This is a genomic window from Streptomyces sp. 8N114 (assembly GCF_052245835.1).
GTDB lineage: Bacteria > Actinomycetota > Actinomycetes > Streptomycetales > Streptomycetaceae > Streptomyces.
Genome location: NZ_JBQQBT010000009.1, coordinates 55,224 through 111,654, shown reverse-complemented (window position 1 = coordinate 111,654; position 56,431 = coordinate 55,224). Strand labels below are relative to the sequence as shown.

Here is a 56,431-nt window from a genome sequence, read left to right as displayed (position 1 = left end):
CCCGAAGCCGCCGACTTCGACGGCGCAGGGCGCTCCCTCTCCGCACAGGACCTCAAGGCCGCGGGCTGGTCCCCCGGTACTCGGCTCGACCTGGACGCGGCCCCGCTGCGCCGGCCCGACCGGGCCCCGGGCCGGCCCGACAACGTACGCGCCGACGGACAGCAGGTACGGGTCGGCGGACGCGGCAACGCCCTCTCCTTCCTGGTGGCCGCCACCTCGCCGCACGGTCCGGCCGACGCCGTCGGCGGCAAGGGAACCGTGCGCTACCGGGACGGCTCCCACAGCACCTACACCCTCTCCGTGGGCGACTGGCGCGGGGGCCCGCTCGCCACCAAGGCCGTCGCCCTCCCCCACCTCAACACCCGGCAGGGCGACCAGCTGACCGAGAAGGCGCGGCTCTACGCGGTCACCGTGCCGCTCGAACGCGGTCGCGACGTCAGCTCCGTCACGCTGCCGCAGGACCCCGGCGCCGACGCCGACCTGCACGTCTTCGACCTCGCCGTACGTCCCGAGACCGCCGGCTGGACCGGCAGCTGGTCCGCCAGCACCGGCGGCTACACCGGGACCGGAAAGTGGCAGGACCAGACGCTGCGGCTCGTCGTGCACACCTCCGCCGGCGGCCCCCGGGCCCGGATCCGGCTGGAGAACACCTTCGCCGCCGAGCCCGTCCGCATCGGCCACGCCTCCATCGCTGTGCAGAAGGACGGCGCCGCCGCGAACCGGCGCCCGACACCGCTCACCTTCGACGGCGGGCACGCCGGAACCCGCATCCCCGCGGGTGCCCGAGCCGTCAGTGACCCCGTCGGCTTCGATGTGCCCTCCGACACCAATCTGCTGGTCAGCATCCATCTGCCGGACCCCGTCCCCGCCGCACCGGTGCACAGCAAGACGCAGCAGCGCTCGTATCTGAGCGAGGGCGGCAGCGGTGACCGTACGGGCGACGCGGGCGGTGCCGCCTTCACCCGCTCCCTGACGATGTGGCCGTTCCTGACCGGCGTCGATGTCAAGGGCGGGCCGGGCTCGGTGGTCGCTCTCGGTGACTCCATCACCGACGGCGACCACTCCACCCCCGACGCCAACCGGCGCTGGCCCAACGTGCTGGCCGGCCGGCTGCTGGCCCAGAACGAGGTGCCGAAGTTCGGCGTCCTCAACCACGGCATCTCCGCCAACCGCATCGTCACCGACCGCTACCCCGGCGACGGCATCAGCACCGACACGGCCGGAGTCAGTGCCCAGCACCGCCTGGAGCGGGACGTCCTCGCCCAGACCAACGCCCGCACCGTGGTGCTGTTCGAAGGCATCAACGATGTGCGCTGGGGCGCCTCGGCCGAGGACGTCATCGCCGGGATGAAGGCCATCTCCGCAAGGGCGAAGGAGCGCGGGCTGCGGGTCGTTGCTGCGACGATCACGCCGTGCGAGGGCTATCACGACTGCACGGCGGAGGTCGACGCGAAGCGTACGAAGGTGAACGCCTTCGTACGGGAGAACGCCGGGAAATTCGACGCCGTGCTCGACTTCGACCAGGTCGTACGGGACCCGGCGCATCCCGCGCGGATGCTGCCGAAGTACGACTCGGGCGACCATCTGCACCCCGGTGACGCGGGGCTGCGGGCCATCGGCGAGTCCATCGACCTGAAGCTGCTGGCCGGCTGAGCCCCCGCGGCCGTCCGTTCGCCGCCCACCCGTCCCGGCTCGGGGGCGGGTGGGCGGACGGCCCTCTTACAGCTCCAGGTCGACGACGACCGGGGCGTGGTCCGAGGCGCCCTTGCCCTTGCGGGCCTCGCGGTCGACGTACGCGTCCGACACCGCGGTGGTGAACGCCTCGTTCCCGTAGACGAGATCGATCCGAATGCCGCGGTTCTTCGGGAAGCACAGCTGCCGGTAGTCCCAGTAGGTGAACGGCACGTCGTACTTCAGCGGGCGGGGATAGACGTCCGACACCCCCGCCGCCTCCAGCGCCGCCAGCGCCTCCCGTTCGCGGCAGGTCACATGGGTGGACCCCGAGAACTCCGCGATGTCATGGACGTCACGGTCGGTCGGCGCGATGTTGAAGTCGCCGAGCGCTGCGAACGGCATCGCGGCGGAGGCGAACTTCTCCGCGGCGTCACGCAGCGCTGCCAGCCACTCCAGCTTGTACTCGTAGTGCGGGTGCCCCACCTCGCGCCCGTTGGGCACGTACAGCGACCACACCCGTACCCCGCCGCAGGTGGCGGCGGCGGCGCGGGCCTCGACGGCGCCCTCCCAGGCGGGCGCGCCGGGCAGGCTGAGCGCGGGGTCCTCGATGCCCACGCGGGAGAGGACGGCGACGCCGTTCCAGCGGCCCTGCGCGCTGACGACCGACTCGTAGCCGAGCGCGCGCAGCTCCTGCTGCGGGAAGGCATCGTCGGACACCTTCAGCTCCTGCAGGCACAGCACGTCGGGCTGGGCGGACTCCAGCCACTGTGTCAGTCGGGGCAGCCGGGCTGTTATCGAGTTGACGTTCCAGGTGGCAATACGCATGCAGACTCCGTCGGGGGTCACGGGGGTCGTCCCCCGGGAGCATGCAGGCTACCGCGCCAGTCGGACACGCTCCCCCGAGTGGAGGTGGTTGTGCGCCGCGCCACCCGTTCCCGGACCGCCCTTGCCCAGCATCCGGCCGTAGACTCCGAGGCCGTTGTCGTTGAGCAGGCCGTCGTGGATGTCGTACACCTGCGCGGGGCTGACGGCGCGCACGTAGTCGAGGACCTCGGAGAGCTTGTTCCACGGGGCGTGCAGCGGCAGCAGCAGCGTCTTGACGGGGCGCTCGGGGACGGTGAGGGCGTCGCCGGGGTGGAAGACCAGACCGTCGACCACGAAGCCGATGTTGGTGATGCGCGGGATGTCGGGATGGATGACCGCGTGCAGCTCGCCGTGCACCTCGATCTCGAAGCCGGCCGCCTCGAAGGTGTCGCCGTGCCCGACGGTGTGGACGCGCCCGGGGAAGGCGCCGGAGATCTGCTCGGCGACGCTGCGCAGCGTCCAGATCCCGGCCTCCGGGTTGGCCTCCATGGCGGCGCGCAGCCGCAGCTCGTCGAAGTGGTCGGGGTGCTCGTGGGTGACCAGCAGCACGTCCGCGCCCAGCGCGGCCTCCGGCTCGCTGAAGCCGCCGGGGTCGATGACGAGCGTACGGCCGTCCTTCTCCAGGCGGACGCAGGAGTGGCCCTGCTTGGTGAGCTTCAGCGGGGTGTCGTTCGCGTCAGTTCCCATGCGGCTCATTCTCCTCTTCGCCCGCTCTGCGGTCCTCCGGAGTGGTCTCTTCCCGGATCACGCGCTGGGCGACGGCGAAGGCGGCGTTGGCGACGGGCACCCCGCAGTAGACCGCGGTCTGGAGCAGCACTTCCTTGATCTCGTCCGGGGTCAGTCCGTTGCGCAGCGCGGCCCGGACATGGAAGGCCAGCTCGTCGTGGTGGCCCTGGGCCGCGAGCGCGGTCATAGTGATCACCGAGCGGGTGCGCCGGTCGATGCCGGGGCGGGTCCACACCTCGCCCCAGGCGTAACGGGTGATGAAGTTCTGGAAGTCCTCGGTGAAGTCGTCGGTCTCCTCGAGGGAGCGGTCCACATGGGCGTCGCCGAGCACTTCGCGGCGCACCTTCATGCCCGCTTCGTAGGCGTCGGTGCGCAGCGCGGACCCCTCGCCGGACTCCAGCTCGGCGACGGCGGACGCCTGCTGCGGTACGGGGCTGATGACGGGCGCCGGGGCAGGGGGGCCCGCGGCCGACTCCTGCCATGTGGTGGTGAAGTGCCGGATGAGCAGGTCCGTGACGGCGCCGGGCTGCTCGACGGGCGTCAGATGCGAGGCGCCGGGCACGATGGCCAGCCGGGCGTCCGGGATACCGGCGACCAGCGCACGGGCCTCGGCGGGCGGGGTGACCTCGTCCTCGGCGCCCGCGACGACCAGCGTGCCCACCCCTATCCGGCCCAGCGACTCGCGCACGTCGAAGGAGGCCAGCGCCTCGCAGGCCGCGATGTAGCAGCCGGGGTCGGTGGTGCGGACCATCTGCACCGCCCATTCGACGATCGCGGGCTGCGCGGCGGCGAAACCGGGCGTGAACCAGCGTTCGGGGGTGGTGCGGGCGATCGGGTCGAGCCCGTTGGTGCGGATGACGACCCCCCGCTGCCGCCAGCTGTCGGGGGTGGCGAAGCGCGGCGAGGCGGAGATCAGCGCGAGCGAGGTGACGCGCTGCGGGGCCCGCAGGGCGAGCTGGATGCCGATGGCGCCGCCGAGGGAGCAGCCCACGTAGCCGCACCGTTCGACACCCAGCCTGTCGAGGGTGGCAAGCAGCCGCTCGGCGAAGGCGTCGGCCGAGTCGGCGGAGTACGCGGGTGAGCCGCCGTGTCCGGGCAGGTCGAACCGGAGGACCCGCCAGTTGCGGGTCAGCTCGGGGATCTGCCGGTCCCACATGTGCCAGGTGGTGCCGAGGGCGGGGCCGAGAACGAGCACGGGCGCGTTGTCGGGCCCGTCGGTCCGGTGCTGGAGCGTCTGGGCGGGGGTCACCGTGCTTCACCTCGGGCGGGCGTTCGGGACAGGGTGGGGTACGTACGGCCGTTACTCACGCGTTCACGCTATCGAGCGGTGTTCGGAACGTACCGCGCGGGGGCGTTTGTGAGGGGCGTTCCTGTGCGGTCGCGAGGACGGTGTGGAGAAAACGTGCGGAACTCAGAACTCAGTGGTGGAGACGACGTAGACGCGGGGCCTGCTCTTGAATGTCGTGTCCACGGTGATCGCCAGGTCGGGCTTGCTCTTGGGCTGCTCGATACGGGCGCTCCGGTAGTGGCTCCGGGGCTCGTCGAAGCGCCAGCCGACCTCCCTGGCGTATTTGCCGCTGATGGCGATCTCGCCCTTCTCCAGCTCGGATTTACCGGTGCCGATGTCGCCGAGGAACTCATTGAGCCGCTTGGGGCTGGTACGGAACTGCACCCACATCGTGCTCTTCTGCCAAGCGTTCGCCTCGTAGAAGGCCACCCGGGTCGCCGAGACCGGCACCGGGACGTTGTAGATCCGCTGACTGGCCTTGGGGGGCCGGGCGTAGGTGAGGCTCGTGGCGGCTGCCGCGCGCTCCTTGTCCTTGCCGCTGGAGCGGCTCTGGAACGCGGACTGCACCAGGTAGCCGCTCGGCAGTGCGATGAGCAGCACCACGATCGCCAGGACGGCGAGGCGGTGGCGTGGCCGGTGCGGGGGGCGCCGGCGGGGTTCGGCGGGCTCGTGGGGGCGTGGGCTGTCGTCCGTGTGCGGCATGGCGCTGGGCGTCTCAGAGGGTGTGGTGGATGTCGTCACGGCGGGCGTCGCGGCCCTGGTCACTGGCCGACGGCCCGGCGCAGGTTGTCCGCCGCCCGCTCGTAGCGCTCGTAGCGCTCCAGCCGGCGGCGGTTGGCGCGCCGGAAGCGGCGGGCAACCAGCCGGGCGAGGTCCGCGGCACCGACCATACCGGCCTCGGGACCCAGCTGTGCCTTCACGATGCGGGCCTCGGGGCGGTAGCCGCGTCCCGTCAGCTGGCGTCTGAACGCCTCTCTGGCGGGCTCGATCAGCAGTTCGTCGGCCGCGCTGACCCCGCCGCCGATCACGAAGCAGGACGGGTCCAGTGCCGCGGCGAGGTTGGCCAGGCCGACCCCCAGCCAGGAGCCGATCTCGTGGAACAGCTCCGTGCACATGGCGTCGCCGGAGCGGGCGAGCTCCGTGATGAGCGGGCCTGTGATGTCGCCGACCTGGCCGCCCACCCGGTCGATGATCCCGTAGGCGACGGGCGACTCCGCAGCCGCCAGCTCCCGGGCCTCGCGCACCAGCGCGTTCCCCGAGCTGTACTGCTCCCAGCACCCTCTGTTGCCGCACGGGCACCGGTGGCCACCGGGCACCACCTGCATATGGCCGAACTCACCGGCCACCCCGTACTTGCCGCGCTTGACCCGGCCGTCCTCCAGGATGGCCCCGCCGATGCCGGTGCCCAGCGTGATCATCACCAGGTGGTCCTCGCCGCGTCCCGCGCCGAACCGCCACTCGCCCCAGGCCGCGCTGTTCGCGTCGTTGTCGACCATGACCGGGACGGCCAGCCGGGCCGTGAGCGCGTCCTTGAGGGGTTCGTCACGCCAGGCGAGGTGCGGCGCGAACAGCACCCGGGAGCGGTCCGCGTCGATCCAGCCCGCCGCGCCGATGCCGACGGCGTGCACGTCGTGCCGGTCCGAGAGGTCGAGGACCAGCTCGGCGATGGTGTCCTCGACCACCTTGGGGCTCTTGGACTTCTCCGGCGTCTCGGCGCGGACCTTCTCCAGAATCGTTCCGTCGGCATCGACGACGCCGGCCATGACCTTGGTGCCGCCGATGTCGATGCCGACGGTGGGAACGCGGGGAGCCGACAGGTGGGAGCGCCGCTCGCGGGTGCTGACGGTCCGCAGAACGCTGGGGCTGGGGCCCGTCCGCCGTCGGTAGACCCTGTCTGCTCGCTGAAAGCTGTCCGCGTTCAAGAGTGGTCGTCTCTCTGGGAGGGGTCCTACGGGCGCGCCCGATTCTGCCAGGGATCAACCGTACGTCGTCCGGCGCACAAGTGCTGGGGGTCCGTCCCTTTACGGACCCCGGACCCCGGACCCGGGACCCCGCCCCTCAGCCGCGCTCCAGCTCATGGCTGAGCTCCTCCAGCTCCGAGCCGCCCGCCATCTGCCGCACCAGCTCCGCCAGCTCCAGCTCGGCCTTCTCATAGGCCCCGGCCATGGCGCCGCGCTTGAGCAGCACGAACCGGTCCCCTACGAGATAGGCGTGGTGCGGATTGTGAGTGATCAGTACGACACCCAGCCCGGCGTCCCGCGCGGCGGCGACGTACTTGAGCACCACACCGCTCTGCTTCACGCCGAGTGCGGCCGTCGGCTCGTCCAGCACCAGCACCTTCGCCCCGAAGTGCACGGCGCGCGCGATGGCGACGGACTGCCGCTCACCGCCCGAGAGCGTCCCGATCGGCTGGTCGACGTCGCGCAGGTCGATCCCCATCCGCAGCAGCTCGCTGTGGGTGGTGCGCCGCATGTGCTGGACGTCGAGCCGGCGCAGCGGCCCGCGCCCGATCACCGGCTCGGAGCCGAGGAAGAAGTTCCGCCACACGGGCATCAGCGGAACGACGGCGAGGTCCTGGTAGACGGTGGCGATCCCACGGTCCAGCGCCTCGCGCGGGGAGGCGAGGCGAGTCTCCTCGCCCTGGATGCGGAAGGTGCCGCCGTCGTGCTGGTGCAGTCCCGAGATGATCTTGATGAGGGTGGACTTGCCCGCGCCGTTGTCGCCGAGCACACAGGTGATCTCGCCGGGCCGCACCTGGAGGGAGATGCCCTCCAGGGCACGGATGTTGCCGTAGTACTTGCTGACGTCGCTCAGCTCGACAAGGGCCTCGGCGTCCACCGCCTGCGCGGCACTCGTCCCGGCGCTCGTCTTGGCGCTCGTCTTGGCACTCTTCCCGCTCATCGGGTCGCCTCCGCCCGCTTCCGGATCCACGCGTTCAGCAGCGTCGCGAGCAGCAGCATCGCGCCGAGGAAGAACTTGAACCAGTCCGGGTCCCACTGCGCGTAGATGATGCCCTTGTTGGCCATGCCGAAGATGAGGGCGCCCACGGCGGCGCCGACGGCGGAGCCGTAGCCGCCCGTCAGCAGACAGCCGCCGATGACGGCCGCGGCAATGTAGATCAGCTCGTTGCCGACGCCCTCGCCCGACTGGACCGTGTCGTAGTTGAACAGCAGATGCTGGCCGGAGATCCAGGCGGCGAACGCGACGCCCAGATACAGGCCGATCTTCGTACGGGCGACCGGGACACCGACCGCGCGGGCCGCGTCCACCCCGCCGCCGACCGCGAAGATCCAGTTGCCGGCGTTGGTGCGCAGCAGGATCCAGGTGGCGACGGCCACCAGCAACAGCCACCACAGGACAGTGATCTGGATGTCGACGCTGCCGACGTCGAGCGTGGAGGCGAAGACGGCGTGGGCCGAGTCGAAGCCCTCCATATCGCTGATGGTCTTGGTGGTGACCTTCCCGCTGATCAGCTTGGTGAGGCCGAGGTTGAGGCCCGTCAGCATCAGGAAGGTGCCCAGCGTGATGATGAAGCTGGGCAGTTTCGTCCGGGTGAGCATGAAGCCGTTGAAGAACCCGAGCGCCAGCGTGACCAGCAGCGAGACCCCAACGCCCACCCAGGTGTTGGCCGTCATCTGGTAGCTGAACATCGAGGAGGCCAGCGCCGAGGACGTCACCATCACACCGGTCGACAGGTCGAACTCCCCGCCGATCATCAGCAGCGCCACCGGCACCGCCATGATGCCCAGCGTGGAGGAGAAGTAGAGCACCGTGGAGAGGCTGGAGGGGTGCAGGAAACTGTCGGCGACCAGCGCGAAGAAGACGAACAGCGCGATGGCGCCCACCACGGCGCCCAACTCCGGGCGTCGCAGCAGCCGTACCAGCAACGGCCGGTGCACCAGCCGCTCGTCGACCTTCTCCGGGAGCGGGGCGGCGTCCTGGGGCTCCGCGGAGCCGGCCGTGCCGCCCTGGTCACCCTGATCGCCCTGGTCGCCGGGCTGGTTGTCCTGGTTGCCGGGCTGGGTCGTGACCGTCATCGGGTCCCCCGCTTCGTCAGCTCCTCCAGCTTGCCGGCGTCCTTCTTGGTGAGGATCTGCGGCCCGGTGAGCACGGGCTTGCCGCCGCCGAGCATGTCGGCGTTGTAGCGGTAGAGCCAGAGCAGGTCGACGGCCTCGTACCCCTGCATGTAGGGCTGCTGGTCGACGGCGAAGCCGATCGTGCCGTCCTTGAGCCCGGCCGCGACCTTGTCGTTGAGGTCGAAGGTGTCGATCTCGGCCTTGCTGCCGACGTTCTTCTTGGCCTGCGCCGCGGTGGCCGCGAAGGGCGCGCCGAGCGTGACGACGGCGTCGACCTTCTTGTCCGACTGGAGCTTGGCCTCCACCGACGACTGCACGCCCGGCATGTTGGTGCCGTCCACGAACAGGGGCTTGACCTTGCCGTCGAAGGTCTTCTCGACGCCGTCGCAGCGCTGCTCGTGGCCGACGTTGCCCTGCTCGTGGACGAGGCAGATGGCCTTCTTCTTCCCCCGCTTGTTCAGCTCCCGGCCGACGGCCTCGCCCGCCAGCACCTCGTCCTGGCCGATATGGGTCAGGGCGCCGAAGTCCTGCGAGACCTCCTGGCCGGAGTTGATGGTGATGACCGGAATGCCCGCCTTGACGGCCTTCTTGACCACGCTCTTCAGGGCGTCCGGCTTGGCGAGGGTGACGATCAGGCCGTCCACCTTCTTGTCGATCGCCGTCTGGACGAGCTGCGCCTGCTTGCCGGCTTCCTTGTCGTGCGAGTAGAGGAACTCGATGTTGTCCTTGGCGGCGGCCTGCTTCGCGCCGCTCTGCACGATGTCCCAGTAGGTGTCGCCGTCGCCGGAGTGCGTGACCATGGCGATCTTCCAGCGCGGGGTGGTGACGTTGGCCTTGCCGGAGGCCGCGTTCTCCCGCGCCTCCTCGGCCCGCTTGCCGCCGGTGCTGCTGCATCCGGCGAGCGCACCCGCCGCGACGATCGTCGCCGCCACCGCGGCCCCGGCCGCGCGTATGGATCTGCGGGACGGACGGGACCTTCGCCGGGACCTCTGCACGCTGGCCACCTGTTCTGCTCTCTCGGTACGGATATGTAGACGGTCACCGTCGGGAATCGCCCTGGACCTTCGCCCAAGTATCCGCCACGGTGGCCGGAAACCGTCCGACGGGTCCGCTCCCGCCCGACCTGCCCCGGATTTGTAGCGGCGAGTGGGGTGACCGTCAACGGGACCGGCGCCAGGCTCTCTCACACTCACAGGACACCTCTCACGGAACACCTCTCAGGACATCAGGGACGTCGGGTCGTCAGGGACATCGGGTCGTCAAGGGCGCACCAGCAGCTGGAAGTCGAAGGAGTAGCGGGAGGCGCGGTAGAGGTGCGAGCCGTACTCGACGGCCCGCCCCGTGTCGTCGTACGTCGTGCGCTGCATGGTCAGCAGCGGAGCGCCCTCGACCTCCCCCAACAGTTCCGCCTCGGCCGAGTCGGCGACCCGCGCGCCCACGGTCTGCCGGGCGGAGTGCAGCGTCACCCCGGCCCCGCGCATCAGCCGGTATAGCCCCGTCGTCTCCAGCTCGCGCTGCCCCGGGGAGAGCAGGTCGACCGGCAGATGGTTGCGCATATGGGCCATCGGTTCGCCGTGGGCCAGCCGCAGCCGCTCCACCAGCAGCACCTCGGTGCCCTCCGGCACCGCCAGCGCGGCGGCGACCTCGGCCGTCGCCTCCTCCACGGCCTGCCGCAGCACCCGGGTTGCCGGGCGCTGGCCGGCCGCCTCCAGGTCGTCGTAGAGACTGCTCAGCTCCATGGGCCGCTTGACCTGGCTGTGTACGACCTGTGTGCCGATGCCGCGGCGGCGCACCAGCAGCCCCTTGTCGACGAGGGACTGGATGGCCTGCCGGACCGTGGGACGGGACAGCCCGAGGCGGCCCGCCAGTTCGATCTCGTTCCCCAGCAGGCTGCCCGGTGCCAGTCTTCCCCGCTCGATGGCGCTCTCGAGTTGCTGGGAGAGCTGGAAGTAGAGCGGGACAGGACTGGAACGGTCCACACTGAGCTGGAGGTCCACCGGATCATTCTTGGCCACGGAGGGGAGCGTAGTGCTCTTCCGTTCCACCGGGAACCGTACATTCGATTGTCAGGACGAAAAGACAAAACGTTGACAGCGCCGAGTGCGGCGCGCCAGCGTAGGGCCATGCGCATCGGACTCATCGGCACCGGCCGGATCGGAACCCTGCACGCACGCACGCTCAGCGCCCATCCTGAGGTCACCGAGCTGGTGGTCACGGATGCGGACGCGATGCGCGCCGTCGAGGTCGCCGCCGCGCTCGACGCCACCTCGGTGCCAAGTGTCGCCGAGCTGTTCTCGCTGGACATCCACGCCGTGGTCATCGCCTCGGCGACCGCCTCGCACGCCGAGCTGATCCGCGCGGCGGCCCGGCGCGGACTCCCCACCTTCTGCGAGAAGCCCATCGCGCTGGACCTGGCGGGCACCCGCGAAGCGCTCGCGCAAGTGGAGGCTGCGGGCACCCTGTTGCAGATCGGCTTCATGCGGCGCTTCGACGCCGGATACGCCGCAGCGCGGGAGGCTGTGCAGGCCGGGCGGCTGGGACGGCTGCACACCGTTCGGGCCCTCACCTCGGACCCGGCGCCGCCGCCCGCCGAGTACCTGCCGCACTCGGGAGGGCTCTACCGGGACTGTCTCGTCCACGACTTCGACGCGGTGCGCTGGGTGACCGGCCGGGAGGTCGTGTCCGTCTACGCGGCCGGCTCCGCCGCGGGACCCGCCATGTTCGCGGAGGCGGGCGACGTGGACACCGCCGCCGCGCTCCTCACCCTGGACGACGGCACCCTGTGCACGGCCACCGCCACGCGGATCAACGGGGCCGGCTACGACGTGCGGATGGAGCTCGCAGGTGAGCTGGACCAGTTCGCCGTCGGCCTGGACGCACGCACGCCCCTCACCTCGCTGGAGCCGACAGCGCCTTGGGCCCCGGACAAGCCCTGGCCCGGCTTCCTCGACCGGTTCGGCCCTGCCTACGAGGCGGAGATCGCCGCCTTCATCCGCGCCCTCCGCGGAGAGATCCCCAACCCCTGCGACGGTCAGGAGGCTCTCGCGGCCCTCCTGACCGCGGAAGCCTGTGAGCTGTCGCGCGCAACGGGCACCCCGGTAGACCCCAGCACCTTGCAGACCAGCCCGACCAGATGATCCCGCCCGGGGGGCCGCCACGGTGATTACGGGGTGACGGGGGGGTGGGCTACAGCGGCTTCACCATGAAGAGGCAGGCGTCGGCCACCCGATGAGCCACCCCCGCCCCGTCCTCGTAGCTCCAGCAGTCCAGATACGGCACGGAAGCGTGATAGCCGAGCCGGCGGTACAGCGCTTTGGCGCGCGGATTGTTCTTCTCGACCCCGAGACCGATGACCCGGCACCCCCGGTCCGCGGCAAGCCGCTCGGCCTCGCGGATGAGGGCGGTGCCGATGCCCTCCGAGCGCAGCGTCTCGGGCCAGATGCCGAGCCCGTTCACCTCGGGGCAGTCAGGGTGTACCGCCCGCACTTCCGGCGCCGCGCACCCCTCCCAGCGGACCTCGCAGCTTCCGACCGGGCGGCGGTCCCGCCAGGCGACGAGAAAGGTGGCACGGCCCTCCCGGTGCCGCGCGTAACGAGCCTCATGGTGCGAGGTCGCCTCGCGGGAAGGCATGTGCTGGTCGAGCAGGTCGAGGTCTTCTTCCCGGCACTGACTGATCCGCATGCCAGTAGCCTACGAGCCGGTCCAGACCACATCGCCGGGCTTCACAACACGTTTCCCGTCCGACACCTCACCCTGCACCTGACCCGCCACCAACCCCCGGCAGCGGTTCACCCACCCCGCTCATCCACCCCGCGCCGGCCGGCTCAACCGAAGCGCACCGGCAGACTCGTCACCCCACGCAGCAGCGTTCCCTCCCGCCACCTCAGCGCCGCGGGGTGGGCGTCGAGCTCCAGCGAGGCGGTACGTTCCAGCAGCATCTCGAAGGCGATCCGCGCCTCCAGGCGGGCCAGCGGGGCGCCCAGGCAGAAGTGGATGCCGTGGCCGAAGGCGAGGTGACCACGTGCCTCGCGGCGGATGTCGAAGCGGTCCCCGTCGGGGAAGCGCTCCAGATCGCGGTCGGCGTCGCCCAGCACCGGCAGTACAAGCTGACCGTCCCCGGGGATCAGGGTGCCGCCGATCTCGACCGGCTCCAGCGTGAAGCGGAAGGTGGACACCTCGACCGGACCGTCGTAGCGCAGCATCTCCTCGACGGCCCCCGGCAGCAGCGCCGGGTCGGCACGCAGCGCGGCGAGCTGGTCGGGGTGGCGCAGCAGCGCGAGGGTGCCGTTGGCGATGAGCCCCACGGTGGTCTCGTATCCGGCAATCAGCAACAGCCAGGCCATGCCGAGCAGTTCGTCGGTGGAGAGCCGGTCGCCGTCCTCGTCGCTGGTTCGGATCAGGGTGCTCAGCAGATCGTCGCCCGGCTGCGCGCGCTGCCGCTCCAGCAGCTGGGCCAGATAGCCGGCCAGCGCCTGCACGGATTCCTTTCTCTCCTGCTCCGGCGCGGCGCTCAGCGCGTGGTCGGACCATGCGCCGAAGCGCTCCCGGTCCAGGTCGGGCACGCCCAGCAGTTCGCAGATCACCGCGATCGGGAGCGGGAAGGCCAGGGATGCGACCAGGTCGGCCCGCCCGTCGGGGCTCGCCAGCATGGCGTCCAGCAGTCCTGCGGTCAGCTCCCGGATACGCGGTTCCAGCGCGGCGATACGGCGCGGGGTGAACTCCCTCGATACCAGCTTGCGCAGCCGGGTGTGGTCGGGCGGGTCGCTGATCAGCATGTGGGTGCCGGGAGCGACCACGAGGCCCCCGGCGTCCGGGGAGGCGTTCGCCCAGCTCTTGGAGAGGCGTTCGTCGGTGAGCGCGGCGCGCGCCGCCTCGTGGCCGACCACCAGCCAGGCGAGCGCCCCTTCCGAGGTCCGGACGTGGTGTACGGGGCCACGTCGGCGCAGCGCTGCGTAGACGGGGTAGGGGTCGCGGACGAAGTCGTCCCCCAGCGCGGCGAGATCGACGATTCCGTCGGTGTCCGGGCTCGGTTCCAGCACGCTCTGTTCAGCCATACGGTGAGCGTAGGAGCCGGTGCCCGGTACTTCACCGGTGCGTTTTCGGCCAAGGGCGGGAACCCCTTCGCTCCCTGCTCAGCCGTGGCTGCCCTTGCTCTCCCCCGGCACCGCGTCCTCCAGCCGCTGGAGAAGGTCGGTGACCCGCTTGGCGACCGTCTCGCGGTCCTCGCCCTCGGTGAGCGCGGAACCCATACCGCAGGCGACGGCGCCCGCCGCGATCCACTCGGGCGCCGCCTCGACGGTGACTCCGCCGGTGGGCAGCACGGGGGCCTGCGGCAGCGCAGCGCGTACGTCCCGCAGCCAGCCGGGCCCGTACTGCGAGGCGGGGAAGAGCTTGAGCCCGTCGGCGCCCAGCTCCAAAGCGCGGACCATTTCGGTGGGGGTGGTGATCCCGGGGAAGACGGGCACGCCGTAGCGGTGTCCGGTGCGTATGACCTCCTCGTCGAGACTGGGTGAGACGAGGAAGCGGGCGCCCGCGTCGACGGCGAGCCGGGCCGAGGCACTGTCGAGCACGGTGCCCGCGCCGATCACCGAGTCGTCGCCGGTCTCGCGGCGCAGTGTGCTGATCGCGTCCAGTGCGTACGGGGTGGTCAGCGAGATCTCCAGGCTGGTGAGCCCCGCGCCGAGCAGGATGTCGGCCGTCGCGGTGGCCTTCTCGTAGCTGTCCGCGCGGACGATGGCGAAGACGCGCTGTTCCAGCGCCGCTCTGGTGATCTCCCAGCGGTACACGGCAGTTCGCCGCCTCTCTTGATCTGTCGGATGGGGCCGGGGCCTTGCCGTACCGGGCTGTACTGGGTGCGGTCAGTGCAGTCAGCGGTGCACCGGGTCGATGCCCCGGGTGAACGCCTCGAGTGCGCGGTCGCGCGCTGCGGCCGTGGGAAGTCCGTCGATGTCGCCGGGGGCCTGGATGACGAGTGCGGCCACGCAGGCCGCCTCGGCGAGCGCCTGCTGGTGGTCGAGTCCGCGCAGCCGCGCGGAGAGCCAGCCCGCCGCGAACGCGTCGCCGGCGCCCACCGGGTCGACGACGGGCACCTCGAACGGCGGCTGCCGCCACTGGCCTTCGGCGGTGTGCGCGACGGCGCTGTGGTCGCGGTGCTTGACGACGACGGTGCCGGCACGGCCGAGCGTCAGCAGGGCCTTGGCTCCCTCGTCGGGGCCCGCGCCCAGCAGCAGTTCCAGCTCGTCCTCGCCCGCGAGCACGAGATCGGCCTCGCGCAGCAGCGGGCCGACGCGCCGGATCCACTCGTGCTCGGTGCCCAGTTTGCGGCGGACGTTGGGGTCGAAGGAGACGGTGGCGCCGGTCTGCCGGGCGCCTTCGATCAGGGCGCGGGTGGCCTGCTCGGCGTCGTCGGAGAGCATCGCTGTGATGCCGGTGACGTGTACGAGCCGTACTCCCGCGAGGGCTTCGGGGGTGATCTGCGCGGGGCTGAGCAGGGAGGCGGCCGACCCCGAGCGGTAGTACTGCACATCGATGGCGCGGTGCGGATGGCTGTCGCGCAGCAGGAGGCCGGTCGGCCACTCGGGGTCCATCTCGGCGCAGGAGACGTCGACGCCGTCGGCACGCAGCTCCCGCAGCACGGCCTCACCGGCCGGGTCGTCCCCGACGCGGCCGATCCAGCGGGCCCAGTGGCCCAACCTGGCAAGCCCCGCTGCGACGTTGGACTCGGCGCCCGCCACGGAACGCCTGAACTGCGTCGCACGTTCCAGTGGGAGGCCGGGCTCGGCGAGCATCAGCAGCATGGCCTCACCGCAGGTAACCGCCTCCGGGCCGTTTCTCACCGGTAACTCCCCATATCTACCGCCCACGCATCACTCTCTGTGGGGAAACGTTACCCGTTTACGCCGGGTAAGCCACCCCCGGGGGCTGGACACCTGGGGTAAGGGCTGAACGTTACCCGCAAAGCGGCGACCGTCGTCCCATTACGGGACAACCGCCGCCTGATCGTTTTCAGTTGCGGAGGCCGTTCCTCGAACGGGAACCCCGCGAAGGGAGCAACCAGACGCAAGCGTGCTCCGCGGCTTTGCCGCGGAGCACGCTCGGTGTGGGGGCTCGGGCTGTCGGCCCGGTCAGAGGCCCGGTCAGCAGGTGTAGTCGATCAGGTCGAAGGACTCGTAGTGGTCGGCCGTGTAGTAGTCCTCCTGGTCCTTCTCGCCGGTGACGATGCGGCGCGCGCCGCGGTCGTCGGAGCCAGGAGTCTTGACGGTGTACTCGTGGTAGTAGCCCTGCTCCTGGTCCGGCAGGATGCCTTCGCGGTTCTGGAAGACGGTGCCGTCCTGGGGGTAGGGGTAGGGACCGCCCTGCTCGATGAGGTCGAGGGTGTCGTGGGCTTCGGCCGGGAGCTTCGACTCACAGATGTCGCCGACCGCGGTGATCTGCGGTGCCGCGACCGCGGACTGCGCCACCGGCGCAGCGGTCGCGGAGGCGGCGGTGAGGGCGGGGCCACCGACGAACATCGCGGCGGCAAGGGCTCCGACGGCACCGATACGGCTAAGACGTGGGGGGAATCTCATGCCACCCTATGGTGACGCGCGTAGATGGCATGTCAATGCCAAGTCACGGAATTTTGCCGGTCGTTCACGCCTCCGTGAACCGGAGAACCGGAGGGGCCGCGGTGCGGCGCGGCCCCTCCGGAACCGATGACGTCAGCTCAACTCGGCGTGGCGGGCCCGCAGTCGGCGGGTGCCCTCGTCGGTGAGGGAGCCGTGCAGGCGCAGGCGGGCCACCGCACCGTCCGGGTAGATGTCCATCCGCACATGGGTGACCGGCGGTGCGTCGGTCAGCAGGAAGCGGTGGATGGTGTCGGGCTGGAGCCGGGTGCGGGGCAGGAGTTCGGTCCACTCCCCCGTCTCGCCGTCCTTCCCCACGAGGGCCACCCAGCCCGCGGCGTTGCCCCGGTAGCAGGCGGTGTCGACCTCGACGGCACGGATGCGGCCCTGCCCGGCGAGTACGTAGCTGACCCAGTCGTGGCCCTTGTCGCGGCGGCGGCGGGTCTCCCAGCCCTCGTCCATCTTCTGCGAACGGCCCGGCAGGATGCTGTTGACCGGCGGCGAGAAGAAGCGGTCCGAGGCGTCCTCGGCCAGCCCGCCGTTCTCCAGCGCCACCAGGTCGAAGGTGCCCAGCGCGGTCAGCCACTCGGGGTCGGCCACCACCTCGCCGTACACCCGCAGCCGGGCGATGCCGCCGTCGGGGTACTGGCGCAGCCGCAGGTGGGTGAAGCGGCGCTCCTCGGTGACGACGAAGCCGTTGGCCGCGTGGCCGCCGACGGGGGTACGGGGGACGAGCGTCGTCCACTTCACGTCGTCGGCCAGCAGCTCCTCGGGGGAGGGTGCGCCGGGTACGGAGGTGGCCTCGACGGAGACGGACGGCGGGTAGTTGCCGCGGAAGTGCGCGGTGTCCACGACCAGGCCGCGGATCACGCCGGGGGCGCCGAGTTTGACCAGCGCCCAGTCGTGCTCGTCGTCGGTCGGGTGCGGGGTCCCGCCGGAGGCCCCGCGGCGGCGGCGGGTCTCCCAGCCGTCCATGACCTTGCCCTTGTGCTGGAAGGCGTGCGGGTGGAACTCGGCGCGCTCGGGGTTGAGCAGGTTCTCCCGCTCGGCGAAGAACTCGTCGTTGGCGGCGATGACAGTGGCGCCCAGCCTGCGGTCGGCCAGGTCCGGGAGGTGGGCGAAGGGGAACCCGGCCTGCGGCGCGCGGTAGTCGGCGTAGGTGTCGCCGCCCTGATAGGGCTCGGCGTCGCCGGTGTAGCTGGGTATACCTGCGGTCTGCGCCGCTGTCATGCGGTCTTCCTTTCGATGAGTCGTCCGGTCTTGCCGGTGGGAACCCCGTGGTCGGCGACGCGTTCGCCGCGCAGCCACGCGGAGCGGACGACGCCGTGCAGGGTCTTGCCCGCGTAGGCGGTCACCTGGTTGCGGTGGTGGAGGCGGGCCGGGTCCACGGTGAAGGTCTCCTCGGGAGCGAGGACCGCGAAGTCGGCGTCGAAGCCCGGCGCGATGGCGCCCTTGCCCTGGAGCCCGGCCAGCCGCGCCGGCGCCTCCGCCATCCAGCGGGCGACGTCGGTGAGGGGCAGCCCGCGGCGGCGAGCCTCGGTCCAGACGGCGGGCAGACCGAGCTGGAGGGAGGAGATCCCGCCCCATGCGGTGCCGAAGTCGGGCGTCTTCAGGTCGGTGGTGCAGGGCGAGTGGTCGGAGACGACGCAGTCGAGGGTGCCGTCGGCCAGGCCCTGCCACAGCGCGTCCCGGTTCTCCTGCTCCCGGATGGGCGGGCAGCATTTGAACTCGGTGGCGCCGTCGGGGACTTCCTCGGCGGTGAGGGTGAGGAAGTGCGGGCAGGTCTCGGCGGTGATACGGAGCCCGTCGGCGCGGGCCTTGGCCAGTACCGGCAGCGCGTCACTGGAGGAGAGGTGCAGTACGTGCACGCGGGTGCCGTGCGCGGCGGCCAGCTCGATCAGCAGGGCGATGGCATCGTTCTCGGCCGACCGGGGGCGGGAGGCGAGGAAGTCGGCGTAGGCGGGGCCGCCCATCTGCGGCGCCGCGGCGAGCCGCCCCGGGTCCTCGGCGTGCACGATCAGCAGTCCGTCGAAGGAGGCGATCTCCGCCATGGCGGCGGACAGCTGCGCACGGTCGAGCTCGGGGAACTCGTCCACCCCGGAAGGGGAGAGGAAGCACTTGAAGCCGAAGACGCCCGCCTCGTGCAGGGGCCGCAGCTCGGCGACGTTCCCGGGGATGGCGCCGCCCCAGAAGCCGACGTCCACGTGTGCCTTGGGCCCGGCGACCTCGCGCTTGATGCGCAGATTCTCGGCGGTGGTGGTCGGCGGGAGGGAGTTGAGCGGCATGTCGACGAGCGTGGTGATGCCGCCCGCCGCCGCGGCGCGGGTGGCCGTCCAGAAGCCCTCCCACTCGGCGCGGCCCGGATCGTTGACGTGGACGTGGGTGTCGACCAGGCCGGGCAGCAGCGCGTCCTCGCCGACATCCTCCAGAGCCGCCCCGGGTGGCAGCTCCGCGTCGTACGCCAATACCGCCTCGATCCGGCCTGCACCGTCGACCGTGACGGTTGCCGGTCGCTCTCCTTCGGGGGTGAGGACGCGCCGTGAGCGCAGGACGAGCCGCACGTCGGACACAACCGACCTCCTTCAGCTCTGCGAGCTTTCCAGCTCCATCAGCCCTTTCAACTTTCTGTTGAAAGGTTCGGCTGCATCGAATCTTCGTGCGCCCGGGAGAGCCAGTCAAGGGTTCACCCCTGGAGAACTCCACAAAATGAAACTAAGCTTTCGCCATACAGAAGAAAATCGGCGCGACACAGAGCGCCTCGCAAGGCGCGCGACCAGCAGGAAAGACGCAGCAGGAAACCGGCGTCCGCGCCGGGGCGTGTACGAGTAGGGCGAACTCTCGGGAGACAGTCCCTGGGCCCCCCGCCCTCGATACCATGCGCCTGACCGCAGGCCAGGAAAGGAACGCGACGTGCCGCCGTCCGCAGAGCACACAACCACCCCCCAGGCTGCCACAGCCCCTGCCGCATCCGGCGGGGTGCAGTCCCTCGAGCGGGCCTTCGACCTGCTGGAGCGGATGGCCGACGCCGGGGGCGAGGTCGGGCTCAGCGAGCTCTCGGCCGCCAGCGGGCTGCCGCTGCCCACCATCCACCGGCTGATGCGCACCCTCGTCTCCTGCGGTTACGTACGCCAGCAGCCCAACCGCCGCTACGCGCTCGGCCCCCGCCTCATCCGGCTCGGCGAGAGCGCGGCCCGGCTGCTGGGCACCTGGGCCCGCCCCTACCTGGCCCGGCTCGTCGAGGAGACCGGCGAGACGGCGAACATGGCGCTGCTCGACGGCGACGAGATCGTCTACGTCGCGCAGGTGCCCTCCCGGCACTCGATGCGGATGTTCACCGAGGTCGGCCGCCGGGTGCTGCCGCACTCCACGGGAGTGGGCAAGGCACTGCTCGCGCATACCCCGGACGACCAGGTCCGCGCGCTGCTCAGCCGGACCGGTATGCCCGCCGCCACCGAGAAGACGATCACCACCCCGGAGGGCTTCCTGGAGGCGCTCGCGCACGTACGCGAGGCGGGGTACGCCACCGACGACAACGAGCAGGAGATCGGCGTGCGCTGCATCGCCGTCTCCGTGCCCGACTCCCCCACCGCCGCCGCGATCTCCATCTCCGGCCCGGCCGGCCGCGTCACCGATGCGGCCACGGACAAGTTCGTCCCCCTCATGCACGAGGTCGCCGCCGACTTGTCGGCGGCGCTTGCCACCGGCGCCCAGTAACCGAACGCGCTTGTTGCGGCGCCTCTTCCGTGCTCCGGGGAGGGGGTGCCCCTGCCCGGAGCGTGCGGGCTGCGGCTTGTGTTGTGGCTGGTGGGGGTACCTCCCGGCCGGAGTCCCCCAGCCTCCGGCCGGGAGGTACCCCCAGGGGGAGCAGTTCCCCGCGCCCCTTACGGGGCGCGTCCACGCCCTGGCCGCGATGTCCGGGATCAGCCCTCTGAGGGGACCGCGTTGCGCCAGACCGTGACGTCGAGCTTGACGTAGTCGCTGGGATCTCCCGCTGGGGCGTGGCCGCGGTAGGTGACCAGGGCGAGGTGCCCGGAGCTCGTCTGGAGACAGAGCCGGGAGCCGGGCGCGAGCCGGCTCAGTTTGACCTCATCGGTGAACCTCGTCTCGGCACGGCACGCCTTGAGTGTGCCCTTCTGCGCGTTGTTGAGGAGGGCGAGCTTGCCATTGGGCTCGTCGATGCCGAGGTGCCCACCGCCGACGTTGATGTTCTGGTACGTCAGCTCCGAGACCACCCCGCCGCTTCCCAGCTTCCGGGGCTTGAGCGGTTTGTCGGCCATGGCCAGGAAGTAGCCTTCCGGCAGGTTGATGCCCTTGTTCACCGCGGGCTTGGGGTTCGGCTTCTTCCCGCCCTTGCCCGCCGCCTGGGAGCCGCCCGAGGAGCTGTCGGAGCCGGAGTCCTTGTCGCTTCCGATCAGATAGGCGCTGCCCCAGAAGAGCACGATCACCCCCACGACCACGGCCGCGATCGTCTTGCCCCGGTCCCATCTGCGGCGCGGCGGCAGCTGGCGCGGGTGGACCGGTCCGTACGGGCCTGCCGGGCCCGCCGGGCCGTGCTGGAAGTGACCGACCGGCCGGTATGCGCCCCCGGGCGGCGGCGTGGGGTGCTGCGGGCCCACCGGCCGGGCCGCCATGGTGGGCGCCGCGGCGAGCGGCGGCGCCGGGGGCGGGGTCTGCGGCCCGGCCGACTGGGGCGAGGGCGGCACCTGAGCGGTCAGCGGGGCCGTTCCGGCGCCGCCCTCGGGCCCCGAGACCTGGGTCGCGGGCCGGGTCGGGCCCGGTCCCTCAGCGGTCTGAGTGGGGGTCTGCGCCGGTGCGGGCGCCGCCGCGCGGTGGGAGATGTCCGCGGCCACGGCGGACGGCAGCCAGTCCCCGGGGCGCCGCAGCTGGGTGTCGCCGGAGGCCGTCTGGCACATCCGCAGGATGTCATCGAGCCCCGGCCGGTCCTCCGGTGCCTTGGCCAGACAGCGGGTGACCAGTTCGCGCAGCTCTTGCGGGACCCCGTCCAGTGCCGGCTCGGCGTGGACGATCCGGTAGAGCACACCGTGCGAGGTGCCCTCGCCGAACGCCGGGGTGCCCTGCGCCGCGTACGCCGCGATCTGGCCCAGCGCGAAGATGTCGGTGGCCCCGGTGATCCGCTGCCCCTCCGCCTGTTCGGGCGCCATGAACGAGGGGGTGCCGATGGTGACCCCGCTGCTGGTCAGCGAAGTGGCGTCGGCGGCACGGGCGATGCCGAAGTCGATGACGCGCGGCCCGTCGTCCGCGAGCAGCACATTGGAGGGCTTCAGATCCCGGTGGACGATGCCCGCCTTGTGGATGACCTGGAGGGCCTCGGCGATCCCGGCGACCAGGAACAGCACGGTGACCACCGGCAGCGGTCCGTTCGCGGCGACCGCCTCGGCGACCGAGGGACCGGGCACGTAGGCGGTGGCCAGCCAGGGATGCGGGCCCTCCGTGTCGGCGTCGATCACCGGCGCGGTGTAGAGGCCCTGCACCCGCTCGGCAGCCCGAACCTCCTGCTGGAAACGGCGCCGGAACTCCGGATCCTCACCGAACTCGGGACGGATCACCTTGATGGCGACGGGACGCCCGCCCGGGGTGTAGGAGAGGTAGACCTTGCCCATCCCGCCCGCACCGAGCCGGGCCGCCAGCCGGTACCCGGCGACCGACGTGGGATCGTCCTCCGCGAGTGGAGTGAAGATTTCCGCTGCCGCTCCGTCAGTCATGAACCGGTGCCCCCGATATCGTCGTCGCCCGTCAGGACGACCAGACAGTACCGGGAAGCGATCAGCTCGTCGGGCGCGGGCCGGTACCGAAGAGCTCAACGGCCTCACGGACGCCGGCGAGCGACAGCGCGAGGGCGCTCACCGAGCCGACGGCGGCGACGAGCAGCAACAGCGAGTGCCGCAGCTCTTCCGCCGAGGGTGCTCCGGAGCGGACCGATGCGGCAAGTGCCTCCAACTCCCGCTCGGCCTCGCGGCGGTCACGCAGCTCGGCGGGGTGCGCGTCGAGCGCGCGCCGCATCCGGTGCACGGCGCGGCCCAGCGCTTCGATGCGCGGGTCGGCACCGGTGTCGTACCCGGCGGCCACCGTCCGCCGTTGCCCCACTGTCTCGCTTCGCACGTTCTCCCCCCACATGGGATGTCCCGCGCCGCGGAGCGCGGGATTACCGCTTTCCTCCAAGGAGTTGGCGCTCCTGTCGGAGATTCCGACAGTAAACGCCACTCTACGCGTGTGGCGCCACACGGAATGCGAGATTTCAGGGTGCCTTTACGATGATCGTCCCCAAGGATGAAGGTTGGCCTCCCCCTTACGTGCGATATCCATGGACGTATGGCGCAGAGGGAACAGACATCCGAGGGCTACGCGCGTGGTACGGCCCCCCGTGTGGCCGGGCTGCTGCTGGCCGCCGGCGGCGGGCGGCGACTGGGGGGCCGCCCCAAGGCTCTGCTGCGGTATGCGGAGCGACCACTCGTGGAGCATGCGGTGCGCATCCTGCGGGAGGGCGGATGCACGCCGGTATACGTCGTCCTGGGCGCGGCTGCTGAGCAGGTACGGGAGACCGCGCGGCTGCCCGGCTGCGTACTGGTCGACAACCCGGACTGGGCTGAGGGGATGGGGAGTTCGCTGCGAGCCGGGCTGGAGGCCGTCTCCGGCGCGGAGGCCGTCCTGGTGTCCCTGGTGGACCAGCCCGGCATCGGTGCGGAGGCCGTGGCCAGGGTGCGGGCGGCGTACCGCTCCCCCGCCACCCTCGCCGCCGCGACGTACGACGGGCGCCGCGGCCACCCCGTGCTGCTGGGCACCGCGCACTGGGAGGGTGTCGCCCGCAGCGCACAGGCGGATGCGGGGGCGCGCGGCTATCTGCGCGAGCGGCGCGGCGAGTTGACGCTCGTCGAGTGCGCGGACATCGCCGACCCCGCCGACATCGACACCCCGGAGGACCTCCACCGACTGCGGTAGGCGCCGGAGGGAGCCGGGTTCACGGATGGCGTGGGGTGGCACCCGAGGACAGTGGAAGGGGCGGTTCCGGGGGTGGATCGGCGTGAGAGATATCTCGACGTCAACAAACTCTTGAAGTTCCACTATGAGGAAACTAATCTCCACTGATCAGAAGCACCTTCCTGTCCCGATGGTGCTCATGCCCGCGTTCCGCGCGCCCGGCGCGGCACGCGGCACCCGGTGCCGCCTCGCGCCGCACATCGCCCGGCGGCCGCAGATCACCGCTCGTCGAAGGAGTGACCCACCATGTCCGCACCAGCGCCCTCCCCGCTGGAAATCGTCGGCGTCGACCCCGGGCAGCGGCCCGAGAGGCAGGACGAGGTTCTGACCGGTGCCGCGCTCGAGTTCGTCGCCGCACTGCACCGCAGGTTCACCCCGCGCCGGGACGAGCTGCTCACGCGCCGTGCCGAGAAGCGCGCCGAGATCGCGCGTACGAGCACGCTGGACTTCCTCCCGGAGACCGCACATGTGCGGGAGGGCGACTGGAAGGTGGCCGACTGCCCGCCCGCGCTGCTGGACCGCAGGGTCGAGATCACCGGACCCACCGACCGGAAGATGACGATCAACGCCCTCAACTCCGGCGCGAAGGTGTGGCTCGCCGACTTCGAGGACGCCTCGGCGCCCACCTGGGAGAACGTGATCGGCGGCCAGCTCAATCTGACCGACGCCTACGAGCGGCGCATCGACTTCACCGACGAGCGCACCGGCAAGAGCTACGCGCTGCGCCCCGCCGAGGAGCTGGCCACGGTCGTGGTCCGGCCGCGCGGCTGGCACATGGACGAGCGGCACCTGGTCTGCGACGGGAAGCCGGTGCCCGGCGCGCTGGTCGACTTCGGGCTCTACTTCTTCCACAACGCGCAGCGGCTGCTCGCCCTGGGCAAGGGCCCGTACTTCTATCTGCCCAAGACCGAGTCGCACCGGGAAGCGCGGCTGTGGAACGAGGTGTTCGTCTTCGCGCAGGACTACTGCGGCATCCCGCAGGGCACCGTCCGCGCCACCGTCCTGATCGAGACGATCACCGCGGCCTACGAGATGGAGGAGATCCTCTATGAGCTGCGCGACCATGCCGCCGGGCTGAACGCGGGCCGCTGGGACTACCTCTTCTCCATCGTCAAGAACTTCCGTGACGCGGGCTCCCGTTTCGTGCTGCCCGACCGCAACGCGGTGACGATGACCGCACCGTTCATGCGCGCCTACACCGAGCTGCTGGTGCGCACCTGCCACAAGCGCGGCGCCCACGCCATCGGCGGCATGGCCGCGTTCATCCCGTCCCGTAAGGACGCGAAGGTCAACGAGGTCGCCTTCGAGAAGGTCCGGGCCGACAAGGACCGGGAGGCCCGGGACGGCTTCGACGGCTCCTGGGTGGCGCACCCGGACCTGGTGCCCGTCGCCAAGGCGTCGTTCGACGCCGTACTGGGCGAGCGTCCGAACCAGAAGGGGCGGCTGCGCGAGGACGTCGACGTCAAGGCCGCCGACCTGATCGCCGTCGACTCGCTGGAGGCCCGTCCGACCTTCGAGGGCCTGCGCAACGCCGTCCAGGTGGGCATCCGCTACATCGAGGCGTGGCTGCGCGGCCTGGGCGCGGTGGCCATCTTCAACCTGATGGAGGACGCGGCGACGGCGGAGATCTCCCGCTCCCAGATCTGGCAGTGGATCAACGCGGGCGTCGTCCTGGACACCGGTCAGCAGGTCACCGCCGAGCTGGCGCGGCAGGTCGCGGCCGACGAACTCGCGGCGATCCGCGAGGAGATCGGCGAGGACGCCTTCGCGGCGGGCCGCTGGCAGGAGGCCCACGACCTGCTGCTGCGAGTGGCTCTCGACGAGACGTACGAGGACTTCCTGACCACTCCGGCGTACGAGCAGCTGCGCGGCTGAGCCGACGGGCGGTGACGGAGCGGCCCTCTGTCACCGCCCGTACCCGGCAAGGGGGCTGCGCCTAGTAAGGGGCGCGGGGAACTGCTCCCCCTGGGGGTACCTCCCGGTCGGAGGCTGGGGGACTCCGGCCGGGAGGTGCCCCCACGAGCCACACCGAACCCGCAGCCCCCAAGCGCCGGGCAGGGGCACCCCCTCACCGGAACAACGGAGGGCCCTCACATGGTGACCACCGCTGACGCCGTGGTGGCGGTCATGACGGCGACGAGGACGGCCTCCATGTTCTTGATGGCCGCGCGGATGTCCTCGGTGACCCACTGACCCTCGGCGATGGCCTCCATCCGCGGGGCCACCTGTTTGCGGGGGACACCGGGGAAAGCCACCTCGTGGAGCCGGGCGGCGTGCAGCAGGGCGATCAGCCCGGTGGTGCGCTCGTCCGGCTCCGCGCCGTAGCGGACGACGTCCTCCAGCCGGTGCCGTAGCTCGTGCTCGGCCGAGCCGTCCACCTCGGGGTAGCGGCGGGTGGTGAAGATGCCGAGCGTCCGGTGCTTGTGCTCGGTGACGATGCCCCGTTCGCAGAGGCACTCAACGGCGGCGTCGAGCGCCTTGGACTGGTCCTTGGCGAGCCAGTCGCCGACCTTGCTCTTGGAGTCGCGCCCGGACCATTCGGCGATCTTCGCCAGGCGGCCGTCCAGCAGCGCGTCGCCCGTCGGCGTGGGATCGGTCACGGTGAGCCGGCCGTCGGTGACGGCCACGCGCCCGGCCAGCGTCAGGTCCAGCAGGATGCCGCCCGCGACGGCCCACCCCGCGGCGGAACGGCTTTTGGCGGCGCCGGAGTCGTCCTCCAGCGCCAGCAGCGTCACTTCCTCACCCAATGTGACCGGCATGAGTCCCCCTTCAACGCGTCCCCGTACTCATCCGGATTCCGCTGCCCACGTTCGAACGGGGCAAACCTGCTCGCACGCTACGTCAACACCGCGCCCAGCGCGACGAAATCCGTGATCAGCAGCGCGAGGATGCCGAGCAGCGGGACCGTGAAGCGCAGACACCGGTCTTGACTTCCGCTCACCTCCCTGGAGGGAGGTGATTCCTATCAAGGGCGCCGCACTGCGCGAGATCGAACGTAGAGACCGTTCACCGGGGAGAGGAACAGGTCGGTGAAGCGGTCCAGCAGGCTGAGTCCGGAGGGCTCGTGGTGGTAGGTGCCCTGCCGGGGGGCGCCGTCGGCCCCGCGCTCGTAGCTGCCGGAGGGGACGAAGAACGCCACCACCCAGATGAGCAGCGTGACGATCACCAGCACCGTGAGCGCGCTGGGGAAGGTGAAACCGCGCTGCTGCTCAGCCTCTCGGGGACTCGGCCTCGGTCGGCATGCCGCGCGCCCCTTCCTCGGTCAGCTATAGGGCGAACCGCAGCATAATGGGCAGTTGCCGATAAGGCCGGGCAGCACAGTGCCCGCTCCCCTTCGGACGCTCCGCATATGCTTTGGGCATGATTCGCAGCGCAGCCCCCGCCGATGTCCCCGTCATCCACGCCATGATCCGCGAGCTCGCCGAGTACGAGCGGGAGCCGGAGGCGGCGCGGGCGACCGAGGAGCAGTTGCACGAGGCACTGTTCGGCGAGCGCCCGGCCGCGTACGCGCATCTGGCCGAGGACACGGACGGCAACCCGGTGGGCTTCGCACTGTGGTTCCTCAACTTCTCCACCTGGCGCGGGGTGCACGGCATCTATCTCGAGGACCTGTATGTACGCCCCGCGGCCCGCGGCGGCGGCTACGGCAAGGCACTGCTCACTCAGCTCGCCCGGCTGTGCGTCGAGCGCGGCTACGAGCGCCTGGAGTGGTCGGTCCTCAACTGGAACGCCCCCTCCATCGCCTTCTACGAGGCGCTCGGCGCCCGCCCCCAGGACGAGTGGACGGTCTACCGCCTGACGGACGACGCCCTGAAGGCACTCGGCGCCTGAAGCGCGGGCGCGCCCCGAAGGGGCGCGGGGAACTGCGCGCTCAGCCATAACCCACCCGCAGCCTGCGGACGCCGGCCAGGGGCACCCCCTGCTCAGCAGTCTGTTCAGCTCAGCAGATGCTCTCTCCCCCACGCACCGAGCGGGGCCAGCGCCTCGTTGAGGGAGACACCGAGCGGCGTCAACGCGTACGTCACACGCCGCACCGCGCCCTCGTACGACTCCTCGTGGCAGACGATCCCGTCCGCCTCCAACTCGCGCAGATGTGAGGCCAGGACCTTCTCGGTGACCCCGGGGATGCCTCGGCGGAGTTCACCGAAGCGGCACGACTGCTGCGCAAGCGCCCACAGGATGAGCACCTTCCACTTGCCGCCGACCACATCGATCGCGGCGTCGATGCCGCACACATACGTCCCGCGCCTGGTCACGACTTCCTCCCCCACCCTTCGCGGCCCTCCGGCCGACCACTCACCTCAGGGTAACCACGTACAAAAGAGTGCGTACTTGATCATGGTCTGGGGTGGTACGAGCCTGGTGCGCATGACTACGGATCACACTTCCGCGACCCAGCCCGCCCCGCTCACCCTGCTCGGACTCGGCGACATGGGCACGGCGCTGGCCCGCGCGTGGCTCGCCGCCGGACACCCGCTCACCGTCTGGAACCGCACCGCTGCCAAGGCCGAACCCCTCGTCGCCGAGGGCGCACGGGCGGCGGCGACGCTCGAGGAGGCGGTGGCGGCGGCCGACCTCGTCGTCGTCTGTCTGCTCGACGACGCCTCCGTCGGCGAGGCGCTGGCGGCGGCCGAGCTGACCGGCAAGGACATCGTCAACCTCACCACCGGCACCCCAGCGCAGGCCAGGGAGCGCGCCGGCTGGGCCCGGCAGCGCGGAGCGCGCTTCCTGGACGGCGGCATCATGGCCGTACCCCCGATGATCGGCATACCCGAGGCCGGCGGTTATGTCTTCTACAGCGGCGACCACGCGCTGTTCGAGCAGCACCGCGACACGCTGGCCGTCCCCGTGGGCACCCGCTACGTCGGTACCGACCCCGGGCACGCGGCGCTCCACGATGTGGCACTGCTCAGCGCCATGACAGGCATGTTCGCCGGGATCACCCACGCCTTCGCCCTGATGCGGCCGGAGCAGGACGTGAAGCCCACGGCCTTCGCCGGGATGCTGACGGACTGGCTGCGCGCCATGGCCGACATGTCCGCGGGCATGGCGCATCAGCTGGAGAGCGGCGACTACACGGAGGGAGTCGCCTCCAACCTGGCCATGATGTCCGCCGGCAACGCCACCCTGGAGACCACCGCGGAAGAACAGGGCGTGAGCGGGGAACTCCTCGCCCCCTTCATGGCGTCCATGAGAGAGCGGGTCGCGCACGGATACGGCGACGAGGGACTGGCCGGGCTGGTGGACATGTTGCGACAGCGGTGAGGGTCCCTTTTGACAGAGGTTTCTACGATCCTGGGCTTCGGCTGAACGCACCGTAGGCAGCCGGTTGTCCTGCTCCTTACGGTGTGCCGATGCACTACGGCACGTCTCGGGGGCAGGCAGGCAGTTCGTTCGACGGCACAGCCGCACGGCGACTGCGCGAAGGGCTGCGGCTGTCGCCCGAAGACGTCGCGTACGGGATGCGTGCCGCGTACGGCATGGAGATCGACGCGCGGACGGTCACGGCGTGGGAGGCCGGGATCGCGGCCCCCGACGAACAGCAGCTCTCCGCACTCGCGGGCGCGCTGTGGTGCTCGGCGGCCGATCTGATGGGCAACCCCGGGACGCTGCGCGAGTACCGGCTGGCGCGGGGCGTCTCCCACACCGATGTCGCACGTGAGATCGGTATGACGCCTCAGGAGTACGCCCACGTCGAGGACACCGGTGAGTGGACCGGGGACGCGCGGCAGGCCGAAGCGCTGGCCGAGGTGCTGCGGCTGCCCGTGCCCGCGCTGATCGAGTTCACCGGCCGGGACGAGGAGTTGGCGGAGCTTCTGCGGAAGGCTGCCTCCACCCGGTGGCAGCCACATGTCGGAGCCGTCTGCGAGCTGGTTCCGCTGCCACGGGAGTACATCGCTGAGGGGCTGCGTGCCCTGAACGCGGCGTACCAGTCCACGACCGCCGCGTCGCTCGGCTGGGGGCAGCCCGCCTCTGCGGCGTCCCGCGAGGCGGGGCGCGCCTTCCTGGAAGAGATCCTCTCCCACTTCTGGCAAGCCGTGGAGGGCTGACGCTCTCCACCGTCAAAAGCTGTTGCGGCGCCTGCCCTCGCCCTCCGTACAAGGGAGGGACGAGGGCAGGCGGGGCAAGGGGTGCCCTCAGTCGGCGGCGGGGCTCGCCGTAAGGCGCTGGTGGGGGATGCCCTCAGCGGGTTCCATGGGGTGGGCGACCACTTCCTCGTCGCGGCGGGAGCGACCGAGGTGGTTGAAGACCAGGTTGAGGACGACCGCGGTGACGCACCCGGTGGAGATACCGGAGTCGAGGATGATCTTCGCGCTCTCGGGGAACGCGTGGTAGAAGTCCGGCGCCGCGATGGGGATGATGCCGACGGCCAGCGCCGTGCCGACGATCAGTACGTTGTTGTCCTTGCCGAGGTCCGCCTTGAGCAGCGTCTGGATACCGCTGGCGGCGACGGAGCCGAACAGGACGACCCCGGCCCCGCCCAGCACCGGCTGCGGTACGGCCGCGATCAGGCTGGCGGCAAGCGGGCACAGGCCCATGACGATGAGGATGCCGCCTCCGGTGGCGACCACGAAGCGGCTGCGTATCCGGGTCATCGCCACCAGGCCGATGTTCTGCGCGAAGGCGCTGCACATGAAGCCGTTGAAGAAGGGGCTGACGAACGAGCCGAGGGTGTCGGCGCGCAGGCCGGCCGCGATGGTCTTCTCGCCGGAGGGGCGTTGCACGACCTCACCCAGCGCCAGCATGTCGGCGGTGGATTCGGTCATCGAGACCAGCATCACCACGCACATGGAGACGATCGCGGCGAGTGCGAACTGCGGGGCACCGAAGTGGAAGGGGGTGGGGAAGCCCACGATGTCGGCTTCCTTCACCGCCGTGAAGTCCGTAATGCCGACGGGTATCGCTATCAGCGTGCCGACGACAAGGCCGATCAGCACGGCTATCTGCTTGACGAAGCCCGTGGTGAACCGGCGCAGCAGCAGCACGATCAGCAGGGTGGCACCGGCCATGCCGATGTTGCCGAAGTCGCCGTAGTGCGGGTCCTTGTCGTTGCCGCCCTGCGCCCAGTTGAAGGCGACGGGCATCAGCGAGACGCCGATCAGGGTGATGACGCTGCCGGTGACGACCGGCGGGAAGAACCGGACGAGCTTGCTGAAGAACGGGGCCATGACGAAGCCGAGCGCGGCGGCGACCATCGTCGCCCCGAAGATGACGGGTAGCGCGTCCGCCGGTCCCTCGGATTTGTTGATCGCCAGCATGGGCGCGACGGTGGCGAAGGTGACCCCGTTGACGAACGGCAGCCGGGCGCCGATCTTCCAGAAGCCGAGGGTCTGCAGCAGGGTGGCGATACCGGCCATGAAGAGGCTGGCGCCGGTCAGGAACGTCAGTTCGGTCGGCGAGAGTCCCACGGCGGCGCCGATGACGAGCGGCGGTGCGACCACCCCCGCGTACATCGCGGCCACATGCTGAAGGCCGGTGGTGAAAAGCTTCAGCGGCGGCATGCCTTGGTCGACCGGGTGCTTGGGTTGCGCGGGGTCGCGCAAGTCCTGGCCCCGTTCGCTCTCACTGCCGTCCGCCGTCTTTCCTTGCCTGGTGAACCTGGGCGTCTTGGCCACGGGGTCCTCCTGTCGTTTTCGGCGCCGTGCGGCACACGGTTTCCGGAGGTGTTGCGGTGTGCAAGGTGGTGCTGCGATCAGTTGCGTGGTGTGAGTGCGCCCAAGTGTCCGGAGCATGACAGGAGTCCGGAGAGGGGTGGGGCCGAACCGGCCGGGAGCCGTCCCTCCCGGCCGGTGTCCAAGGGGCCTACCGGCCAGGGTCAGCCCGCGTCCGCCACGATCCGGGCGAGGCGGCGCGCCTCGTCCCGCGCGTCGCGCGCGATCTCGTCCTCGTCGGCACGGAGCAGATGGCCGTCCTCGACGACCGGCCGCCCGTTGACGAGGGAGAGGGTGACCGGGGCAGCGGCACCCAGTACGAGCGCGGCCACCGGGTCGGCGATGGAGGAGTGCCCGATGCCGTCCAGCTTCCACAGCACGACGTCGGCGAGCTTTCCGGCCTCCAGCGAGCCCGTCTCCTGGGCGCGGCCCAGCACTTGGGCGCCGCCGTAGGTGCCCAGCCGCAGGGCCTTGCGCACGGTCAGCGCGTCCTCCCGGTGCGGGCCGAGGCGGTTGATGAGCAGCGCGTTCCGCAGTTCGGTGTGCAGCTCACCCGACTCGTTGGACGCCGTACCGTCCACGCCGAGGCCGACCGGTACGCCCGCGTCCAGCATGTCCGGTACCCGGGCGATCCCCGCCGCGAGCCGCGCGTTGGACGAGGGGCAGTGTGCCGCGCCGGTACCGGTACGGGCGAAGGCGGCGATGTCCTCGTCGGTCATATGGACGCAGTGCGCCATCCACACGTCCTCGCCGAGCCAGCCGACCGACTCGAAGTAGTCGGTCGGGCCCATGCCGAACAGCTCGTGGCAGAACTTCTCCTCCTCCGCCGTCTCCGAACCGTGTGTGTGCAGCCGTACGCCCTTGCGGCGGGCCAATTGAGCGGCCTCACGCATCAGTTCGGTGGAGACGGAGAACGGGGAGCACGGCGCGGCGGCGATGTGCAGCATCGAGCCGAACGAGGCGTCGTGGTACGTGTCGATAGCCCGCTCGGTCTCCGTGAGAGCGCCCTCGAGGGTCTCGACGGCGAAGTCCGGCGGAAGGCCGCCGTCCGAGACTCCGCGGTCCATCGAGCCGCGCGCCGCGGTGAAGCGTACGCCCAGCTCGGCGGCGGCGCGGATCTCGGCGCCGAGGAGGTCACCGGCACCGCGTGGGAAGACGTAGTGGTGGTCCATCGCGGTGGTGACACCACCGCGGATCATCATCCCGAGGGAGCCGCGGGCCGCCGCGTAGACCATCTCCTCGTCGATCCGTGCCCAGGTGGGGTAGAGGGCGACGAGCCAGTTGAAGAGGTTGGCGTCCTGGGCCAGGCCGCGGGTGACCCACTGGTAGAAGTGGTGGTGAGTGTTGATCAGGCCCGGGGTGAGGAGATGGCCCGTGCCGTCGATGCGGCGCCCGACGTTCTCCAGGCCCTCGGGGGCAGCGCCCGGACCGAGGGACTCGATCCGGTTGCCGTTGATGACCAGGTGGCCGGTCGCGTACTCGGTGTCCTCCGCGTCGACGGTCGCGATAGCGCACTTCTCGATGACGATGCGGCCTGATGTGTGTTCCATGTCGGCCATGGGGGTCCTCGCTTGGGGTCTGGAACTAGAGGTTCGTCATGTCCACGGGTATGCGCGGGGTTGCCCCGTCGCGGAGGACCGTGGCCTCGATGAGGCCGTACGGCCGGTCGGCCGCGTAGTAGACGGCACCGTCAGCTGCGTCGTTCTTGATGTCGAACGGCGACAGATCGACCTTGAAGTGGTGCTTGTTCGGCATCGAGAAGCGGATCTCGTCGATCTCGGGCCGGCTGTTGATGACGCGCGAACCCATCTGGTACAGCGTCTGCTGGAGGGACAGCGAGTACGTCTCCGCGAAGGCGTGCAGCATGTGCTTCTTCGTCTGGGCGTAGGACTTGTCCCAGTTGGGCGTCCGCTCCCCCTCGGCACCGGTCCAGTTGTGCCGCCACACCGAGCTGACCTCGGTGGCGAGGATGCGGTCGTAGTCTTCCTGGAGGGTGGTGTAGCGGTCCTTGATGTAGCCCCAGAACTCCGAGTTGGTGGAGTTGAGAACCGTCAGCTCCTTCAGCCCGGACAGCACCTCGACGCTCTCACCGTCGAAGGTGATCTGCGCGGTGCGTATCTCCTGGCCCTTGCGTACGAAGGAGTGCTTGACCTCGTCGGCGCCGATGAACTTGGAGTTGGCGTCGGAGGTCTCGATGCGCTCCCAGTCGTACTCCTCGATACGGATGCGCGCCCTGCCGATCGGCTCGCAGCTCTCCACGAAGTGCCGGGCGAGCAGGATGCCGAACGCCTCGGCCGACTCGATGCCGTGCTCCTTGGCGAAGGCGAACACGGTGTTCTTGGTGGTGTCGGTCGGCAGGACGTGGGCGTTGGATCCGGAGTAGTGGACGTCGTCCAGGTCGCCGCTGAGGGCGACGGAGACGTTGAGGTCCTTGATGTGGTGAGTGTCGCCGTCCCGCGTGATCTTGACGACGCGGTTCTCCGCCTTGCCGTACTGGTTCTGGCCGAGAATCGTGGGCATGGTGTCAGCTCCCTCGGTACACGGAGTAGCCGAACGGGTTGAGCAGCAGCGGCACGTGGTAGTGCTCGCCCGGGTGCACCGCGAAGACGATGGTGACCTCGGGAAAGAAGCTGCCTGGTGCGCTGTCCCTTACGCGGGGGGCGTCCTGCTGTTCCGCGGCTTCGCGCTGGCTGCGCGGATTCGAACTGTGCTCTGCCACGTGCTGGTCCGAGGAGTCCGGCGCCGCGAAATACGGCTCCGTCTCGAACCACAGCTGTACGTGGGTGGTGCCTTCCGGTAGCGCCGGAAAGTCCTTGCAGCGCCCGTCGGCGTCGGTCTTCGACGCCCCGTGCGCAACCCATGCGGCCTGCTCGTCACCCTGGCGTACGGACAGCCGTACGCCGACCCCGGCGGCCGGGCGGCCGCGGCTGGTGTCCAGGATGTGCGTGGACACCGAAGTGCTCGTCGCGTCGCTCATGCCGTGGGGCCCCCTTCTTCCGCGAGGCGGGTGAGCCTCAGGCGGTTGATCTTCGCCAGCTCCCGCCGCACGATCTCCCGCTCCTGTTGCGGGGTGTTGTCGATCCGGTGACGAACGGCGTCCCTCATCTCCGCGGCGCTTTTGCCGGTGGCGCAGATCAGAAAGACATGCCCGAACTTTTCCTGATATGCCAGGTTCAGTTCGAGCATTTCGGCCTTCAGCTCTTCGGAGGCGCCCGCCATGCCCCGCTGTTCGCGGGCCGAGGTCGGGTCGCCGGGCTTCGGCCGGCCGATGGGCGGGTGCCCGGACATGGCCTCGTCCAGCCCTTCGTCGGTGAGGGCTGCGGTGGCCTCGTCACTCACGGCGAAGAGGGCATCGACGCTGTCGTACGGACGCTGGGCGAGCAGCGCGTTCCCCCAGCCGCGGGCGGCGCACACTTCATGGAGCGCGGCGCGCGCCTCGGCGTCCGCTGCGGAGTTGAACCAGGTGAGACCTGGCGTCGAGCGCGAAGTCACGGGACCTCCGTGGCCGTGGTGCTGTTCGGGCTGGGAATAGCTAAGTCCTCAGGCCACACCACGTCAACAGTTTGTTGAAGGCTTTTCAATATCCTGGAAAAGAATGCCCGCCATGCGGAAGCTGTATCCGCGCCGGGAGGCCGTACCTCGGGGGCGTACGCCGGGAGGCCGTAGCCCTCAGCTCGTCGTGCGCCCGTTCTCCCGGTTCAGATAGTTGTAAACGGTGAACCGGCTGACACCCAGGGCACTGGCAACCGTCTCGACGCCGTGCCGGACGGAGAACGCCCCCCGCGTCTCCAGGATCCGCACCACCGACTGCTTGGTCTTGCGGTCAAGCTCCGCGAGCGGCACCCCGTGCCGTCGTTCCAGCTCCGCGAGGATGTGGTCGAGGGAGTCGGACAGATGCGGCAGCCGTACGGCCACCACATCCTCGCCCTCCCAGGCGAGCACCACATCGTCCCCCTGCGCCTCCTGCGGAGCCACCATCGCCCCGCCCATCGCGTCCACCAGCGGCTTGATCGCGACAACGAACGGATGCGCGGGCGCCGACCCGCCCTCCGCGGGTCCCGAGGCGTATGCGTCCTGGCCCATCAGCCCTCGCCCTCCCCGATCACGTTCACCTGGAGGGAGACCCGGGTCGCCCCGGCCTCCAGCGAGCTGCGCAGCAGCGCCGCGACAGTGTCCAGCACCTCGTCGGCCGAGCCCTCGGCGGTGTTGCCGAACGGTCCGACGTCCACGGCATCCAGTGCCGCCGACTGGACGACCTCCCGGGCCACGACCGCGTGCTCCGGAGCCTCGTCCAGGTCGAACGGCTCGGTCGTGAACTCCACTCGCAATCGCTTCATGCGCCCACAGTACCGAGACGGACCCGACCCGCCGCAGGTCAGCGCAGCTGGGCGAGGAGGTCCTCGATGAAGGTGGCCGTCTCCCGCGGCTGGCAGGCTTCCGCACACAGCCGGTTGATGATCAGCGTGTACTGATCGACGTCCGAGGGCTTGTCGAGGTAGACCGCGTTGGTCAGGTGCTCCAGATAGACCTTGTCCGGCAGGTCGGGGTCGGCGAAGCGCAGCAGGGTCACGGGGGTGCCGGCCGCGGCAGCCGTCACCTCGAACGGTGCGACCTGGAGCGTGACATGCGGCAGCTCGATCATCTTCAGCAGGTGCTCGAGCTGTCCGCGCATCACCTCGGTGCCGCCGAAGGGGCGGCGGAGCACCGCCTCGTCCACGACCGCCCACAGCCGCGGCGGGTCCGTCCTGTGCAGCAGCCGCTGCCTGGCCATCCGCAGCGCCACGATCCGGGCGACCTTGGCCGGCTCGGTGTTCGGGTAGCCGAGCCTGCTGACCGCGTACGCGTAGTCCTCGGTCTGCAGCAGACCGGGCAGGAACTGGACCTCGTACGTCCTGATCAACGACGCCGCGTCCTCCAGTCCGAGGTGCAGCTCGAACCAGTCCTCCAGCACGTCCGAGTACTGGCACCACCAGCCGGGCGAGTTGGCCTGCCGGGCCAGGTCGAAGAACTCCTCGCGCTTGTCCGGGTCGTGGATGCCGTAGAGCGTCAGCAGGTCCCGCAGGTCGCGTTCCTTGGCTCCGACCTGTCCGCGCTCCAGCCGCGTGATCTTCGCATGCGAGCCGCGGATGGCGCGGCCCGCATCCTCCCGGGAGATGTCGAGCGACTGGCGCAGCCTGCGCAGCTTGACGCCCAGGATGATCCGCAGCGCGGTGGGACCGTTCGACGGCTCCCGTGCAGCCCCAAGAGAGGGTTCACCGGACGGCTGCATCATGGCTGGCATTCCGACTCCCAAGGGTGATTGGGCGGTCACAACAGTGTGGCACCGGTGCACCGGTCCGGTACAGGTACCGGGAGAATACGCGCCGGGCGGGCACCGCTTCCGCGCGAGCCTTCCATACTCCCTCGGAACCAACCTGGCAACCGGCCTTCCTAGCACCTCAGTTGAAGACGCAGAATGTAGGCGTCCCATCCACGGAGAGCAACTACGATGCCGCGCACCAAGCAACGGGTGGCCTGACGATAGGGGCGCAGACATGGACCGGAACGGCGAGCGGCTAGGACGCACGGAGCGCGCCCCGAGGCCGCTGCAGAGTGAGCGGGATCTGGGGCTGGACCGGCACCACAGTGCCCGCATCTACGACTATTTCCTGGGCGGCAAGACCAACTTCCCGCCGGACCGCGAGGTCGCGGAGAAGCTGCTGGCGGCCTTCCCCGGCTTCCGTATCGCCGCCCATGCCAACCGGGCCTTCATGCACCGGGCGGCCCGGCTGCTGGCGGCGCGCGGCATCCACCAGTTCCTCGACATCGGCACGGGCATTCCCACCAGCCCCAACCTTCACGAGGTGGCGCAAGCGGTGGTGCCGCAGGCGCGCGTCGTCTACGCGGACAACGATCCGATCGTCCTCGCCCACGCCCGCGCCCTGCTGACCGGTTCCCCCGAGGGGCGCACGGCGTACGTCGAGGCGGACATCACCGAGCCGGACACCATCCTGCGGTCCCGGCAGGTGCGCGAGACCCTCGACCTCGACCGGCCGATCGCGCTGTGCCTGGTGGGGCTGCTGCACTACATCACCGACGAGCAGGACGCCTACGGGATCGTCCGGCACCTGGTGGACGCGATGCCCTCCGGCTCGTACGTGGTGATCTCCCAGTGCACCCCGGACTTCGCGCCCGAGGAGTGGGAAGAGGCGATCAACGTCTACAAGGCGGACGGCGGCAGCGCTCAGGTGCGTTCGCGCGCGGAGTTCACCCGGTTCTTCGAGGGGCTGGAGCTGATGGAGCCGGGGATCGAGGTCCCGCACCGTTGGCACCCGGACGAGGACACCTCGGATGTCGTGAGCCTCCGGCCGGAGGAGACGGGGGAGATGACCGACGCGCTGGTGAGTGTTTGGGCGGGGGTCGGAGTGAAGCGCTAGGGGTTGCTCGGCAGGTCTTGGTCCGCCCCTCCCTTTGTGCCGGTGAGGGGGTGCCCCTGACCGTCGCTTGCGGGCTGCCGGTGCATCTTGGCTGTGGGGGCACCTCCCGGCCGGAGGCTGGGGGAGCAGTTCCCCGCGCCCCTTACGGGGCGCGGCTCCCACAGGTATGAGCCCCGGGCTCTGTCATCAGGACGGAGCCCGGGGCTTTTGTGTGCCGGGCAGGCGGGTGGCTCTTGACAGGAGTGGCCAACGAAGAGCAATCTTCCAATGAGCAGAATATGACTTCCACAATACGAAATCTACTAATGGATCTCCGAAGGAAGGGAGGGCGGTCGCAGTGGTCTCCCCGGACCGGTTCACCGTCAATGCCTCGATCCTCTTCACCGAGCTGCCCCTGCTGAAGCGCCCGGCGGCGGCCGCTGCCGCGGGCTTCGACAAGATCGAGCTGTGGTGGCCCTGGGTCGACGCGCCCGTGCCCGAGCGCTCCGAACTCGACGCGCTGCGCAGCGCGCTGGAGGACGCGCAGGTGCAGCTCACCGGGCTGAACTTCTACGCCGGGCAGCTACCAGGACCCGACCGCGGCGCCCTCTCCGTCCCCGGTGAGGAGTCGGAGAAGTTCCGCGCCAACATCGACGTGACCGCCGACTTCGCGCAGTCCGTGGGCTGCAAGGCGCTCAACGCCCTCTACGGCAACCGCGTCGACGGCGCCACGGAGGCGGAGCAGGACGCACTCGCCCTGGAAAACCTCGCGCTCGCGGCGCGGGCAGCGGACCGGGCGGGGGCCGTACTGCTCATCGAGGCCCTCAACGCACCCGAGTCGCCCAAGTGCCCCCTCGTCAGCGCGCCTCGCGCCCTGGAGGTCGTCGACGCGGTCAACAAGGCCACCGGCCTGGACAACGCCCGCTTCCTCATGGACCTCTACCACCTGTCCATGAACGGCGAGGACCTGCCGGCCGTCATCGAAGCCCACACCGGCAAGACCGCCCACGTACAAATCGCGGACAACCCCGGCCGCGGCGCCCCCGGCACCGGCTCCCTGGACTTCGACTCCCTCTTCAGCCACCTGGACAAGGCCGGCTACGACGGCCTCGTCGGCCTCGAATACAAGCCCGGTGACAACGGCAGCGCCGCCTCCTTCGGCTGGCGCCAGAAGTAACTCCCGCCCTCAGCTTCGCGAAAGGCACCACACATGGCTCACACGCCCGACAACACCAAGATCGGCTTCATCGGCCTCGGCATCATGGGCGCCCCCATGGCGCGGAACCTGCTCAAGGCGGGGTACGACGTCACGGCGTACACCCTGGAGCCCGAGAAGATCGAGGAGTTCGTCAAGGACGGGGGCAAGGGTGCCCCCTCCATCGCCGAGGCGGCCAAGGACGCCGACGTCGTCATCACGATGGTCCCGGCCTCCCCGCACGTGGAGGCGGCGGTCCTGCACGAGGGCGGCGTCCTGGAGAACCTCCGCGAGGGCGGCACCCTCATCGACATGTCCTCGATCACCCCGCAGACCTCCATCGAGGTCGCCGAGGCAGCGAAGGCCAAGGGGATCAAGACGCTGGACGCCCCTGTATCGGGCGGCGAGGCCGGTGCGATCGAGGCCGTGCTGTCCATCATGGTCGGGGGTGAGCAGGAGACCTTCGACGCGGCCAAGCCGATCTTCGAGGCACTCGGCAAGACGATCGTGCTGTGCGGCCCGGCCGGCTCCGGGCAGACGGTGAAGGCGGCCAACCAGCTCATCGTCGCGGTCAACATCCAGGCCGTGGCCGAGGCCGTGGTCTTCCTCCAGAAGTCCGGCGTCGACCTGAAGGCGGCCCTGGAAGTGCTCAACGGCGGGCTGGCCGGCTCCACGGTGCTGACCCGTAAGAAGGACAGCATCCTGGCGGGCAACTACAAGCCCGGCTTCAAGATCGACCTGCACCACAAGGACATGGGCATCGTGACCGACGCGGCCCGTACGGTCGGTGCGGCCGTACCGGCCGGTGCGCTGGTCGCCCAGCTCGTCGCGGCGCTGCGTGCGCAGGGCGACGGCGGGCTCGACCACTCCGCGCTGGTGCGCGGTGTCGAGCGGCTGTCGGGCAAGAACCCCGACGCCGGCTGAGGGCCGGCCCTCCCCACAGACTCCGGGCGGCGGCGTCGACACTGTCCTGTCGCGCCCAGGCGCCGCCGCCCGGACACCACCTGCACCGACCAGGAGAGTTCGATGGCTCGTATGACCGCTGCCCGCGCGGCAGTTGAGATCCTCAAGCGCGAGGGTGTGGACACCGCTTTCGGGGTGCCGGGGGCGGCGATCAACCCCTTCTACGCGGCGCTGCGTGCCGCGGGCGGCATCGAGCACACGCTCGCCCGCCACGTCGAGGGTGCCTCGCACATGGCCGAGGGCTACACCCGCACGGCGCCCGGCAACATCGGGGTGTGCATCGGCACCTCGGGGCCTGCCGGCACCGACATGATCACCGGCCTCTACTCGGCGATCGGCGACTCGACCCCGATCCTGTGCATCACAGGACAGGCTCCGGTCGCCGTGATCGAGAAGGAGGACTTCCAGGCGGTCGACATCGCCTCCATCGCGAAGCCGGTCACCAAGAAGGCCACCACCGTCAAGGAAGCCGCGCAGGTCCCCGGCGTCTTCCAGGAGGCGTTCCATCTGATGCGCTCGGGCCGACCGGGCCCGGTCCTGATCGACCTGCCGATCGACATCCAGCAGACGGAGATCGAGTTCGACCCGGACACATATGAGCCGCTGGTCCCGCACAAGCCGGCCGCGACCCGCAAGCAGGTCGAGAAGGCCATGGAGATGCTGGCCGCGGCCGACCGACCGCTGATCGTGGCGGGCGGCGGCATCATCAACGCGGACGCGTCCGAGCTGCTGGTGGAGTTCGCCGAGCTGACCGGCATACCCGTCGTGCCCACGCTGATGGGCTGGGGCACGATCGGCGACGACCACCCGCTGCACGCGGGCATGGTCGGTCTCCAGACCTCGCACCGCTACGGCAACGCCACCTTCCTGGAGTCCGACTTCGTCCTCGGCATCGGCAACCGCTGGGCCAACCGGCACACCGGTGCGCTGTCCACCTACACCGCGGGCCGGAAGTTCGTCCACGTGGACATCGAGCCGACCCAGATCGGCAAGATCTTCGCGCCGGACTACGGCATCGCCTCGGACGCGCACGCGGCGCTGGCCCTCTTCGTCGAGGTCGCCAAGGAGCGCAAGCAGACCGGGCGGCTGAAGGACCTGACGAAGTGGGCGGACACCGCCCGGCAGCGCAAGGGCCAACTCCAGCGCCGTACGCACTTCGACAACGTGCCGATCAAGCCGCAGCGGGTGTACGAGGAGATGAACCGGGCCTTCGGGCCGGAGACGCGCTATGTCTCCACCATCGGTCTCTCGCAGATCGCAGGCGCGCAGTTCCTGCACGTCTACCGGCCGCGGCACTGGATCAACTGCGGTCAGGCGGGCCCGCTGGGCTGGACCGTGCCGGCCGCGCTGGGGGTCGCCAAGGCCGACCCGGAGTCAAGTGTCGTCGCGCTGTCGGGCGACTACGACTTCCAGTTCATGATCGAGGAGCTGGCGGTCGGCGCACAGCACCACATCCCCTATGTGCACGTGCTGGTCAACAACTCCTACCTCGGCCTGATCCGGCAGGCCCAGCGCAACTTCGACATGGACTTCCAGGTCAATCTGGAGTTCGAGAACATCAACGCGCCCGAGCTGGGCGGCTACGGCGTCGACCACATCAAGGTCGCCGAGGGCCTGGGCTGCAAGGCGCTGCGCGTCACCGAGCCGGACCAGCTGCTGCCCGCCTTCGAGGAGGCGAAGAAGCTCGCCGCTGAGTACCGGGTGCCCGTCGTGGTGGAGGCGATCCTGGAGCGGATCACCAATATCGCGATGAGCGGGAGCGATATCGCTTCGCTGAATGAGTTCGAGGAGTTGGCGACCGAGCCGGCGCACGCGCCGACCGCCACGGTGCCGCTCGGCTGAAGTCGCCGCGTACCAAGGGTTGCCCTGCGCCTTTTGGTAGCCGGTGTCTGGGAGGGCAGGGGGTGCCCCTGCCCTCCGTCCGCCGTCTGCGGGCTCGTTCTGGTTGCTCGCGCCCACGCGGCGGAGCCGCACATCGGCACTTCCCCGCGCCCCTTGGGGGGCGCGGGGAACTTCTTCAACAAACTGTTGACGCCTCGATAGGGCGTCCTTACGCTCCAACATGCGGAAACCGCTTTCCGTGAATCACGCCCCAGGAAGGTCGTCCATGTCGAAGTCGTCGAAGCCCACGCTGACCACCGAGGCGGGCGCGCCCGTCGCCGACAACCAGAACTCCACCTCCGCCGGCATCGGTGGCCCGCTCCTCCTCCAGGACCAGCACCTGCTGGAGAAGCTCGCGCGGTTCAACCGGGAGCGGATCCCGGAGCGTGTGGTGCACGCCCGCGGCTCCGGCGCCTACGGCTACTTCGAGGTGACCGACGACGTCACCGACTACACCCGCGCCCACTTCCTCGGCGAGGTCGGCCGCCGCACCGAGACGTTCATCCGCTTCTCCACCGTCGCCGACAACCTCGGCGGCCCGGACGCGGCCCGTGACCCGCGCGGTTTCGCCCTCAAGTTCTACACCGAGGAGGGCAACTACGACCTCGTCGGCAACAACACCCCGGTCTTCTTCATCAAGGACCCGCTGAAGTTCCCCGACTTCATCCACTCCCAGAAGCGCGACCCGTTCACCGGCAAGCAGGAGCCGGACAACGTCTGGGACTTCTGGGCCCACTCCCCCGAGGCCACCCACCAGGTCACCTGGCTGATGGGCGACCGCGGCATCCCCGCCTCGTACCGGCACATGAACGGCTACGGCTCGCACACATACCAGTGGACGAACGCCGAGGGCGAGGTCTTCTTCGTCAAGTACCACTTCAAGACGAACCAGGGCATCCGCTGCCTGTCCAGCCAGCAGGGCGCCGAGCAGAGCGGCAAGGACCCCAACAGCCACCAGACGGACCTGCTCCAGTCCATCGAGCGCGGCGTCTTCCCGTCCTGGACGCTGTACGTGCAGGTCATGCCCGCGGACGAGGCGGCTGACTACCGCTTCAACCCGTTCGACCTCACCAAGGTGTGGCCGCACAAGGACTACCCGCTCCAGCGCGTGGGCCGGCTGGTGCTGGACCGCAACCCGGACAACGTCTTCGCCGAGGTCGAGCAGTCCGCGTTCTCGCCCAACAACTTCGTGCCCGGCATCGGCCCCTCGCCGGACAAGATGCTCCAGGGCCGGCTGTTCGCCTACGCCGACGCACACCGCTACCGGCTGGGCGTCAACCACACCCAGCTGCCCGTCAACGCGCCCAAGGCTGTTGTTTCGGGCAAGGCGAACAACTACGGCCGGGACGGTTTCATGGCCACCAACGCCTACGACCGGCACGCCAAGAACTACGAGCCCAACTCCTACGACGGCCCCGCCGAGACGGGCGTCCCGCTGTCCGCGCCGCGCCCGGTGACCGGCTACTGGGGCACCCACGAGGCGCCGCAGCACGCCAAGGACGACGACTTCTTCCAGGCCGGGGAGCTCTTCCGGCTGATGTCGGAGGAGGAGAAGGGCCGGCTGGTCGCCAATATCGCCGGCGGGCTCGCGCAGGTCTCCCGCGAGGACGTCATCGAGAAGAACATCGCCCACTTCAGCGCCGCGGACCCCGACTACGGGCGCCGCGTGGAGGCTGCGGTGCGCGAGCTTCAGGAGGGCTGACGCCTTCTTCCGCGGTCGCGGCGATGAGCTGCGTAGCCGGATGAGCCGCGTACCGGGCCGATTGGGAGGTCGGCCCGGCACGCGCCCCCGTGCGGGACGGTCCTTGATGAGGGGTGACCGTCCCGCGCGGGGGCATATCCTTACCATTTCCCGCACCCAGCGGGGCGGCCTGGCACCCGCCCCTTCGTAAAACCCTCCCCATCGGAGACGATTGGGAGGCGATCGGGGCACGCGACACAGCCGTGCCCACCGGACCACCCGTGCCAGGAGCCGAACGATGGCTGACAGAGTGCTTGTGCGCTGCCCCGTATGCCGGCGCGAGCACAGCTACACAGCGCCGGTCTACCCCTGCGGCTGCGGCGCACCGATCGCCCTGCCGCTGCTGTCCTCCGCCGCCGCGATCCAGGTACGGCACCGCACCTGGGACGGCTCCTGGATCTCCGTGCGGTGCCCGAAGTGCGGGCGGGTGGACGAGTGGCCGCAGCCCGAGTTGGGCTGCGGCTGCGGTACGACGCTGCGGGTGCCCGTCGCCCGGGGCCGCACCGGGGTGGCGGCGCCGTCACCGTCCGCCGACCGCCCGCCCGCGGAGCCCCCGCTCCCGGAGCCCGCCCCTGCCGTTCCGGCTTCCGCTTCCCGGGTCCCCGTGCCGCGGCCCGCGTTCCGGCCCGTCACCATCCGTACGGCACACGACGCGAAGCTCGCCGCCGGGCAGTATCTGCGGTGGCTCGGCTTCGACGGGATACGCGTCGCCGAGCGGACGCCCACCTCGGGGGTCGACGTACGCGGCCCTTCCGTCATCGCGCACGTCGACCCCTCGACCTCGCCGGTCGGGGTGCGGGACGTGGAGACGTTGTGGCTCAACGGACTCAACGACTCGGCTGTCGCCGTCTGTTTCGCCCTCGCCGGATACGTACGGGACGCGCGGGCCCGCGCCGACGAGTTGCGGCTGCCGCTGTTCGTCCTCGACCTGACGGGGACGCCGCGTGCCGTGAACCAAGCCGCGGAGCAGCTGATCCGCACGCCGCGGTGAGCTGCCCCCGCACCCCCGGGAGGGCTCCCTCTCAGCGGTCGCGGTATTCCGTGCCGGGGGCGCCCGCCTCGCCGGCCGCGTGCGCGCGGAGCTCCACGCGGCGGATCTTCCCCGAGATCGTCTTGGGGAGCTCCGCGAACTCGATGACACGGACCCGCTTGTAGGGGGCGAGCCGTTCCTTGCAGTGGGCGAAAAGCAGCGCGGCGGTCTCCGCGTCCGCCGAAGCGCCGTCCGCCAGGACCACGTACGCCTTAGGCACGGCGAGCCGTACCGGGTCCGGCGACGGGACGACGGCGGCCTCCGCGACGGCCTCGTGCTCCAGCAGGACGCTCTCCACCTCGAAGGGGGAGATCTTGTAGTCGCTGGCCTTGAACACGTCGTCGGCACGCCCCACGTACGTCAGATACCCCTCCTTGTCCCGGGCTCCGATGTCGCCGGTGCGGTAGTAGCCGTCGGCCATCGCCTCGGCGGTACGTTCGGCGTCGCCCCGGTAGCCGACCATGAGGCCGACCGGCCGGGTGGACAGGTCGAGGCAGATCTCACCCTCCTTGATTTCATCACCGGTTCGACCGGTGACGGGATCGAGAAGGGTGACGTCGAAGCCGGGCGTGGGGCGGCCCATGGACCCGGGCTTGAGGGGCTGGCCGGGAGTGTTGGCGACCTGGACCGCGGTCTCGGTCTGGCCGAAGCCGTCCCGGATGGTCACGCCCCACACCCGGCGGACATGCTCGATGACCTCCGGGTTGAGCGGTTCCCCTGCGGCCACGACCTCGCGGGGGACGGTGGACAGCCGGCTGAGGTCGGCCTGGATGAGCATGCGCCAGACGGTGGGCGGGGCGCAGAAGCTGGTGACGCCGCCGCGTTCCATCTCGGCCATGAGGCGGCTCGGGTCGAACCGGGTGTAGTTGTGGATGAAGATCGTGGCCTCCGCGTTCCAGGGCGCGAAGAAGTTGGACCAGGCGTGCTTGGCCCAGCCGGGCGAGGAGATGTTGAGGTGGACGTCGCCGGGCCGGAGGCCGATCCAGTACATGGTCGCCAGGTGCCCGACGGGATACGACACATGGGTGTGCTCGACCAGCTTGGGCAGCGCGGTCGTGCCGGAGGTGAAGTACAGCAGCAGGGTGTCGTCGGCGCGGGTGACGCCCTGCGGGTCGTAGCCGGTCTCCGCCACGTACGCGTCCTCGTATGCCAGCCAGCCAGGTGCCGGGGTGCCGCCGCTGCCGACGGCGATCCGGGTGTAGTCGCCCGGCACCTCGGAGCCGGTGAACTTGCCGGTGTCCGCGGCACGGACCACCACGTGCCGGGCCTCGCCCCGGGTGACGCGGTCGGCCAGGTCGCGCGGGCCCAGTTGCGGGGTCGCGGGGATGACGACGGCGCGCAGCTTCATCAGCGCCAGCAGCGTCTCCCACAGCTCGACCTGGTTGCCGAGCATGACGATGACCCGGTCGCCGGGTGCGACACCGCGGCCACGCAGCCAGTTGGCGACCTGGTCGGAGCGGGTGCGCATCTGCTCGAAGGTGACGCGCCGCTCGGTGCCGTCCTCCTCGACGATGTGCAGCGCGAGCCGGTCGTTGTCCTTGGCGATGTGGTCGAACCAGTCCAGCGCCCAGTTGAAGTGCTCGGGCCGCGGCCAGCTGAAGTCGGCGCGGGCGGCCTCGTAGTCCGTCCGGTGCCGCAGCAGCGTGTCGCGAGCGGCTCGGAACTGATCGGTGGACGTGGACGGGACCATGTTTCCTCCTGCTCAGCGGGGTGCTGCGGGCGCTGGGAGCCATCGTGTACGTCCACCCGCGCGCGCACCACCCCCGGCCGGGGGCTTATGCGCAAGTGACAGGAGGTACGGCATCATCGGTGAGGTGTATACGGGGGCCAGTACGCGCCGGGACCGGGACGCGACAGACGACGATGACTTGTACGCGCCGGCGGACGACGGACGGCGCGGGCCGCGCCATCCCGTCATCGCGGCGCTTTCGGTACTGACCCTGCTCGTGCTCTCGGTCACCCTGGGGTTCCGGATCGGCGACGAGGACGGGCCGACGCCGGTGCCGCAACTGCTGGCGTTCCTGCCCTGGCTCCTCGCCCCCGCCTGGCTCGCGGCGCTGGGCGCCGCACTCTCCCGCCGGTGGCTGGTGATGTTGTGGGCGCTGGCGGTGCTGGCGGGCACCGGGTGGTTCCTGCGCCCGTACGGGCCGTCCGCGCCCGCGGATACGGCGGGCAGGCCCGCGAAGGCCCAGTTCCGGGTGCTGACCGCCAATCTGAAGTACGGCGCTGCGACGCCGGACCTGGTGAAGACGGTGCGCAGGGAGCGCCCGCAGATCGTCTCGGTGCAGGAGTGCGATGCGCGGTGCGCGGTGGCGCTGCGCGACCCCGCGCTGCGCGAGGAGTATCCGCACCGGATCGTCACCGGCGACGGCGGCGCGCGGGGTTCGGCGCTGCTGAGCATCTATCCGCTGCGCGACCGCAGCGAGGTGCGCGGCCGGCTGTCGATGCCCGGAGCCGTCGCGGACGTGCACGGCGAGCGGGTCGCCCTCCAGGTGGCGCACCCGATGCCGCCGAAGCCGGGCAGTACGGCGGCGTGGCGGGTCGAGCTGGACCGGCTGCGGGCTGTCGCGGCGGCACGCGGCAAGCTGCCGACGCTGATCGCGGGCGACTTCAACTCCTCGCAGGACCACGCCGCCTTCCGCGCCATCCTGAAGACCGGTATGCACGACGCGGCACGGATGCTGGGCAACTCCCGCACCCCCACCTGGCCCACCCGCACCACTCCGGTGCTCGGCGCGCAGATCGACCACGTACTGCTGAGCGAGAAACTGCTGCCGGTGGACGGCGAGTTCCTCGATCTGCGGGGCACGGACCACCGCGCGCTGCTGGTGAACGTGAAGCTGTTCTGACCGGTGGGCGCACCCCGGACGGAAGACCCGGGCCTCTCCGGATCAGATGTCCTCTCCGGATCAGCTCTCCTTGGACCGGTGTTCGACCAGGACCGGCTCCTCGCCGATCAGCAACCGACGGCCGGGGCGTAAGGCGGACTCGGTGCCGTCCATGCGGCGCAGCAGCCGGGCCTCCTCGCCCAGCCGGACCCGGTGCTCGCCCCGCGTGGTCCAGTACACCCGCAGTTCGCTGCCCTTCCGCATGAAGCGGCAGGTGTAGGCGCCTGTCGGGAGGCCCACTCCGGGGCCCCTCCCGCACGAGGTGATGCGGGCCCCCGCCAGCCACCGCTGCAACCGCCCGATACGCCGCCCCGCCTCCGTGGGCGGGCCGCCCACGACCTCCACCACGAGGGGCACCTCGGAGCTGCCCCAGCTGTAGAAGTACATCCGGCGCAGCGCTTGGTCCTTGAGGTAGAGACCGACGAGGTAGAAGCGCACCGCGTAGTTGTCGGCCCGGCGCGCGTCCAGGTGCTCCCGGAGGGCCACGTCCTGGTCGGGTCCGGTGTTCCACAGCGCGACGCGGCCCAGGCCCTCGCTGTAGAAGAGCCGCTGCACCCGTTTGACGAGCGTCACCGTCTCTTCCGGCGGGCCGTCGGCCCTGCGCGGCGGGAGTTTGAGGGCTGCGACGTCGCAGTGCCGGTACGCACCCGTGCGTACGAACTTCCGCAGCAGGTCGCGGCCACGTTGCTGCCACAGGGACCCGAAGGAGGGGCAGACGCGCTGCGCCTCGGGATCGGCCTTGCGGATGATCCGCGAGGCACGCTCGACCATCTCGGCGAGGGTCTTCGTCGAGCCGACCCAGGTGCCCCGGCTGCTGGGGTAGTCCCACAGCTCGTACGCCTCGATCCTGCCTCGGTACCGGGTGGCGAGCGCACGGACGAAACGGTCCCAGTCGGCGAGTTCGTCCGGGGGCGACGAGCGGGCGTCGTCGAACACGGACTTGTGACCGTTCGGGGCCGCCCAGTGCGGGGTGCCGCCCAGGGTCAGCAGCACGGGCAGCCGTTCGCGCCGAGCGGCGTCGACCAGCCGGTCCAGGGTCTTCCAGCGGTACTTTCCGCGCCGTGGCTCCAGTTGGGACCACCGGGTTCCGGAGTGCCACAGCCGTACGGACCCGACGCGGAAGCCGGGCATCTCCCCGGTGTCATAGCTGACGTTCATGCCGTAGAAGGCGCTGGGCACGGATTGCGGTGCGGTGGTCCAGTCCGGCCCTTTGACGTCCTGCTGGTGTCCGCCGCCGCCCGACCCCCGACTCGGCGCACCGGTCGGGGCGCCGCCGCCAGCTCCGTCGTGGCGGGGAACGGTGACGGCGGCGGAGGGGACCACGAGACCGAGCAGGAGGGCCACCACGCGCAGCCAGAAGTACGTCCGCGGCACAGCCGATCCGGCCGCGTCACCGACTGCCGGGAGATCCACCGGTGCCGCCGCCGGGGCATCCACCGGTGCCGAGCGGTCCTGCGGTGCCGAGCCGTCCTGTGGTACCGGAGCATCCGCCTCGCCGGGACGCTCGTCCGCGCCTGCGGCCTCCCCGTCGCCCTCCTCCCCCGCTCCGCCCCCGCGTTCCTCGTCGACGGCCTGGCACCAGGCGCGGTAGAGGCGGTCCAGTTCCGTACGGTCGGCACCGCAGACGCGGGCCACCTTTTCGACGGCGCCGAAGGTGCGCGGCACGGTCGTGCCGAGGCAGTAGCGGTGCACCGTCGAGCGGCCGAGTCCGGTGCGGTGTGCGAGGGCCGCATAGCTGCGCCCGCTGCGCTGTTTCAGCTCCTCCAGCAGTTCCGCCAGTTCGGCCCCGCCCCGACCCAACGTCATCGCTCCCCCTCCCGGCTGCCCGGCCCGCCCAGCGCGGCCCCGGGCCGTCCCACAATGCCGGATCTGTGCAGGTGACGGCAGCACTTCTGTCCCGTTGTCCCACTTTCCCGCCAGGTCTTGCTACCCGTCTCGACGACCCACCAAGGTCGCCACGGAACACATTTGGGTAATCGGGGGGACACATGCTGCGCCTGCACTTCACCGCGGGGGACCTGGCCCGTACCCGGGTCGCCGACGGTCCCGACCCGCTGTGGGAGTCCGTACTGAGCCTGCACAGGCTCAGGGACACCCGGCGGGACTCCGTCCTGTCCGACGTCCTGTCCGGCTGGCGGGAGCGGGTGCAGCGTGACGGTACGGAGCCACTGCGGCGCCTGTTGCCGCTGGTGCCCGTGCGCGGGTACTTTCCCGACTTCCTCACACCGGCCGCGGGCACGGCGGGCTTCGAGGAGGGGCTGGAGGCCGTGCTGGCCACGCCCCGGGCCCGACTGCGCGCGGAGATCGGCATGCTGGCGCAGTCGCAGGCGCTCACCGGCTGGGCGAGCAGCGTCGGCGAGGGCAACGCGCGGGCGCTGGACAAGCTGGGCGCCGCGCTGCGGGACTACCGGAACCTCGCCCTGGACTCCTGGTGGCCGCGGATCGTCTCCCAGGTGGACGCCGACCGCATGTGGCGGTGCAGGACGCAGCTGCTGCAGGGCACCGAGGAGCTGCTCCGTACGTTCGAGCCGGCCATCCGGTGGCGGCCCCCGGTGCTGGAAGCCGACTATCCGGTCGAGCTGGAAATACGGCTCGAAGGGCGCGGGCTGCTGCTCATCCCCTCCTACTTCTGCCGCCGTACGCCGGTCGCACTCGCCGACCCCGGGCTGCCACCGGTCCTGGTGTATCCGGCCCGGATGCCCGAAAGCCCCGCCGCCGTCTCACCGGTGAAGCTCGCGCGGCTGCTCGGGCACACCAGGGCGGCCGTGCTCCAGTCGCTGCACGGCGGCTGCAGCACCAGCGAACTGGCGCACCGTGCGGGCGTGTCCGTCTCCTCCGCGAGTGAGCATGCGGCGGTGCTGCGTGACGCGGGTCTGATCTCCAGCAACAGACGGAGCAACACTGTGCGGCACGCGCTCACCTTCATGGGAATGGCGTTGCTGGGCGACCGTACGAGCGGGGTCGTGCGTCGCCCCGTCGGGGCGGGTCAGCCGGCGGCTCGGTGCAGGCCGCCCGTGCTCGGCGCGGTCACCGGACCGGTGTCGCGGTGAATGGGTGTGTGGGCTCCCTTGAGCGGCATCCCGCTGCCCCCGTGCCGGGAGGCGACGATCTCCGCGGCGATGGACAGTGCCGTCTCCTCCGGGGTGCGGGCACCGAGGTCGAGGCCGATCGGTGAGCGCAGTGCGGACAGTTCGAGGGAGGTCAGACCCGCCTCGCGGAGCCGCTCCAGCCGGTCGAGGTGGGTGCGGCGCGAGCCCATCGCACCGACGTAGGCCACCGGCAGCCGCAGCGCGCGCTCCAGCAGCGGCACGTCGAACTTGGCGTCGTGGGTGAGTACGCAGATGACCGTACGCGGATCGACGTCCTGGGAGTCGAGGTAGCGGTGCGGCCAGTCGACGACGATCTCGTCGGCCTCGGGGAAGCGGCGGGCCGTGGCGAAGACGGGCCGCGCGTCGCACACCGTCACGTGGTAGCCGAGGAACTTGCCGATCCGCACCAGCGCTGCGGCGAAGTCGATGGCACCGAAGACCAGCATCCGCGGCGGCGGGACGCTGGATTCCACCAGCAGCGTCACCGGCTGCCCGCACATGCTGCCGTCGGCGCCGACCGTGACGGTCGCGGTGCGCCCCGCGGCCAGCAGTGCCCCGCCCTCGGCCGCGGCGGTGGCGTCCAGCTCCGGCGCCCCGCCCAGCGCGCCGTGCGGCTGTCCGTCGGCGTCCAGCCGCAGTGCGCCGCCCAGCAGCTCGTCCGGCCCTTCGACGATCCGGACGAGGGCGGCCGTGCGGCCCTCCGTGGCCTCCGCTGCGGCTTTGGCGAACACCTCGCGGGCCGCTGTCCCGGCGCGGGCCGGGGTGACCAGGATGTCGATGATCCCGCCGCAGGTGAGGCCGACGGCGAAGGCGTCCTCGTCGCTGTAGCCGAAGGTCTGGCGGACGCTCGCGCCCGATTCCAGCGCCTCCTGGCACAGCTCGTAGACGGCGCCCTCGACGCAGCCGCCGCTCACGCTGCCGACGGCCTCGCCGGCCGTGTCCACAGCCAGCGCGGCACCCGGCTGACGCGGCGCGCTGCCGCCGACGCCCACGACGGTGGCGACGGCGAAGTCCCGCCCCTCCTGGCACCAGCGGTGCAGCTCAGCGGCGATGTCCAGCATCAGTTTGTCTCCTCGGCGGTGATAAACGGCCAGGTGGGAGCGGGAACGGCCAGGGGACCGCACCCGCTCCCGCCTGACCGGGAGAGCAGCGTCAGGTGGCTACTTGACCCCCAGCCACTGCTCGATCGGGTTCAGCGCGAAGTAGGCCAGGAAAACCAGACCTAGTACCCACATCAACCATCCGGGCTCGCGAAACTTTCCCTGAACGGCCTTGATCAGAACGTAGGCGATGACACCGGCGCCGATACCGGCCGTGATGGAGTAGGTGAACGGCATCAGCACCGTGGTCAGGAAGACCGGGATCGACGTGGCCGGGTCGGTCCAGTCGATGTGCATGGCGTTGGTCATCATCATCGAGCCGATGACGACGAGCGCCGCGGCTGCCACCTGCGGAGGGATCACCTGCGCGAGGGGCGTGAAGAACAGACAGAGCGCGAAGCCGAGACCGGTGACGACACTGGCCAGCCCGGTACGCGCGCCGTCGCCGACGCCCGCCGTGGACTCCACGAACACGGTCTGGCCCGAGGCGCCGGCCAGACCGCCGGCCACGCCGCCCGCACCGTCGATGGCCAGCGCCTTGTTCAGCCCTGGCATCCGGCCCTTGTCGTCGGCCAGCCCGGCCTGCTGGCCGATGCCGATGATGGTGCCGATCGCGTCGAAGAACCCGGCCAGCACGAGGGTGAAGACGATGACGCCGATGGTGATGCCGCCGACGTCGCCCAGCCCCTTGAACGAGACGGTGCCCAGCAGCCCGAAGTCGGGCGAGCTGACCACCGAGCCGCTGATCTCCGGGGCGTTCCTGCCGCCCCAGTCCTTCTTGTCGAGACCGGCGAACTGGTGCACCAGCGCGGCCAGGACGGTGCCGCCGACGATGCCGATGAGGATCGCCCCGGGCACCTTCCGCACCTGGAGCGCGAAGATGAGCAGCACGGTGACGGCGAAGCACAGCACCGGCCAGCCGGTGAGCATGTCCGCGGTGCCGAGCTGGAGGGGCTTCGCCCCCGGAACGCCGCCGGGCCCCGGCATCGAGGTGACGAAGCCGGCCTGGACGAGGCCGATCAGACAGACGAACAGCCCGATGCCCATGGTGATCGCGTGTTTCAGCGCCAAGGGGATCGCGTTCATGATCAGCTCGCGGAGCCCGGTGACCACCAGCAGGATGATCACGGCACCGTAGATGAGACACATCGCCCAGGCGTTGCCCCATGTCATCTCGGGCACGACCTGGAACGACATCACGGCCGAGACGCTCAGTCCCGCGGCTAGGGCCAGCGGGACGTTGCCGAGGAAGCCCATCACGATGGTGGTCGCCGCGGCGGCCAGCGCCGTCGCCGTGGTGACCTGCCCGCCGTCCAGCTTGTGCCCGGCGGCGTCGGGCACGGAGAGGATGACGGGGTTGAGCAGGACGATGTATGCCATCGCCATGAAGGTGGTGACACCGCCACGTATCTCCTGGCCGTAGGTCGACCCTCTCTCGGAGATGTGGAAGTACCTGTCGAGCCACGAACGTCCGGCGGGAATCCGCGAGCCAGGGCCCGCGTCCTCCGCCGACGTCGTCGGCCCTACTTTGGACTGGGTCATTGTGCTGACTCCCAAGGTTCATAGGGGCACCCCGGCAGACGCCGAGGGTTTGGGAAGCACGACCCGGGGGACGGCCCGCGTCTTGCCTTTCCCCGGCCCCGCCCCGTCTCTTCGAGGGCTCGGCCCGTCCGGCGAGGACGGGTGGGGGGTGCCCCCGCAGAAACGGTGAAGGGGCGGGGCCGGGGAACACATCACACGTCGACGATGTGCTCCGGTCGCACCGGAACCCGCGGCAACGCGCGCCCGGTAGCAGCGCGGATGGCCGCCATGACGGCAGGCGTCGACGACAACGTCGGCGCCTCGCCCGCACCCCGCAACCCGTACGGGGCGTGCTCGTCGGCGAGCTCCAGCACGTCGACCGGGATGGTCGGCGTGTCCAGAATCGTGGGGATGAGATAGTCCGTGAACGAGGGGTTGCGGACCTTGGCCTTGGGGTCGACCACGATCTCCTCCATCACGGCGAGTCCGAGCCCCTGCGTGGTGCCGCCCTGGATCTGGCCCACCACGGCCTGCGGGTTCATCGCCTTGCCCACATCCTGTGCGCAAGCCAGTTCGATGACCTTGACCAGCCCGAGCTCGGTGTCGACCTCCACCACGGCGCGGTGCGCGGCGAAGGAGTACTGGACGTGGCCGAAGCCCTGACCGGTCTTCAGGTCGAAGGCTTCGGTCGGCCGGTGCCGCCACTCGTCCTCGGCCTCGACGGGCTCGTCGCCGAGCACGTCGACCAGCGAGGCCAGCACCTCACCGCCGTCGGTGACGACCTTGCCGCCCTCCAGCAGCAGTTCGGCCGTCGCCCACGCGGGGTGGTAGGTGCCGAACCGTTCCCGCCCGCGCTCCAGCACCTTCTCGCGGACCAGCTCGCAGACGTGCTTGACGGCACCGCCGGTCACATACGTCTGCCGGGAGGCGGAGGTGGAGCCGGCCGAGCCGACCTGGGTGTCGGCGGGATGAATCGTCACCTGGGTGACGCCCAGCTCGGTGCGGGCGATCTGGGCGTGCACGGTGATACCGCCCTGGCCCACCTCGGCCATCGCGGTGTGCACCAGGGCCACCGGCTCGCCGCCGACGACCTCCAGCCGCACCCGCGCCGTGGAGTAGTCGTCGAAGCCCTCGGAGAAGCCGACGTTCTTGATGCCGACGGCATAGCCGACGCCTCGTACGACGCCCTCGCCGTGCGTGGTGTTGGACAGGCCGCCCGGGAGCGCCCGTACATCGGGCTCACCGCCGACGGTCTCCCACTGCGCCTCCATCGGCAGCGGCATGGCCTTCACCCGGCGCAGCAGCTCGGCGACCGGCGCCGGGGAGTCCACGGCCTGTCCTGTGGGCAGCACGGTGCCCTGGGACATGGCGTTGCGCTGCCGGAGTTCGACCGGGTCCATGCCCAGCTCGGCGGCGAGCTTGTCCATCTGCGCCTCGTACGCGAAGCACGCCTGGACCGCGCCGAAGCCGCGCATCGCACCGCAGGGCGGGTTGTTGGTGTAGAGGGCCACCGCCTCGATCTCGACGTCGTCGACGACGTACGGGCCGACGCTGAGCGAGGCCGCGTTGCCGACCACCGCGGGGGAGGCGGAGGCGTACGCGCCGCCGTCCAGCACGATGCGGCACTTCATGTGGGTGAGCTTGCCGTCGCGGGTGGCGCCGTGCTCGTACCACAGCTTGGCCGGGTGCCGGTGGACGTGTCCGAAGAACGACTCGAAGCGGTTGTAGACGATCTTGACGGGCTTGCCGGTGCGCAGCGCGAGCAGGCACGCGTGGATCTGCATCGAGATGTCCTCGCGGCCACCGAAGGCTCCGCCGACGCCGGCGAGCGTCATGCGTACCTTCTCCTCGGGCAGCCCGAGGACGGGGGCGATCTGGCCCAAGTCCGAGTGCAGCCACTGGGTGGCGATGTAGAGGTCCACACCGCCGTCCTCGGCGGGCACTGCCAGGCCGGACTCCGGGCCGAGGAACGCCTGGTCCTGCATGCCGACCTCGTACTCGCCGGTGACGATCACGTCGGCGCGCTCGGCCGCCGCCTTGGCGTCACCGCGCACGATGGGCTGGCGGTGCACGATGTTGGGGTGCGGGACGTGCCTCGCGTGATCGTCGTCGCGGCCTCGGTGGAGCAGCGGCGCGTCCTCGGCGAGCGCGCTGGCCTCGTCGTGGACGACGGGCAGCTCCTTGTACTCGACCTTGATCTTGGCGGCGGCGCGGCGTGCCGTCTCCGGGTGGTCGGCCGCCACCAGCGCGACCGGCTCGCCGTGGTGGCGGACCCGGCCGTGGGCGAGGACGGGGGTGTCCTTGATCTCCAGGCCGTAGTTCTTCATCTCGGCCGGGAGGTCGTCGTAGGTCAGCACGGCGTGCACGCCCGCCTGCTTGAGCGCCTCGCTGATGTCGATGGAGACGATCTCGGCGTGCGCGTGCGGGCTGCGCAGGGTGCAGCCCCACAGCATGTCCTCGTGCCACATGTCCGAGGAGTAGGCGAACTCGCCGGTCACTTTCAGGGTGCCGTCGGGCCGCAGCGGGGAGTCACCGACCCCGGCCTTGGCGCCGACTCCCTGCTCCAGCTTGGTGGGAGTGCCGGTGGGGCCCGTCGTGGGAGCCATCTCAGACCACCTCCTGCGCACTGTCGTCGGCGCGGGCGGCGGCGAGGCGGACGGCGTCCATGATCTTCTCGTAGCCGGTGCAGCGGCACAGGTTGCCCGACAGCGCCTCGCGGATGTCGGCGTCGGAGGGCTGTGGATTGCGCTCGATCAGCTCGTCGGCGGCGACCAGCAGGCCGGGGGTGCAGAAGCCGCACTGCACGGCGCCCGCATCGATGAACGCCTGCTGGACCGGTGCCAGATCCCCGGTCTCCTCGGAGCCGTCCCGCTCCCTGGCGTACTCGGCGAGACCCTCGACGGTGACGACCTCGCGGCCCTCTGCCTGCCCCGCGGCCACCAGACAGGCACAGACCGGCTCGCCGTCCAGGCGGACCGTACAGGAGCCGCACTCGCCCTGTTCACAGGCGTTCTTGGAGCCGGGCAGACCCATCCGCTCGCGCAGTACGTACAGCAGGGACTCGCCCTCCCACACGTCGTCGGCCTCGTGCCGCCGTCCGTTGACGGTGAATGTCACGCGCATCGGGCGCCTCCTTCGGTGGTGCGGCCGTTCCCGGTGGCGCGGTAGCTCTCCCAGGTCCAGCCCAGCGTGCGGCGGGCCATGACGCCCACCGCACGGCGGCGGTAGGCGGCGCTGCCGCGCACGTCGTCGATCGGGTTGCAGGCGCCGGAGCACAGCTCGGCGAACTCGCGGGCCAGGGCCGGCGGGATCGTCCTGCCGTTGTCCCAGAAGCCGCCGTCCTCCAGTGCCGCGTTGAGGAAGTCCTCGGCGGCACGGGCCCGCAGCGGGGTCGGGGCCGCCGAACCGATACCGGCCCGGACGGTGCGGGTCTCGGGGTGCAGCGCGATACCGAAGGCGCACACGGCGATCACCATGGCGTTGCGGGTGCCGACCTTCGAGAACTGCTGCGGCCCGTCGGCCTTCCTGATGTGCACGCATCTGATCAGCTCGTCCTCGGCCAGCGCGTTGCGCTTCACGCCGGTGTAGAACTCCTCGACGGGGATGAACCGCGTGCCCCGCACCGACTCCGCCTCGACCTCGGCGCCCGCTGCGAGCAGCGCGGGGTGCGAATCCCCTGCGGGGGAGGCGGCGCCGAGGTTGCCGCCGACGCTGCCCCGGTTCCGGATCTGCGGGGAGCCGACGGTGT

Annotated in this window: 51 protein-coding genes and 1 pseudogene (2 of these 52 only partly in view); 16 read left to right on the top strand and 36 right to left on the bottom strand. The window is 70.6% G+C overall.

What is annotated here, in order from left to right; all coding sequences use genetic code 11:
• Window positions 1-1,653, top strand: partial view of a GDSL-type esterase/lipase family protein gene (locus ACTWQF_RS20675; RefSeq protein ID WP_443281075.1) — the 3' portion only. 195 nt of this gene lie to the left of the window's left edge; the window shows 1,653 of its 1,848 coding nt (coding positions 196-1,848); its start codon lies off the left edge, out of view; its stop codon occupies window positions 1,651-1,653.
• Window positions 1,654-1,719: 66 nt separating this feature from the next.
• Here ACTWQF_RS20675 and ACTWQF_RS20670 read toward each other — a convergent pair whose 3' ends face one another.
• From ACTWQF_RS20670 to ACTWQF_RS20630, 9 genes are all read right to left on the bottom strand, one after another.
• Complete coding sequence (locus ACTWQF_RS20670) at window positions 1,720-2,499, bottom strand: exodeoxyribonuclease III (protein ID WP_443281074.1); 780 nt, start codon at window positions 2,497-2,499, stop codon at window positions 1,720-1,722.
• Between the two features lie 48 nt (window positions 2,500-2,547).
• The gene (locus ACTWQF_RS20665; protein WP_443281073.1) at window positions 2,548-3,225 is read right to left on the bottom strand and encodes an MBL fold metallo-hydrolase; all 678 of its coding nucleotides are present in this window, start codon (window positions 3,223-3,225) and stop codon (window positions 2,548-2,550) included.
• Complete coding sequence (gene pcaDC / locus ACTWQF_RS20660; protein ID WP_443281072.1) at window positions 3,215-4,513, bottom strand: bifunctional 3-oxoadipate enol-lactonase/4-carboxymuconolactone decarboxylase PcaDC; 1,299 nt, start codon at window positions 4,511-4,513, stop codon at window positions 3,215-3,217. Before pcaDC ends, ACTWQF_RS20665 begins: the two co-directional genes overlap by 11 nt.
• 162 nt (window positions 4,514-4,675) lie before the next feature.
• The gene (locus ACTWQF_RS20655) at window positions 4,676-5,254 is read right to left on the bottom strand and encodes a hypothetical protein (RefSeq protein WP_443281071.1); all 579 of its coding nucleotides are present in this window, start codon (window positions 5,252-5,254) and stop codon (window positions 4,676-4,678) included.
• Window positions 5,255-5,313: 59 nt separating this feature from the next.
• Entirely contained in the window at window positions 5,314-6,405 is a 1,092-nt protein-coding gene (locus tag ACTWQF_RS20650) for an ROK family glucokinase (RefSeq protein WP_443249083.1), read from the bottom strand.
• Between the two features lie 205 nt (window positions 6,406-6,610).
• The gene (locus ACTWQF_RS20645) at window positions 6,611-7,453 is read right to left on the bottom strand and encodes an ATP-binding cassette domain-containing protein (RefSeq protein ID WP_443281070.1); all 843 of its coding nucleotides are present in this window, start codon (window positions 7,451-7,453) and stop codon (window positions 6,611-6,613) included.
• Window positions 7,450-8,589 (bottom strand): ABC transporter permease, encoded by a 1,140-nt coding sequence (locus tag ACTWQF_RS20640; RefSeq protein ID WP_443281069.1) that lies wholly within the window; start codon window positions 8,587-8,589, stop codon window positions 7,450-7,452. Before ACTWQF_RS20640 ends, ACTWQF_RS20645 begins: the two co-directional genes overlap by 4 nt.
• Entirely contained in the window at window positions 8,586-9,581 is a 996-nt protein-coding gene (locus ACTWQF_RS20635; protein WP_443281234.1) for a sugar ABC transporter substrate-binding protein, read from the bottom strand. The genes ACTWQF_RS20640 and ACTWQF_RS20635 overlap by 4 nt, the downstream gene beginning before the upstream one ends.
• A 306-nt stretch (window positions 9,582-9,887) precedes the next feature.
• Window positions 9,888-10,607, bottom strand: coding sequence for a GntR family transcriptional regulator (locus ACTWQF_RS20630; RefSeq protein WP_443281233.1), 720 nt, complete (start codon window positions 10,605-10,607; stop codon window positions 9,888-9,890).
• A gap of 144 nt (window positions 10,608-10,751) precedes the next feature.
• On the opposite strand from ACTWQF_RS20630, the gene ACTWQF_RS20625 reads away from it, so the two are divergent.
• On the top strand, window positions 10,752-11,765 hold the full coding sequence (locus ACTWQF_RS20625; RefSeq protein WP_443281067.1) for a Gfo/Idh/MocA family protein: 1,014 nt from the start codon (window positions 10,752-10,754) through the stop codon (window positions 11,763-11,765).
• A 49-nt stretch (window positions 11,766-11,814) separates the two neighbouring features.
• Here ACTWQF_RS20625 and ACTWQF_RS20620 read toward each other — a convergent pair whose 3' ends face one another.
• From ACTWQF_RS20620 to allB, 7 genes are all read right to left on the bottom strand, one after another.
• On the bottom strand, window positions 11,815-12,309 hold the full coding sequence (locus ACTWQF_RS20620) for a GNAT family N-acetyltransferase (protein ID WP_443281066.1): 495 nt from the start codon (window positions 12,307-12,309) through the stop codon (window positions 11,815-11,817).
• 143 nt (window positions 12,310-12,452) lie between these two features.
• Window positions 12,453-13,682, bottom strand: a complete 1,230-nt coding sequence (locus ACTWQF_RS20615; protein WP_443281065.1) for a cytochrome P450 family protein — start codon at window positions 13,680-13,682, stop codon at window positions 12,453-12,455.
• A gap of 78 nt (window positions 13,683-13,760) precedes the next feature.
• Window positions 13,761-14,414, bottom strand: coding sequence for a bifunctional 4-hydroxy-2-oxoglutarate aldolase/2-dehydro-3-deoxy-phosphogluconate aldolase (locus ACTWQF_RS20610; protein ID WP_443281064.1), 654 nt, complete (start codon window positions 14,412-14,414; stop codon window positions 13,761-13,763).
• Window positions 14,415-14,495: 81 nt separating this feature from the next.
• Window positions 14,496-15,425, bottom strand: coding sequence for a sugar kinase (locus tag ACTWQF_RS20605; RefSeq protein WP_443281232.1), 930 nt, complete (start codon window positions 15,423-15,425; stop codon window positions 14,496-14,498).
• A 339-nt stretch (window positions 15,426-15,764) separates the two neighbouring features.
• Window positions 15,765-16,196, bottom strand: a complete 432-nt coding sequence (locus ACTWQF_RS20600; RefSeq protein WP_443281063.1) for a ribonuclease domain-containing protein — start codon at window positions 16,194-16,196, stop codon at window positions 15,765-15,767.
• A 132-nt stretch (window positions 16,197-16,328) separates the two neighbouring features.
• Window positions 16,329-17,462, bottom strand: a complete 1,134-nt coding sequence (gene alc, locus ACTWQF_RS20595; RefSeq protein WP_443281062.1) for an allantoicase — start codon at window positions 17,460-17,462, stop codon at window positions 16,329-16,331.
• Window positions 17,459-18,802, bottom strand: coding sequence for an allantoinase AllB (allB, locus tag ACTWQF_RS20590; protein WP_443281061.1), 1,344 nt, complete (start codon window positions 18,800-18,802; stop codon window positions 17,459-17,461). The genes alc and allB overlap by 4 nt, the downstream gene beginning before the upstream one ends.
• Window positions 18,803-19,142: 340 nt before the next feature.
• Here allB and ACTWQF_RS20585 point away from each other — a divergent pair, with 340 nt between their 5' ends.
• Window positions 19,143-19,946 (top strand): IclR family transcriptional regulator, encoded by an 804-nt coding sequence (locus ACTWQF_RS20585; protein WP_443281060.1) that lies wholly within the window; start codon window positions 19,143-19,145, stop codon window positions 19,944-19,946.
• 206 nt (window positions 19,947-20,152) lie between these two features.
• On the opposite strand, the gene ACTWQF_RS20580 is transcribed toward ACTWQF_RS20585, so the two are convergent.
• A complete protein-coding gene (locus ACTWQF_RS20580; RefSeq protein ID WP_443281059.1) occupies window positions 20,153-21,955 on the bottom strand; it encodes a serine/threonine-protein kinase in 1,803 nt (600 codons plus the stop codon).
• 61 nt (window positions 21,956-22,016) lie between these two features.
• On the bottom strand, window positions 22,017-22,352 hold the full coding sequence (locus tag ACTWQF_RS20575) for a DUF5955 family protein (protein ID WP_443281058.1): 336 nt from the start codon (window positions 22,350-22,352) through the stop codon (window positions 22,017-22,019).
• A gap of 210 nt (window positions 22,353-22,562) precedes the next feature.
• Here ACTWQF_RS20575 and ACTWQF_RS20570 point away from each other — a divergent pair, with 210 nt between their 5' ends.
• The gene (locus ACTWQF_RS20570) at window positions 22,563-23,189 is read left to right on the top strand and encodes a nucleotidyltransferase family protein (RefSeq protein WP_443281057.1); all 627 of its coding nucleotides are present in this window, start codon (window positions 22,563-22,565) and stop codon (window positions 23,187-23,189) included.
• A 285-nt stretch (window positions 23,190-23,474) separates the two neighbouring features.
• Window positions 23,475-25,103, top strand: a complete 1,629-nt coding sequence (gene aceB / locus ACTWQF_RS20565; protein WP_443281056.1) for a malate synthase A — start codon at window positions 23,475-23,477, stop codon at window positions 25,101-25,103.
• A 215-nt stretch (window positions 25,104-25,318) separates the two neighbouring features.
• Here the strand turns inward: aceB and ACTWQF_RS20560 are convergent, their stop codons facing one another.
• Window positions 25,319-25,987: a GOLPH3/VPS74 family protein gene (locus ACTWQF_RS20560; RefSeq protein WP_443281055.1), complete on the bottom strand. Its 669-nt coding sequence runs from the start codon at window positions 25,985-25,987 to the stop codon at window positions 25,319-25,321.
• 236 nt (window positions 25,988-26,223) lie between these two features.
• Window positions 26,224-26,430, bottom strand: a pseudogene (locus ACTWQF_RS20555) (YfcC family protein); the annotation flags it as partial.
• A 158-nt stretch (window positions 26,431-26,588) separates the two neighbouring features.
• Here ACTWQF_RS20555 and ACTWQF_RS20550 point away from each other — a divergent pair.
• Window positions 26,589-27,059, top strand: a complete 471-nt coding sequence (locus tag ACTWQF_RS20550) for a GNAT family N-acetyltransferase (RefSeq protein ID WP_443281054.1) — start codon at window positions 26,589-26,591, stop codon at window positions 27,057-27,059.
• Window positions 27,060-27,163: 104 nt separating this feature from the next.
• Here the strand turns inward: ACTWQF_RS20550 and ACTWQF_RS20545 are convergent, their stop codons facing one another.
• Complete coding sequence (locus ACTWQF_RS20545; protein ID WP_443281053.1) at window positions 27,164-27,484, bottom strand: winged helix-turn-helix transcriptional regulator; 321 nt, start codon at window positions 27,482-27,484, stop codon at window positions 27,164-27,166.
• 112 nt (window positions 27,485-27,596) lie between these two features.
• On the opposite strand from ACTWQF_RS20545, the gene ACTWQF_RS20540 reads away from it, so the two are divergent.
• Both ACTWQF_RS20540 and ACTWQF_RS20535 read left to right on the top strand, forming a co-directional pair.
• A complete protein-coding gene (locus ACTWQF_RS20540; RefSeq protein ID WP_443281052.1) occupies window positions 27,597-28,493 on the top strand; it encodes an NAD(P)-dependent oxidoreductase in 897 nt (298 codons plus the stop codon).
• Between the two features lie 89 nt (window positions 28,494-28,582).
• On the top strand, window positions 28,583-29,278 hold the full coding sequence (locus tag ACTWQF_RS20535; RefSeq protein ID WP_443281051.1) for a helix-turn-helix domain-containing protein: 696 nt from the start codon (window positions 28,583-28,585) through the stop codon (window positions 29,276-29,278).
• A gap of 87 nt (window positions 29,279-29,365) precedes the next feature.
• On the opposite strand, the gene ACTWQF_RS20530 is transcribed toward ACTWQF_RS20535, so the two are convergent.
• The 8 genes from ACTWQF_RS20530 to ACTWQF_RS20495 form a co-directional block, all read right to left on the bottom strand.
• Window positions 29,366-30,844, bottom strand: a complete 1,479-nt coding sequence (locus tag ACTWQF_RS20530; protein ID WP_443281050.1) for a nucleobase:cation symporter-2 family protein — start codon at window positions 30,842-30,844, stop codon at window positions 29,366-29,368.
• A 200-nt stretch (window positions 30,845-31,044) separates the two neighbouring features.
• On the bottom strand, window positions 31,045-32,439 hold the full coding sequence (locus ACTWQF_RS20525; RefSeq protein WP_443281049.1) for an 8-oxoguanine deaminase: 1,395 nt from the start codon (window positions 32,437-32,439) through the stop codon (window positions 31,045-31,047).
• 25 nt (window positions 32,440-32,464) lie between these two features.
• Window positions 32,465-33,400: a factor-independent urate hydroxylase gene (gene pucL / locus ACTWQF_RS20520; protein WP_443281048.1), complete on the bottom strand. Its 936-nt coding sequence runs from the start codon at window positions 33,398-33,400 to the stop codon at window positions 32,465-32,467.
• Between the two features lie 4 nt (window positions 33,401-33,404).
• On the bottom strand, window positions 33,405-33,857 hold the full coding sequence (locus tag ACTWQF_RS20515) for a hydroxyisourate hydrolase (RefSeq protein ID WP_443281047.1): 453 nt from the start codon (window positions 33,855-33,857) through the stop codon (window positions 33,405-33,407).
• Window positions 33,854-34,372: a 2-oxo-4-hydroxy-4-carboxy-5-ureidoimidazoline decarboxylase gene (gene uraD, locus ACTWQF_RS20510; protein ID WP_443281046.1), complete on the bottom strand. Its 519-nt coding sequence runs from the start codon at window positions 34,370-34,372 to the stop codon at window positions 33,854-33,856. The genes ACTWQF_RS20515 and uraD overlap by 4 nt, the downstream gene beginning before the upstream one ends.
• Window positions 34,373-34,549: 177 nt before the next feature.
• On the bottom strand, window positions 34,550-34,963 hold the full coding sequence (locus ACTWQF_RS20505; RefSeq protein WP_443281045.1) for a helix-turn-helix domain-containing protein: 414 nt from the start codon (window positions 34,961-34,963) through the stop codon (window positions 34,550-34,552).
• Entirely contained in the window at window positions 34,963-35,217 is a 255-nt protein-coding gene (locus tag ACTWQF_RS20500) for a hypothetical protein (RefSeq protein ID WP_209240579.1), read from the bottom strand. Before ACTWQF_RS20500 ends, ACTWQF_RS20505 begins: the two co-directional genes overlap by 1 nt.
• A 38-nt stretch (window positions 35,218-35,255) precedes the next feature.
• Window positions 35,256-36,161: a helix-turn-helix domain-containing protein gene (locus tag ACTWQF_RS20495; protein ID WP_443281044.1), complete on the bottom strand. Its 906-nt coding sequence runs from the start codon at window positions 36,159-36,161 to the stop codon at window positions 35,256-35,258.
• Window positions 36,162-36,414: 253 nt separating this feature from the next.
• Here ACTWQF_RS20495 and ACTWQF_RS20490 point away from each other — a divergent pair, with 253 nt between their 5' ends.
• The 6 genes from ACTWQF_RS20490 (at window position 36,415) to ACTWQF_RS20465 (ending at window position 44,046) form a co-directional block, all read left to right on the top strand.
• A complete protein-coding gene (locus tag ACTWQF_RS20490; RefSeq protein ID WP_443281043.1) occupies window positions 36,415-37,296 on the top strand; it encodes an SAM-dependent methyltransferase in 882 nt (293 codons plus the stop codon).
• A 337-nt stretch (window positions 37,297-37,633) separates the two neighbouring features.
• The gene (locus ACTWQF_RS20485; protein ID WP_443281042.1) at window positions 37,634-38,452 is read left to right on the top strand and encodes a TIM barrel protein; all 819 of its coding nucleotides are present in this window, start codon (window positions 37,634-37,636) and stop codon (window positions 38,450-38,452) included.
• 33 nt (window positions 38,453-38,485) lie between these two features.
• Window positions 38,486-39,394: a 2-hydroxy-3-oxopropionate reductase gene (locus ACTWQF_RS20480; RefSeq protein ID WP_443281041.1), complete on the top strand. Its 909-nt coding sequence runs from the start codon at window positions 38,486-38,488 to the stop codon at window positions 39,392-39,394.
• A gap of 102 nt (window positions 39,395-39,496) precedes the next feature.
• Window positions 39,497-41,275, top strand: coding sequence for a glyoxylate carboligase (gcl, locus tag ACTWQF_RS20475; RefSeq protein WP_443281040.1), 1,779 nt, complete (start codon window positions 39,497-39,499; stop codon window positions 41,273-41,275).
• Between the two features lie 265 nt (window positions 41,276-41,540).
• Window positions 41,541-43,016 (top strand): catalase, encoded by a 1,476-nt coding sequence (locus ACTWQF_RS20470; RefSeq protein ID WP_443281039.1) that lies wholly within the window; start codon window positions 41,541-41,543, stop codon window positions 43,014-43,016.
• Between the two features lie 277 nt (window positions 43,017-43,293).
• Window positions 43,294-44,046 carry a hypothetical protein gene (locus ACTWQF_RS20465; protein WP_443281038.1) on the top strand — a complete coding sequence of 251 codons (753 nt, stop codon included), beginning with the start codon at window positions 43,294-43,296 and terminating at the stop codon, window positions 44,044-44,046.
• A 31-nt stretch (window positions 44,047-44,077) separates the two neighbouring features.
• Here ACTWQF_RS20465 and ACTWQF_RS20460 read toward each other — a convergent pair whose 3' ends face one another.
• On the bottom strand, window positions 44,078-45,775 hold the full coding sequence (locus tag ACTWQF_RS20460; RefSeq protein ID WP_443281037.1) for an AMP-binding protein: 1,698 nt from the start codon (window positions 45,773-45,775) through the stop codon (window positions 44,078-44,080).
• Between the two features lie 124 nt (window positions 45,776-45,899).
• On the opposite strand from ACTWQF_RS20460, the gene ACTWQF_RS20455 reads away from it, so the two are divergent.
• Window positions 45,900-46,934 carry an endonuclease/exonuclease/phosphatase family protein gene (locus ACTWQF_RS20455; protein WP_443281036.1) on the top strand — a complete coding sequence of 345 codons (1,035 nt, stop codon included), beginning with the start codon at window positions 45,900-45,902 and terminating at the stop codon, window positions 46,932-46,934.
• A 60-nt stretch (window positions 46,935-46,994) separates the two neighbouring features.
• Here the strand turns inward: ACTWQF_RS20455 and ACTWQF_RS20450 are convergent, their stop codons facing one another.
• Window positions 46,995-48,779, bottom strand: a complete 1,785-nt coding sequence (locus tag ACTWQF_RS20450; RefSeq protein ID WP_443281035.1) for a helix-turn-helix domain-containing protein — start codon at window positions 48,777-48,779, stop codon at window positions 46,995-46,997.
• A 182-nt stretch (window positions 48,780-48,961) separates the two neighbouring features.
• Between ACTWQF_RS20450 and ACTWQF_RS20445 the strand changes: the two genes are divergently transcribed.
• Window positions 48,962-50,023 carry a helix-turn-helix domain-containing protein gene (locus ACTWQF_RS20445; RefSeq protein ID WP_443281034.1) on the top strand — a complete coding sequence of 354 codons (1,062 nt, stop codon included), beginning with the start codon at window positions 48,962-48,964 and terminating at the stop codon, window positions 50,021-50,023.
• On the opposite strand, the gene ACTWQF_RS20440 is transcribed toward ACTWQF_RS20445, so the two are convergent.
• The 5 genes from ACTWQF_RS20440 to ACTWQF_RS20420 all read right to left on the bottom strand — a co-directional run.
• A complete protein-coding gene (locus tag ACTWQF_RS20440) occupies window positions 49,960-51,123 on the bottom strand; it encodes an XdhC family protein (RefSeq protein ID WP_443281033.1) in 1,164 nt (387 codons plus the stop codon). The two genes, ACTWQF_RS20445 and ACTWQF_RS20440, sit on opposite strands and share 64 nt — an antisense overlap.
• 99 nt (window positions 51,124-51,222) lie before the next feature.
• Window positions 51,223-52,704, bottom strand: a complete 1,482-nt coding sequence (locus tag ACTWQF_RS20435) for an NCS2 family permease (protein ID WP_443281032.1) — start codon at window positions 52,702-52,704, stop codon at window positions 51,223-51,225.
• A 191-nt stretch (window positions 52,705-52,895) separates the two neighbouring features.
• Window positions 52,896-55,289 (bottom strand): xanthine dehydrogenase subunit D, encoded by a 2,394-nt coding sequence (gene pucD, locus ACTWQF_RS20430; RefSeq protein ID WP_443281031.1) that lies wholly within the window; start codon window positions 55,287-55,289, stop codon window positions 52,896-52,898.
• Window position 55,290: 1 nt separating this feature from the next.
• Window positions 55,291-55,806 carry a (2Fe-2S)-binding protein gene (locus ACTWQF_RS20425; RefSeq protein WP_443281030.1) on the bottom strand — a complete coding sequence of 172 codons (516 nt, stop codon included), beginning with the start codon at window positions 55,804-55,806 and terminating at the stop codon, window positions 55,291-55,293.
• Window positions 55,797-56,431: the 3' portion of an FAD binding domain-containing protein gene (locus tag ACTWQF_RS20420; RefSeq protein ID WP_443281029.1), read on the bottom strand. Its footprint extends 271 nt past the window's final position; only the last 635 of its 906 coding nucleotides appear in the window; its start codon lies off the right edge, out of view; it ends in the stop codon at window positions 55,797-55,799. Before ACTWQF_RS20420 ends, ACTWQF_RS20425 begins: the two co-directional genes overlap by 10 nt.

Bases quoted from the DNA above. Each gene is read 5' to 3' on its own strand.
- ACTWQF_RS20525 (WP_443281049.1), bottom strand. From the start codon at position 32,439: ATGGCCGACATGGAACACACATCAGGCCGCATCGTCATCGAGAAGTGC.
- alc (WP_443281062.1), bottom strand. From the start codon at position 17,462: ATGACAGCGGCGCAGACCGCAGGTATACCCAGCTACACCGGCGACGCC.
- ACTWQF_RS20465 (WP_443281038.1), top strand. From the start codon at position 43,294: ATGGCTGACAGAGTGCTTGTGCGCTGCCCCGTATGCCGGCGCGAGCAC.
- ACTWQF_RS20580 (WP_443281059.1), bottom strand. From the start codon at position 21,955: ATGACTGACGGAGCGGCAGCGGAAATCTTCACTCCACTCGCGGAGGAC.
- ACTWQF_RS20425 (WP_443281030.1), bottom strand. From the start codon at position 55,806: ATGCGCGTGACATTCACCGTCAACGGACGGCGGCACGAGGCCGACGAC.
- ACTWQF_RS20625 (WP_443281067.1), top strand. From the start codon at position 10,752: ATGCGCATCGGACTCATCGGCACCGGCCGGATCGGAACCCTGCACGCA.
- ACTWQF_RS20460 (WP_443281037.1), bottom strand. From the start codon at position 45,775: ATGGTCCCGTCCACGTCCACCGATCAGTTCCGAGCCGCTCGCGACACG.
- ACTWQF_RS20600 (WP_443281063.1), bottom strand. From the start codon at position 16,196: ATGAGATTCCCCCCACGTCTTAGCCGTATCGGTGCCGTCGGAGCCCTT.
- ACTWQF_RS20615 (WP_443281065.1), bottom strand. From the start codon at position 13,682: ATGGCTGAACAGAGCGTGCTGGAACCGAGCCCGGACACCGACGGAATC.
- gcl (WP_443281040.1), top strand. From the start codon at position 39,497: ATGGCTCGTATGACCGCTGCCCGCGCGGCAGTTGAGATCCTCAAGCGC.
- ACTWQF_RS20655 (WP_443281071.1), bottom strand. From the start codon at position 5,254: ATGCCGCACACGGACGACAGCCCACGCCCCCACGAGCCCGCCGAACCC.
- ACTWQF_RS20560 (WP_443281055.1), bottom strand. From the start codon at position 25,987: ATGCCGGTCACATTGGGTGAGGAAGTGACGCTGCTGGCGCTGGAGGAC.
- ACTWQF_RS20470 (WP_443281039.1), top strand. From the start codon at position 41,541: ATGTCGAAGTCGTCGAAGCCCACGCTGACCACCGAGGCGGGCGCGCCC.
- ACTWQF_RS20435 (WP_443281032.1), bottom strand. From the start codon at position 52,704: ATGACCCAGTCCAAAGTAGGGCCGACGACGTCGGCGGAGGACGCGGGC.
- ACTWQF_RS20535 (WP_443281051.1), top strand. From the start codon at position 28,583: ATGCACTACGGCACGTCTCGGGGGCAGGCAGGCAGTTCGTTCGACGGC.
- ACTWQF_RS20665 (WP_443281073.1), bottom strand. From the start codon at position 3,225: ATGGGAACTGACGCGAACGACACCCCGCTGAAGCTCACCAAGCAGGGC.
- ACTWQF_RS20440 (WP_443281033.1), bottom strand. From the start codon at position 51,123: ATGCTGGACATCGCCGCTGAGCTGCACCGCTGGTGCCAGGAGGGGCGG.
- aceB (WP_443281056.1), top strand. From the start codon at position 23,475: ATGTCCGCACCAGCGCCCTCCCCGCTGGAAATCGTCGGCGTCGACCCC.
- ACTWQF_RS20570 (WP_443281057.1), top strand. From the start codon at position 22,563: ATGGCGCAGAGGGAACAGACATCCGAGGGCTACGCGCGTGGTACGGCC.
- pucL (WP_443281048.1), bottom strand. From the start codon at position 33,400: ATGCCCACGATTCTCGGCCAGAACCAGTACGGCAAGGCGGAGAACCGC.
- ACTWQF_RS20505 (WP_443281045.1), bottom strand. From the start codon at position 34,963: ATGGGCCAGGACGCATACGCCTCGGGACCCGCGGAGGGCGGGTCGGCG.
- pucD (WP_443281031.1), bottom strand. From the start codon at position 55,289: ATGGCTCCCACGACGGGCCCCACCGGCACTCCCACCAAGCTGGAGCAG.
- ACTWQF_RS20605 (WP_443281232.1), bottom strand. From the start codon at position 15,425: ATGCTGCTGATGCTCGCCGAGCCCGGCCTCCCACTGGAACGTGCGACG.
- ACTWQF_RS20490 (WP_443281043.1), top strand. From the start codon at position 36,415: ATGGACCGGAACGGCGAGCGGCTAGGACGCACGGAGCGCGCCCCGAGG.
- ACTWQF_RS20640 (WP_443281069.1), bottom strand. From the start codon at position 8,589: ATGACGGTCACGACCCAGCCCGGCAACCAGGACAACCAGCCCGGCGAC.
- ACTWQF_RS20480 (WP_443281041.1), top strand. From the start codon at position 38,486: ATGGCTCACACGCCCGACAACACCAAGATCGGCTTCATCGGCCTCGGC.
- ACTWQF_RS20445 (WP_443281034.1), top strand. From the start codon at position 48,962: ATGCTGCGCCTGCACTTCACCGCGGGGGACCTGGCCCGTACCCGGGTC.
- ACTWQF_RS20495 (WP_443281044.1), bottom strand. From the start codon at position 36,161: ATGCCAGCCATGATGCAGCCGTCCGGTGAACCCTCTCTTGGGGCTGCA.
- ACTWQF_RS20500 (WP_209240579.1), bottom strand. From the start codon at position 35,217: ATGAAGCGATTGCGAGTGGAGTTCACGACCGAGCCGTTCGACCTGGAC.
- ACTWQF_RS20540 (WP_443281052.1), top strand. From the start codon at position 27,597: ATGACTACGGATCACACTTCCGCGACCCAGCCCGCCCCGCTCACCCTG.
- ACTWQF_RS20645 (WP_443281070.1), bottom strand. From the start codon at position 7,453: ATGAGCGGGAAGAGTGCCAAGACGAGCGCCAAGACGAGCGCCGGGACG.
- ACTWQF_RS20515 (WP_443281047.1), bottom strand. From the start codon at position 33,857: ATGAGCGACGCGACGAGCACTTCGGTGTCCACGCACATCCTGGACACC.
- ACTWQF_RS20450 (WP_443281035.1), bottom strand. From the start codon at position 48,779: ATGACGTTGGGTCGGGGCGGGGCCGAACTGGCGGAACTGCTGGAGGAG.
- ACTWQF_RS20620 (WP_443281066.1), bottom strand. From the start codon at position 12,309: ATGCGGATCAGTCAGTGCCGGGAAGAAGACCTCGACCTGCTCGACCAG.
- ACTWQF_RS20670 (WP_443281074.1), bottom strand. From the start codon at position 2,499: ATGCGTATTGCCACCTGGAACGTCAACTCGATAACAGCCCGGCTGCCC.
- ACTWQF_RS20550 (WP_443281054.1), top strand. From the start codon at position 26,589: ATGATTCGCAGCGCAGCCCCCGCCGATGTCCCCGTCATCCACGCCATG.